This window comes from Myxococcota bacterium (assembly GCA_041389495.1).
GTDB lineage: Bacteria > Myxococcota_A > UBA9160 > UBA9160 > UBA4427 > JAWKRT01.
In genome coordinates this window covers 1,772,288-1,827,889 of the sequence record JAWKRT010000001.1, presented here as the reverse complement: position 1 = coordinate 1,827,889, position 55,602 = coordinate 1,772,288, and the positions used below count along the sequence as shown (strand labels likewise).

Here is a 55,602-nt window from a genome sequence, read left to right as displayed (position 1 = left end):
CGGCGATCGCCTCCCACGCGTTCTCCTGCGCCGCGACGACGCGCGCGCCCGCTCCCGTGAGTCGCGCCGACTGCGCGCGCGGGTAGTGGTTGTCGAGCGAGCCGAGCTGCTTCGTCTTGTAGTAGCCGGACGTGCCGGCGAGCAGGTAGGGCAGCACGCATCCGACCAGCACGCACCAGAAGGGAACCGTCATCGCTCCTCCTCGCGATCGGCGCGTCGCGGGGACGCGGCCGTCGCACGAACGCGCGGCGCACGGTCATACGGGCCACGTCGCCGTACGCCCGCGCGCGAACGCGCATGGCATACTCGCGCGCGGGAGAACGCATGGGCAACCAGAAGCTGTACATCCACGAGTTCGTCGACATCCTCGGGCCGAACCGCGCGCGCTACATGCACCACGCCACCGCGAACTGGAGCCCGCAGGCGCGCGAGGAGCGCGGCCAGCTCTGCTACGGCGTGTTCGGGACGGTGGGCAGCACGGGGCGGTGGCCCGAGGTCGTCAACATCTGGGAGGAGGACGGCTTCGAGGGCATGGCGGCGTCGTTCGACCACGAGCTGTCGAGCCCCACCCTCCAGGACCCGTCGCTCGCCGTGTGGTGGGCGGAGGCCGCGAAGTACCGGCGCGGCGGCGTCGACCGCCTCGTCGTCCCGGCCCCGTGGACGCGCACGGTCGAGGAGCTCTGCGCCGACGGCGTGCGCGGTGCGGTCTACGCGCACGAGCTCGTCCGCGTCGAGCCGGGAACGTCGTCGGACTACCTCGAGCGCGTGCGCGAGGTCGGCATCGCGGCGCACGCGGCGTTCGGGTTCGAGCTCGTCGGCGCCTTCGAGACCGCGATGCGCAACGACTCGGAGTGCATCGTGCTCTGGGCGATCCCGAGCTGGGCGACCTGGGCGAAGTACGAGCGCGCGCAGCGCGGCGACGCCGGCATGCGGAAGTTCCGCGACGCGACGCGCGGCATCGCCGTCGACTGGGAGCGCACGCTGCTCGTCGAGGCCGAGTTCTCGCCGCTGCGCATCGGGCGCCAGCCCGAGGTCGGCGACCGCCGGCCGATCGACCAGGTCTGAGCCGCGGCGGCCGCTACTCGCGCGCGCCGGCGCGCGTCAGGATGTAGCGCTCGCGATACGCGCCGTAGAGCTCGCGGATCCGCTCGGACGTGAGGCCGAACTCCTCGAGCGAGTAGGCGTGCGGCGCGCGCTTCTCGCGCGCGTTGTCCTCCGTCCAGCGCTCCATCTTCTCGCGCGCGACGGCCGTGAGCTCGCGGCCGATGCGCGCGTACACGGAGCGCACCGTCTCGACCGGGTCCTTCACGCTGTCGAGGAACCACACGTCGATGAAGCGCTCGGCCATGCGCGGGTCGGCCGCGATCGCGGCATCGCGGTAGCGCATCGAGCGCTCCATCGCGCGCGCCCACTTCGCGCTCCAGTGCGCGCCCACCCAGTGCAGGTCGGGGCGATCGGTGCCCATGGCGAACAGGTACTTCGACATGCTGCAGATCGACGGGACGATCTGCTCGGGCTCGCGGTGCGTCTGCACCACCGTCGCGTCCGGGAAGAGCGTGAACAGCTCGCGCAGGTAGTGCAGGTGGTGCGGCGACTTGAGCGTCCAGCGCGGCCGCACGCCGCCGCGCTGGCGATGCTGCCACTGCAGGAACTGGAGCATCCGCAGCAGGTAGCGGTAGCCGGGCATCTGGTCCTGCGCGTCGACCCACTCCGCATAGCTCGGAAGGCGGCAGTAGCTGTCGGGCACCGCGCTGTAGAAGGACTGCTCGAGGAGCATGATCTCCTCGTCGGGGCTCGTCGCGTCGAACGGGTGGATCGCCATGAGCTCCGGGGCGAGCTCGAGCGTCATGCGCACCTCCTCCTTCGCGACCGCGATGCGCTCGTCGGGCGCGTCGGGCGCGCAAGGCTCCCAGCCGTCGAACGGCGCGGGGAAGCGCGTCTCGTACCACTTCGCGGAGTCGAACTCCGGGTCCTCCGCGATCACGCGGTGCAGCATCGTCGTGCCCGTGCGCGGCAGGCCGCAGACGACGAGCGGTGCGCCGATGTGCTCGTCGGCGATCTCGGGATGGCGGTGGAACCAGCTCTCGACCCGGGCGCGCGTCGCGAGCACGTTGACGGTGCGTTCGCGCTGCATGGCGCGGCCGGTCTCGTTCAGGTCGGCCTCGTCCTCGAGCGAGCGCAGGAGCCGGCGGAGCGGCTCCTCGAAGTCGCTCCCGAAGTCGCTCGAGCCCGCGCGCTCGCGCGCCTCGGCGAGGATCGAGTCGAAGTCGAACGAGGCGGCCACGCGCATTCCTCCCCGCGCGGCCGCGAGGCGGCTCGGCGCGCGCGGCAGTGTAGGCGCTGCGCGGTCGGCCCCGGAACGAAAAAGGGGCGGAGCCCGGCGGGCTCCGCCCCTCGATCGTCGCGCGCGCAGCGGGCCCGGCTGCGCCGGTGCACCCGCCGCCGCCGCCGAACTAGCGAGGCCGCAGCTCGACGCGGCGGTTGCGCTGGTAGCCCGCCTCCGTCTCGCTCGTGTCGAGCGGGTTCGACTCGCCCTTGCCCACCGACTGCAGCCGGCCGGACTCGACACCCTTGCGCACGAGGTAGTCGCGCACCGCGCCCGCGCGCCGCTCCGAGAGCGACTGGTTGTAGTCCGCGCTGCCGCGCTGGTCGGTGTGGCCCTCGATCGTGATGTTCACGTCGGGGCACGCCCGGAGCTGGCCCGCCGCCTGGTCGAGGATCGGCGCGCTCTGCGGGCGGATCTCGGCGCGGTCGAACGAGAACTCGATGCCGTTCAGCGTGACGCCCGTGCAGGCGTTGGCCGCCACGGCCGGAAGCGAGCGGCCGCCGGGCGCGTCGCCGACCATGACGCCCTTGGTGAAGGCCGCGAGCGCCGTGCCCGTGCCGACCGCCGACGCGTTGCGGAAGCTGCCGCACGGCGACGAGATCTCGGAGAGCGTCTGCAGGAACCGCGCGCCCGCCGGGTCGTCGCCGACCTGCACGCCGTGGTAGCAGACGCCGCTCGCGTAGGAGCTCGCGAGCGCGGTCGCGGCGTCGAGCGCCGCGGCGGAGTCGTCGGGCTCGCCGTCCGTGAACACGACGACCGCGGCGCGGCCCGTCTTCCCGTCGAGCTGCGAGCCGATCTCGCCGATCACGCGGTGCAGCGGCGTCTCGCCGCCGCGGCCGTCGACGCGGCCCATCACGTGCACCTGGTCGACCGTGCCGCGCAGCGCGCGCCGGTCGAACGACTGCAGCGCGAGCGACACGCGGTCGTCGCCGCCGAAGCCGATGGCGCCCGCGTTGTAGGTCGTGCTCGCGGCGCGCGCGTCGGGCGCGGGAAGCGCGTCGACGAAGCCCTGCGACAGCGCCTTCGCGCGCGGGAACGACTTCGCCTCGTACATCGTGCCGGAGGCGTCGGTCACCACGAAGACGTGGTCGACGACGCGCTGCTCGCCGGCCGACAGCGTGACCGGCGAGACCTGGGGAGGGGCTTCGGGCGCGAGCGGCGTCGCCGCGCATCCGAGCGCGGCGAGCCCGCCCGCCGAGAGGACCGCCACGGCGGCCGAACGGAAGGACTGGGACATGATGTTTCGAGCTCCTCGTCGCGGGCGCGGCGTGCGAGCCGTGGCCAGCGGGGGTGAACGGGCTCCAGCGAGCACCGGTCGCGTAGCATAGGAAGTCCACCTAGGGCGTAAAGTGCGAACGAAGGGCGGCGCGCGCGTCGCGCGCGCGCGCGGCGGGTGCACGCGAGGCGCGACCGACCCGCGAAAGCCGGCGAGAACACGGCGCATTCCCGCGCGGTCGCCCGCGGCCACGGCGGCCCGCGACGCGCGGCGGCGGGCGCCGGCGCGCGCGCACCGCGCGGGCGCGCTGGGCTACATACGGCGCGATGGCCGCGCCCGCCCCGCCCTCCGCGCCGCCCCGCCGCGGGCCCGGCGTCGCGCTCTGGCTCCTCGCTGCGGCCGTCGCGCTGCTCGTCGTCGAGTCGGCGCGACCCGCTCCGCAGCTCGACGACTCGTTCATCTCCTATCGCTATGCGCGCAACCTCGTCGAGGGAAACGGGCTCGTCTGGAACCCGGGCGAACGCGTCGAGGGCATCACGAACCTGCTCTGGACGCTCGCGATCGCCGCGGGCACGGCGCTCGGACTCGACGCGCCGGCGGTCGGCCATGCGCTCGGCGTCGCGAGCGGTGCCGCGCTGCTCGTCGCGGTCTACGCGCTCGCGAGCGCGGGCGTGCCCGCGCGCGCGCGCTGGGTCGCGGGGCTCGCTCCGTTCGTCGTGCTCGCGTCCCCCGCCCTTCCCTACTTCGCGACGAGCGGGATGGAGACGCTCGCCTTCCTCGCGCTCGCGGTCGGCGCGCTCGCCGCACAGGCGCGCGCGCGCCGCGGCGCGACGGCGCTGCTGCTCGCGCTCGCGCTCGCGACCCGTCCCGACGCCGTGCTCGTCGCGGGCGTCGCGCTCGCCGCGCAGATCCTCGGCGACGGTCCGCGCCGCGCGCGGAGCTGGCGCCCCGCGCTGGCCGTCGGCGCCGCCGGGCTCGCGCTCTGCGCGTTCCGGCTCGCCTACTACGGCTCGCTCGTGCCGAACACGTTCCACGCGAAGGTCGGCGGCGTGCCGCTCGCCGCGGCACTCGGGAAGGCCGCGGGCTTCCTGTTCGAGGCGCCCGTGTTCGCGGCGCTGCCCGCGATCGCGCTCGCCCTCGCGCGCCGCGACGCGGTCGCGCGCACGGGGCTCGCGTTCTGCGCGGCGACGCTCGCGTACGTGCTCGCGACGGGCGGCACCGCCCTCACGTTCTCGCGCTTCCTGCTGCCGATCTTCCCGACGCTCGCGGCGCTCGGCGCGCGCACGGCGGCGCTCGCCGTGTCCGACGCGGAGCGCGCGGCCCCGGCGTGGCTCGCGTGCCTCGTCGCGTGCGCGGCGAGCTACGTCGCGGGCGGGCCGGCGGTCGGCGCGGCGGCACTCGCGGCCGGCGTCGGCTTCGCGCTCGCGCGCCGCCCGGCATTGCCCGGCGCGCGCGCGAGCGCGCGGATGGGCGCGCGGACGAGCGCGCGCGAAGCCGTCGCCGCGCTCGCGGTCGCGCTCGCGGCCGCGGTCGCGGCCGTCCCGTTCGCGAGCCCGCGCTGGCGCGACGCGCGCGTCGCGAGCAAGCGCGCCTTCGACGAGCAGCTCGCCGAGGGCGATCGCGCGCGCGCGCAGCGGCTCGCCGCCCTGCTGCCCGAAGACGCGACGGTCGGCGCCGTCGCGATCGGCGTCATCGGCTTCGAGACGCGCTTCGTCGTGCTCGACCTGCTCGGCCTGACCGACCCGGTGATCGCGCGCAGCAGCGACGCCGTGCGGGGCGCGGTCGCGATGGGGATGGGACACCTGCGCTCGAACGCGGCCTACGTGCTCGCGCGCAGGCCCGCGGCGCTGCTGATCGGCCGCGACCCGGGCCCCGACGAGCCCGCGCTCGCGGCGGTGCGCGCGCTGTGGGAGCACCCGGGGCTCGCGCAGCACTACGTCTACGACGAGCGCGTCGGCGCCTGGCTCCGGCGCGACGTCGCCGCGACCGGCCCGCGGGCCCGGTAGTCGCCTAGCGAGCGGGGCGCAGCTTGTAGCGGATCGGCAGGTGCTTCACGCCGCCGACGAGCTGCGAGCGCAGCCGCTCGACCGGGCCCGTGAGCTCGATCTCCTCGATGCGCGGCACGAGGTACTTGTACGCCATCTCGAGCTCGAGGCGCGCGACGTGCGCACCGGCGCAGAAGTGCTCGCCGATGCCGAACGCGAGGTGGCGGTTCGGCTTGCGGCCGATGTCGAACTCGAAGGGGCGCTCGAAGATCTCCTCGTCGCGGTTCGCCGACGGGTAGAAGAGCCCGAGCTGCTCGCCCTTGCGGATCTTGCGGCCGCGGATCTCGACGTCCTCCGACGCCGTGCGCGCGAAGTGGATGATCGGCGACGTCCAGCGCACGATCTCCTCGATCGCGTCCGACATCAGCTCGGGGTGGCGCTGCAGACGGCGCAGCTGATCCTGGTGCTGGATCAGCGCGAGCATGCCGCCGCTCGTCGCGTTCCGCGTCGTCTCGTTGCCCGCGATGATGATGATGAAGTAGTAGGAGAGCACCTCGATCGGCTCGAGCTTGCGGCCGTCGACCTCGGCGTGGACGAGCGCGCTCGCGATGTCGTCCGCCGGGTTCTTGCGCTTGTCCTCCATCAGCTTCGTCATGTACTGGAAGACCTCGATCATCGCGGCCTGCGCCGTCGCGTTCGAGTCCTCGCCTTCCTTCTGGTACTCGGGGTCGCCGGCGCCGATGATCTGGTTCGTCCAGCGGAAGATCAGCTCCCAGTCCGAGCGCGGCACCCCGAGCAGCCACGCGATCACCGCGATCGGGAGCGGCGCCGACACCTGCCGCACGAAGTCGCACTCGCCCTCCTCGCCCTGCTTGAACAGGTCGTCGACGATCTCGAACGCGATGTCGTGGATGTCCTTCTCGATCTTCTTGAGCGCGCGCGGCGTGAAGCGGCGGCTGATGAGCTGGCGGAAGCCGTGGTGCTTGGGAGGATCCATCTGGATCAGCGTCTGCGGCGGCTGGAAGGCGCCCTCGCCGCCGCGATCCTCGAACTCGAGCACGAGCAGCGGCTCGTTCAGGAAGCGCTTCGGATCCTTGCCGATCGCCATGATGTCGGCGTGCTTCGTGATGGCCCAGTACGAGGAGCCCGACGGCCGCTCGATGAAGCGCACCGGATCGTGATTCCGCAGCCAGGTCCAGGCGTCGTGCGGATAGCCGTGCTCGACGTAGACGTCCGGATGGATGAGGTCGACGATCGGAGCTTCCGTAGCGGGTGCGGCCATGGGGTCCTCCTCGGGCGGCGGGCGCGTAGGATGTCTCGCTGGCCCGCGCGTCACAAGCGTGTTCTCGCCTGCGGTCCCTCATCGGAGGACGGCGCGCGCGCGTGATAGCCTGCGCGCGACGAGCCGCCGATCGCGAACCGCCGTGGAGGCGCCCGTGGAGTTCGACTGGTCGCCCGAGGACGAGGCCTTCCGCGGCGCGCTGCGCGCCTTCCTCGCCGAGCGCCTCCCCGAGAGCTGGGAAGAGATCTCGAAGGGCGGGCCGGGCAGCGAGGCCCAGCTCGACTTCTCGCGCGCGTTCTGCGCCGATCTGGCCGCACGCGGCTGGCTCACGCCGCACTGGCCCGCGGCCTGGGGCGGGAGCGAGGCGTCGGCGTGGCGCCACTGGGTACTGTCGGAGGAGCTGTGGGCCGCGGGCGAGCCCCGCGGCTCCCAGTACATGAACGTCAACTGGATCGGCCCCGCGATCATGCAGTTCGGGACCGAGGAGCAGAAGCGCCTCCACCTGCCCGCGATCGCCGCGGGCCGCGCGCTCTGGTGCCAGGGCTTCTCCGAGCCGAATGCGGGCAGCGACCTCGCGGCGCTCCGCACGCGCGCCGACCGCGAGGGCCCGGGCGGCGACGACGACGTCTACGTCGTGAACGGCCAGAAGATCTGGACCTCGTACTGCAACCGCGCGGACTCCTGCTTCCTGCTCGTCCGCACCCTCGCCGGCTCGCGGCGCCACCGCGGCATCTCGGTGCTGCTCGTCCCGATGGACCTTCCCGGGATCGAGGTGCGGGAGATCCCGTCGATCGTCGGCGAGCGCTACTTCCACGAGGTGTTCTTCCGCGACGTGCGCGTGCCGGTCGCGTGCCGGCTCGGGCCCGAGCACGAGGGCTGGGACGTCGTCGCGCACGCGCTCGCCTACGAGCGCGTCGGCGCCGCGCGCTACGCGCGCGCGGCGCGCACGCTCGACGCGCTCGTCGCGCGGGCCGCCGACGACGGCGCCTTCGACGGCGACGACGCGGAGCGCGCGCTCGCGCGGCTCGAGCCGCTGGCCGAGGCGATCGCCGAGTGCGAGGCGGCACGGCTGCTCGCGTGGCGCGTGATCGACGGGCGCGCGAAGGGCGAGCCGCCGTCGGTCGCGACGAACCTCGCGCGCGTCGCGGGGACGAACGCCGACAAGCGCGCGGGCGAGCTCGCGGTCGAGTTCGAGGCGCTGCGCGCGCGCGCGCCGGGCGACGCGCTCGCCTACGGGAGCTTCGCCGACGCGAACTTCCGGCTCTCGATGACGGCCGGCGTCGCGGTCGGCGCGACGGAGGTGCAGCTCGACCAGATCGCGCGCCGTCACCTCGGGCTGCCGCGCGAGCCCGCCCCGCGCCCCGCGAAGGACGGCGGCTGATGGACTTCGCGCTCGACGACGAGCAGCGCGCGGTGCTCGCGGGGCTCGACGCGCTGCTCGACCGCGTCGCGCCGGGGACGGCCGAACGCGCGCAGGCCGTCGCCGACGCGGACGGGCTCGACGCCGCGCTCGCCGCGGCGCTCGACGAGGCCGGCTTCTGCGACGTCGCGCTCGATGCCGGCGACGGCGACGCGACGCGCGGTCGCGGGCCGCTCGCGGCCGCATGCGCGACCGAGGCGATCGCACACCGCGCGGGCGCGGTGCCGTTCGCGGCGCGCGCGCTCGTCGCGCCAGCCCTGCTCGGCGCGCGCGCGAGCGAGCTCGGCGGCGCGCGGGTCGCGCTCGCGCTCCTCGAGGACGGCGGCGCGCGGACGGCACCCGCGCGGTACGCCGCGCACGCGACGCACGCTCTCGTCGCGTGCGGCGAGCCGGCGGCGAGCGGTGGCGACGAGGCGCGACTCGTCGCGCTTGTCGCGCGCGGCGCGCGACGGGCCCCCCTGCGCTCGACCTACCCGGTCGCGCTCGCCGCGCTCGCGTTCGACCCGGCGCTCGCGTTCGACCCGGCGCTCGCGTTCGACCCGGCGCCCGCGAACGACGAGGCCCCGGCGAGCGGCGCCCCGCGCGCGAGCGGCGAGCGCCTCGGGGCCGGGAGCGGCGCGCGGCTGCGCGCCTGGTGGCGCGTCGCGCTCGCCGCGGAGGTCGCGGGCCTCGCGCGCGGCGCCCTCGATGCGACCGTCGCCTACCTCTCGCGCCGCGAGCAGTTCGGGCGGCCGATCGGCTCGTTCCAGGCCGTGCAGCACCGGCTCGCCGACGCCGCGGTGCGCGTCGAGGGCACGCGCTGGCTCGCGTTCGAAGCGGCCTGGCGGGGCGCGCCCGACGCGCTCGCGGCCGCCGCGGCCGGCCACGCGGCGCGCACCGCCGAGCTCGTCTTCCGCGAGACGCACCAGCTCTCGGGTGCGATCGGCTTCACGCGCGAGCACGCGCTCCACACCTTCACGCTGCCGCTCGCCGTGCTGCGGCTCGAGCTCGGGGGCGCCGGCGCGCACCACCGCGCGCTCGCGCGCGCGCGCTGGGCGAGCGCGCTCGCCGGACGACCGCCCGACGCTCCGTCCGGGGCGCGGGTCAGTCGAGGTCGAGCGGCCGGCCGTTGAAGTGGATGACCTCGACGCGGTCGCTGCCGTCGAGCGCGGGCAGCTCGACCTTCCAGAAGACCTCGTCGACGTAGCGGCCCGGCGCGGTGGCGAAGCGACTGCGGAAGGGGTCCGCGAGCTCGCCCGCGACGAGGTCGCGCTCGTCGCCGAAGCAGTGCACGTCGCCGATCGCGGAGAGCGCGAAGCGGTAGGAGAGCTCCCACCACACCTGCTCCGTGTGCGGCCACAGGAAGGCGGGCACGCGCAGCAGCTCGTCGAGCAGGAGGCGCCCGAGGCCCGTCTGCGCGAGCGCATCGTCGAGGCGCATGAAGGTCGGGTCGGCCTCGACGAGCGCGCGCGCCCGCGCGGCGCCCGCGCCCGTGTAGAACACGGCCCGGTCGCGGAACGGCGCGAGCTCGACGCGCATCGCCGCCTCGCGCAGCGGCGACCACGTCTTGCGCGCCTGCTCCTCGCGAATGGCGCGCGTGTCGAGGCGCTCGTTCACGACCCGGCCCCCGCCCGCTCCGCACGAACCGGCGGCATCGCGGCCTCAGCCCGCGCGCGACACCGGCGGGTGCGGCGCGACGCCGTCCGTCGTCGGACGCGCGAACTCCCAGAAGGCGCGCAGCGAGAGGAGCTTGCCCTCCTCGTTCACGCGGTAGACGAAGACGCCCTCGGCCTCGAAGCGCTGCCCGTTCGGGAACTCGTTGATCACCTTCCCGATGAAGGCGCACTCGTCGCCGGCCGCGTAGGACTTCGGGTAGTCGAAGCTCACGCGGCCCTTCGAGATCACGTTGTCCCAGAAGGCGGCGATCCCCTGCTTGCCGATCTGACCCTTGCCGGTCGGGTCGAGCGGCGACACGCCGACGGGATCCTGCACGACCGCGCCCTCGTCGGCGAACAGCGCGAGCCACTCCTCGCGCTGGCCGTTCGCCACGTACTTCTGCGACAGGAAGCCCGCCCGTCGCGCCGGATGCTCGTCCGCCATCGTCGCCTCCCACCCGCTCGATCGCCGCGGTGTTCGCCGCCGCACTCGTCGGCCGTCGTCGCACGGCGGCCGCCGTGCGCCGGCGCCGCATCCTACACGAAGCCGTCCCGCGCAGTAGCCTCCGGCGCGACGTGGACACGATCACGCAGGCGATGCTCGGCGCGGCGATCGGACAGGCGGGCTTCGCGCGGTCGCTCGGCCCGCGCGCGCGCGCGTGGGGCGCCGTCGCCGGGCTCGTTCCCGACCTCGACGTGCTCGCCGTCGCGACGCACGGGCCGTTCGGCGAGATGCTCTACCACCGCGGCGTCACGCACTCGCTCTGGTTCGGGCTCGCGCTCGGCCCCGTGCTCGCGCTCGTCGCGCAGCACGTCGCGGCCTGGCGCGGCCGGACCGACCCGGGGCCCTTCGGCGCGTGGACGGCGCTGTTCGCGCTCGCGCTCGTCACGCACCCGCTCCTCGACTGGTTCACGCCGTACGGCACGCAGCTGCTCGCGCCGTTCTCGCGCGAGCGGTTCGCGCTCGACGCGGTGGGCATCGTCGACCCGTTCTACTCCGTGCCCCTCGCGCTCGCGCTCGCCGCGGGCTCGCTGCGCGCGCTCGCCCCGCGCCGGCGCGCGCGCATCGCGGCGGCCGCGCTCGCCGCCTCGACCGCCTATCTCTTCTACGGCTGGTCGCTGAACGAGCGCCTCGAGGCGCGCGTCGCGCGCACGCTCCGCGCACAGGCGCCGGCGGGCGAGGCCGTCGTCGTGCGCGCCTACCCGACGCTGCTGCAGCCGTGGCTGCGGCGGGTCGTCGCGCGCACGGGCGACGTCGTGCGCGTCGGCTGGACGAGCGCGCTCGCGCCGGACGCGATCCGCTGGCAGGCCTTCCGCCCCGAGCGCGACGCGCGCATCGACGCACTCGCACGCACGCCCGAGGGCCGGCTCTTCACGTGGTTCGCGATGGACGACACCGCGGCGCGCGTGCGCGCGAGCGACGACGGCTTCGTCGTCGAGATCGACGACCTGCGGTACGGCGTGCCGGGCGATCCGCGCTTCGGCATGTGGGGCGTGCGCGGCTACTTCGACCGCGACGGCGCGCTGCGCGGCGCGGTCGAGCGCTTCTCGCGCCCGCGCGCGGCCGACGCGCTCGACCCGGCGGCGCTGCTGCGCGCGGCGCTCGGCGACCTGGCCGCCCTCGGCCGGCTCGTCGGCGAAGAGCTCCCGACGCGGCGCTAGAGGACCTCGCGCGCGGCGTCGTGGACGGCGTCGACGACGCGCGCGACGTCGCCGTCGGACATCGCCGGGAAGAGCGGGATCGACACGGCCCGACGCGCGAAGTCCTCGGCGCGCGGCAGCTCGCCCTCGCGGTGGCCGCGCGCGCGGAAGAGCGACAGCAGGTGGACGGGCGCGTAGTGGACCTGCACGCCGAGCCCGCGCGCGCGCAGCGCGTCGAAGAACGCGCGCCGCCGCGCGGCCTCGCGCACGCGCACGACGTACAGGTGCCAGCCGGGCTCGGCACCCGGCTCGACGACGGGAAGCTCGAGCGCGGTGACGTCGGCGAGGTCGCGCGCATAACGTGCCGCGATCGCGCGGCGGCGCGCGACGAAGGCGTCGAGCCGCCGCAGCTGGCTCGCGCCGAGCGCGCACGCGACGTCGGGCAGGCGGAAGTTGAAGGCGGGCTCGGCGACGTCGTACGCCCAGGCGTCGTCCGTCGCACCGCCGCCCGCGCGCTCGCCGCGCCGCATCCCGTGGCTGCGGAAGTGCCGCATCGCGAGGGCCGCCGCACCGTCGCGCGTCGCGACCGCGCCGCCCTCGCCCGTCGTGATCGGCTTGACCGGATGGAACGACAGCGTGGTCGCGTCGCCCATCTCGCCGACGCGCCTCCCGCCGCGCGCCGCGCCGAGCGAGTGCGAGCCGTCGATCACGACCCGCAGGCCGTCGCGCTCGGCGGCGAGCGACTCGAAGGCGCGCGCGTCCGCGGGATGGCCGGCGTAGTCGACGGGCGCCAGGATGCGCGCGCGCGCGCCGAGCGCGTCGAGCGCCGCGCGCGCGGCGCCGGGGTCGAGGAGCCCGGTGCGCGCGTCGACGTCGGCGAACGCGACGTCCATGCCGAGGTGCAACGCGGCGCTCGCGGTGGCGACGAAGGTGAGCGGCGACGTCACGAGCGCCGCCCCGGGCGCACCGCCGAACGCCGCGTAGGCGGCGTGGAGCGCCGCCGTGCCCGAGCTCACGGCGACGACGTGCGGCGCCCGCGTGGCGGCGCCGAGCGCGCCCTCGAAGTGGTCGACCGCGGGGCCCGTCGTGAGCCACTCGCCCCGCAGCACGGCCGCGACGGCCTCGACGTCGGCGTCGTCGATCCACTGTCGCGAGTACGGGAGCGGCGGCTCCGCGTGCGCGGACGGGGGGCCCGCGTGCGCGCGCGAACGCGTGGATGCGTCGGACATCGCTCCCCCCTGCGGCGACCGCCCGCGAGCGCGCGGAGGGTAGTCGGTTCGCGCGCACGCGAAAGACGGCGTGCCGCGGCGCCCACGGGTAGACTGCCGCGCGATCCGAGCCCGGAGGCATGCGCGCATGACGTCGCGAGACATCGAGCAGGAGGTGATCGACACCGCGCGCGAGCTCCTGCGCCGCGGCCTCGTCGAGGGAACGAGCGGCAACCTGTCGGCGCGACTCCCGGACGGGAACGTCGTGCTGACGCCCTCGTCGCTCCCGTACGAGACGATGACCGTCGACGACCTCGTCGTGGTCGACCTCGCCGGCCAGGTCGTGCGCGGGGCGCGCGCACCGACCTCGGAGAAGGCGCTCCACCTCGGGTGCCTGCGGCGCTACCCCGAGCTCGGCGGCGTCATCCACTCGCACGCGAAGTACTCGACGATGTTCGCGGTGACGCACCAGCCGATCCCGTGCGTGATCGAGGAGGTCGACGTGTTCGTCGGCGGCGACGTGCCGGTGGCGAAGTACGAGCTCACCGGCAGCGACGAGCTCGGCGAGGAGGTGGCGCACCACGTCGCGCGCCGCGGTGCGGTGCTGATGGCGAACCACGGCCTCGTCTCGGTGGGCCGGACGATCGGCGAGGCGATGAAGGTCGCTTCGCTCGTCGAGCGCACCGCCGAGATCGTCTGGGGCGCACGCGTGCTCGGCGAGCTCGTGCCGCTCCCCGCGTCGACGATCGAGCGCTTCTCGCCGATCTACATGGCGCTGCGCACGCGCGGCCAGCCCGCGGCCGGCGGCGCGAAGGCCTGACGCCTAGCGAACGGCGGGCGTGCGCGCGCCGCGGCGCCGCAGCGCGGCGGCGCCCATCGACGCGAGCGAGAGTGCGAGCAGCGCGACGCCCGCCGCGGGTGCGGCCGGCACGTTCACGATGCTCCACACCCAGCCGTCGGTGTTTCCCGAGTCGACCGACCCGTTGCCGAACAGGATCGGCTCCCCGACCGCGTGGTCGTCCTTCACGTCGAGGTCGGCCGTCGACTGCGAGGCCCCCGGAAGCAGCGCGAGGTTCGCGGCGACGCCGTCGACCGTGCTGCGGACGAGGAGCTTGCCGGTCGGCGCACCCGACATGTCGAGCGACTGGGTCACCGTCTGCGTCGAGCCCGCCTCGAACGCCCACGTCTTGCCCGCGGCCGTCGAGAGCGAGAGCGACGCGAACGTGCTCGAGCCGAAGATCGCGGCACTCGTGATGCCGCAGCCGTCGGTGAGCTGCACGCTGCCGTTCTCGGCCGCGAACTCGCCCTGCTGACTGAAGCTTCCCGCGAGGTCGATCGCGGAGGTGCCGCCGTACACGGAAGCGCCCGGCTGCACCACGAAGTTGCCGACGCCCGTGAGGATGCCGGCGTCGCCGAGCAGCTTGCCCGTGACCTCGACGTCTCCGCAGGCGAGGTCCACCTGCCCCGCGCCGAGGAAGACCGCAGCCTCGCTCCCGATGAAGAGCCCCGGCGTCGCGGGGCCGCTCGCGCTCGCCGCCGGTCGCGCCGCGAGCGCGCAGAGCGCGATTCCCGCCGCCGCCATCGCACGCGCCACTCCGCATCGCATCACCGACCCTCCTCGACGCCCGCACCGAGCCGCGCCTCGAGCGCGGCGATCCGCGCCTCGAGCCGCGCCACCTTCGCGCGCTCGGCCGCGAGCTCCTCGCGCTGGCGGGCGAGCTCGCGCTCCTGCCGCTGCGACTCGCCGACGAGCATCGGCGCGAGCAGCTGGTAGCGGACCGCCTGCGGAGCCCCGTCGGCGTCGAGCACGACCAGCTCCGGCGCCGCGTCCGCCACCTCCTCCGCGATCAGCCCGTACTCCGTCGTCGCCTCCGCGCCGCCCAGCAGCTCGTCCCGGTAGCGGAACGACACTGGGCGCAGCGACTGGATCACCTCGCTGCGCGCGCCCAGACTCTCGATGTCCCGCTTGTAGCGCGACGACGACACGACGGTCCCGAGCTTGCCGTCCGAGGCGACCACCACCGGCACGCCGCTCGGCGCGATCTGCCCGAGACGCCGGCGATGTAGCTCGACGTATGGAGGCCGGTCGTGCCGACGCGGATCGTGTTCGACTCGCTGCTCTGCGGGAGCGCGGGCCCCGGGCTCGCGAGGTAGACGTTGTCGCTCCCATTGACGTTGTAATTCCCGGCCTGGAGACCGATCGCGATGTTGGAGTCGCCGGCCGTGAGCAGGTCGAGCGCATCGGTCCCGATCGCCACGTTGTAGTGGCCCGTCGTGTGCGCGAACAGGGCGCCCACACCCAGAGCGACGTTCCCCCAGCCCACCTGACCGAATCGCATCGCCTGATGGCCGACCGCGACGTTGTAGCGGCCCGTCGTGTTGCGCTCGAGCGCATGGGTGCCGACCGCCGTGTTCCAGAACCCGATCGTGTTGTCCCGGAGCGCACCGCTGCCGAACGCGGAGTTCTCGTCGCCGGTCGTCGTCAGGCCGAGCGCCTCGTGGCCGAAGGCCGCGTTGTCGTCGGTCGTCGTGCTCGCGTCGAGCGCGCGCGCGCCGAACGCGGTGTTGCGGCTGCCCGTCGTGTTGACGCCGAGCGCGTTGTACCCGACCGCCGCGTTCCCCGTGCCCGTCGTGTTCAGCACCAGCGCGAACGCGCCGAGCGCCGCGTTCTCCGACCCCGTGTTGAACCCCAGCGCGAGCGTCCCGAACGCCGCGTTGTCCTGCCCCGCCGACACCGCCTGCAGCGCCGACGACCCGAACGCCGTGTTCCGGCTCCCGTTCCCCACCGCCGCCAGCGCCGACGCGCCGAACGCCACGTTGTTGTTCCCCGCGACGAGCGGGTTGCCCGCCGCGTTGCCGACGAACAGGTTGCCCGTCCCGGGCGTGTGCAGGAACAGCGCGCCGTCGCGCAGCCAGCGCCCGGTCGACTCCTCGATGCGTACCCGCGCGACCGTGCCGCTCGCGTCCTCGACCACGAACGCGCCGCCGCCCTCCGGACGCACCGTCACGTCGGCGCGCGCCGCGAGCGGCGCGGCGAGCGCAGACGCGAGCGCGAGCACGCCGATGCGGGACACGGTGTACCTAGCGTCCATTCCCATTCTCCTCGCTTCCGTCGCACTGCTCCCGGAGCCGCGCTTCGAGCTCCTCGATCCTCCGCTCGAGCGCAGCGATCGCGCGCTCCTGGCGCTGTGCGTCGCCGACGAGGAGCGGAGCGAGGAGCTGGTACCGGACGGCCTCGGGCTCGCCGAGTGCGTTGCGCACGACGAGCTCGGGCGCGACGTCGGCGACCTCCTCCGCGACGAGCCCGTATTCGAGGCGCGCGGGCTCGCCGCGGAGCACCTCGTCGCGATAGCGGAACGACACGGGGCGGAGCGCCTGGACGAGCCGCGCGTCCGCGCCGAGCGAGGCGATGTCGCGCTTGTAGCGGGCCGACGAGAGGCTCGAGCCGAGGTGTCCGTCGGGCGTCACGGCGACGGGGAGCCCGTTGCCGAGCACCGTGTTTGCGATGCCGGCGACGTAGGTCGCGCCCTGCCCGCTGCCGATGCGGATCGTGTTCGTCTCGAAGCCGCTCGGGCCGCTCGAGCCGATGTAGACGTTGTCGCTCCCGCTCGTGAGGAGCGCGCCCGCCCCCGCACCGATCGCGATGTTCCGGCTCCCGCTCGCGATCTGGTCGAGCGCGTTCGCGCCGACCGCGACGTTCGAGCCGCCCGACGTGTTCGCGCGCAGGCTCTCCGCGCCGACCGCGACGTTCAGGTGGCCCGTCGTCGTGTGCTCGAGGGCGTAGGCCCCGACGGCGGTGTCGTGGAGGCCGACGGTGGCCGCGCGGAGTGCGAACGCGCCGAAGGCGGAGTTGTTCAGCGCCGTGCTCGCGCCGAGCGCCTCGTAGCCGAAGGCCGCGTTGCCGGAGCCGGCGGCGTTGGCATCGAGCGCGCGCGCGCCGAACGCCGCGTTCGCGCTCCCGGTGGAGTTGACGCCGAGCGCGTTCCAGCCGAACGCGGCGTTGCCGCCGCCCGAGACGTTGCCGGTGAGCGCGAACGCGCCGAAGGCCGAGTTCTCGGACGCCTCGTTGTTCGCGAGGGCGAGCGTGCCGAACGCGGCGTTCTGGCTCCCGCTCGCGTTGGCGGCCAGCGCCGATGCTCCGAACGCCGCGTTGCCTCCGCCCAGGACGAGGCCCGAGAGCGCGTTCGGTCCGAACGCCGCGTTCGAGCTGCCCTGGATGGCGACGTTGCCGGCGTTCGCACCGACGAACAGGTTCGCGGTGCCGGTCGTGTGCAGGAACAGCGTCCCGTCCCGCAGCCATCGGCCGGTCGCCTCGTCGACGCGCAGCCGCTCGATCGTCCCGCTCGCGTCCTCGACGACGAACGCGCCCGAGGCCTCCGGCCTCACCGCGACGTCGGCGCGCGCGACGAGCACGGCGGCGATCCCGACTCCGACGCCCGCCATCCCGGATCCGGCTCGCCATCGCCTCGGGAGTCCGGCCCGCATGCCCCGTCCCTCTCCCCGCTCTCCCGTTCCGACCTCGGCCCCGACGCGCGACCGACGCGCCCCCGACGCGCGACCTCGCGCGATGCGACCGGATGCCCGGATCGAGGTTAGGGGGCCGCGATGACGGGAGCGTGACTCGCGCGTGAACTGCGTATCGCCGTGCACGCCGCTCGCATAGGATGCGAGGCGCGGAGAGATGGGTGATGGAGTCGCGCCGGAACGACCTCGCGGTGACGGTGCTCGGCGGCACCGCGTTGACGCCTTCGGATGCGGCCTGGCCCCGACCGCTCCCCGCGAAGCTCGCCGCCCTCCTCGCGGTGCTGGCGCTCGACGGGCCGACCTCGCGGTCGCGCCTAGCAACGCTCCTGTGGCCGGACGCGCCCGAGGCGACCGGGCGCAACAACCTCGCGCAGTCGCTCCGCCGCCTGCGGCTGCTCGCCGACGGCCAGGTCGTCGTGCGCGGGCGCGACCTGCTCCAGCTCGGCGCGAACGTGCGCGTCGATGCGCGCGACGTGCTGGCCGCCCACGCGGCCGGTCGCCTCGACGAGTGCGCGGCGCAGCGCGGCGCACTGCTCGGCGACGTCGCGCTGCGCGACTGCGACGACTTCGCGGACTGGCTCGCGGCCTCCCGGTACCGCCTCGACCGCCTGCGCGCCGCCGCGTGCGTCGGCCTCTCCGAACGCGCCGAGGCCGCGGGCGACGCGCGCGAGGCGCTCGATTGGGCCGAGCGCGCGGTCGAGCTCGAGCCGTGCGGCGAACGCGCCTGGCGACGCCTGATCCGCCTCCACCACGAACGCGGCGACCGCGCCGCGGCGCTCGCGGCCTTCGCCCGCTGCGAGCGCGTCTTCGAGCGCGAGCTCGGTGCGGCGCCGTCGCCGCGCACGCGCCGCCTCGTCGAGCGGGTCCGCGGACGCAGTGCGGCCTTCGCGCCCGCGACCCACGGCGCGACGCGCGGCGGCCCGCCACCCCGCCTGCTCCTGCCGCTCCCGTTCACGGGACGCTCCGAGATCTGGGCCGAGATGGAGGCCGCGTGGTCGCGCGGCGCCGCGATCTTCCTCGTCGGACCTCCGGGCATCGGGAAGTCCCGGCTGCTGCGCGAGTTCCTCGCGGCGAAGGGCGCGCCCTTCGTCTTCGAGGGGCGCCCCGGCGACGCGCACGTCCCGTACGCGACACACGCGCGGACCTATCGTCAGATGCTCGAGGCCTTCCCGTCGCTCGAGCTCCCCGCGTGGGTGGCGGGCGAGCTCGCGCGCCTGCTCCCCGGACGGCGCGCCGACGGCGCACCGTCGCGCGAGCTCGATGCGCTGCGCTTCGTGCAGGCGCAGACGGAGGCGACCCGGCTCGCGGTCGCCGCCGGCATGCGCTGCGTCGGCGTCGACGACCTGCAGTTCGTCGACCGCGAGAGCCTGCGCGCCGGCTACCACGTGTACTCGCCCCACTGGGGCCGCACCGACGGGATGCGCACCATCCTCTGCTACCGCGAAGGCGAGCTCGCCGACGAGGCGACGGCCCTGCTCGACGGCGTGCTCGCCACCGGCAACGCGGTGCGACTCGCGCTCGGGCCGATCGCCGCCCCGCCGCTCGTCGCGATGCTCGAGGGCCTCGGCCTCGGTCTCGAGGCGCGTGCCGAGGAGCTCGTCGAGCGCAGCGGCGGCAACCCGCTGTTCCTGCTCGAGCTGGTCCGCCACCTCTTCGAACGCGCGCACGACGACGGCCGCCCCGAGGACGTGCCGCCGCGCATCCGCCAGCTCGTCTCGGCGCGCATCGCGCGCGTCTCCGACGAGGCGCGCGACCTGCTCCGCATCGCCGCGCTCGCGGGCGATCGCTTCGGCGCGGCGGTCGCCGCGCGCGTGCTCGAGATCCCGCTCGTCCGGCTCTCGGAGCCGTGGGCCGAGCTCGAGAGCGCGCAGCTGCTGCGCGGCGAGCGCATCGTCCACGACCTCGTGCTGGAGGTCGCCCGCGATGCCGTTCCGCCCCCGCTGCTCGACGACCTGAAGCGGCGCATCGCCGCGTCGCTCGAGGAGCTCGACGCCTAACGTCGGACCTGTGGAGCGCGGAGCGGGAGGACGAAGCTCGCGCGCGTCCCGCGCGCGCCGGCGCGGGCCGGCGCGATCTGCAACGCGCTGCCGTGGCGCTCGAGCACGCGGGCGAGGTCCGCGGCGGCTCCGGCGGCCTCGTGGCTCGCGCCGGGCGACGCCGGGAACGGATCGAAGAGCTCGTCGATCGCCGCGCCGTCGAGCCGCGGACCGTCGTCGGCGACGGCGATCTCGACGCCGTCGTCGACCGCGCGCGCCTCGAGGGCGACCCGCCCCGTCGCTCCGGCCGCCTCGACGGCGCGCGCGACGAGCCGCTCGACGACGGCCTCGATGCGGGCGCCGTCGCAGTCTGCGAACGGGAGGTCGGCGGGCGCGCGCGCGTCGATCCGCGGGCCCGCCCCGGGTGCGCAGCGCGCGGCGCGCGCGACGCGTTCGAGCATCGCCCCCAGGTCCTCGCGCGCGCGCACGGCGTCGCTCGGGCCCACGAGATCGGCGACGGCGTCCGCCGCGAGTCGCGCGCGGGAGACGCGCGCCGCGACGCCGTCGAGGAGGTCGTCGAGGGCGGCGCCCGGTGCGGGCGCGCCCTCGGCGCGCAGCTGCTCGAGTGCGTCGGCGCCGAGCGCGAGGTCGCGCCGCAGGCGCGCGACCGGCCCGGCGAGCGCCTCGGCCTCCGCGCGCGCTGCGGGCGCGGCGGGGCCGGCCGTGCCCTCGATGCGCGCGTCGAGCTTCGCGAGCGCGTCGCTCCGCTCGGCGATGCGACGCTCGAGCTCTCGGAGCGTCGCATCGGGCGCATCGTCGGGGGCCACCGCGTGCATGCGCGACGCCGCGGCGCCCGCGAGTGCCGCGGCGAGCGCGGTGCCCGCGGCCGCGAGCGCGACGAGCGCGCCCGCGCCGAGTCCGATCGCGAGCGCGGTCGCGCCCGCGGCTGCGGCGATCGCGACCCCCGCGGTGCGGACGCGCGCGCCTGCGCGCGCGTCTCGCCACTCGACGCGGAACACGCAGCGCGCGTCGCCGCGCGCGCGGCACGCGACCTCGACGGCGTGCGCCGGCGCGCCCCCGAACCCCTGCGGCAGCCCCTCGAGCACGCCGGCGCGGAGCGCGCAGGCGAGCGCGTCGGCCGGACCGTCGGCGACGTAGGCGACGGTCGCCGCGCCGCTCGCGCGACGCGTCGCGAGCTCGACGACCTCCCAGCGCGCGGCCTCGTCCTCGCGCGGCGCGACGCGATCGCACTGGCGATAGGCGCGCTCGCAGGTCGCGATGCCGTTCGCGCGCAGCGCGGCGACGACGGCCGGGTCGCGCGCGGCCCGCCGGCCGACGCGGCGCGCCGCGGCCTCGTCGAGCCGCGCGGCGGAGAGCGCGGCGACGAGTGCCTCGGCCCCCGGCGCGCGCTCGCCGCGCCGCAGTGCCGCCTCGTCGCCGAGCGCGCGCGCCGCGCGCGTGCGCTCGGCGATCGCGACGTCGGCGGTCAGCGCGTCGAGGAGCGCGGCGGCGAGCGGTGCGGAGAAGGAGCGCGGCGAGCGGTCCGGCATGCGGCCCCCTATCGGCCGGCACCGGCCGCGGCCGAACCGTCGCGGGGAACGCGCGCGGGCGCGGGCGCTACGGCTCGTGCCGCTTGCTCCACTTGAGGCGCTTCAGGTTGATCAGCAGCGCCTTGCGCCCCCGGCCTTCCGGGCAGGCGATCGGCCGCACGCCGTGCCACGAGGTCGGCGACCGCACGAAGCCCGCGAGCCGGTTCGGCACGAAGGCCGTCTCGCGGACGAGCTTCATCTCCTCGAAGCCGACGCGCGCGGTCGGGCTCCAGGTGCGGGCGCGCTCGGGGTCGACCGGCACGTAGAACTCGGTGGCGCCGCCCCACTCGGGACGCCAGTCGGGGTCGGCGAAGTAGAGCAGCAGGCTCACGAGCTTGCGCGGCGCGTCGAGGTGCGGGTCGACGGTCTTGCCGGGCGGCAGCACGGAGATCTGGAACGTCGTCCGCATCGGCTCCGAGAGCCAGTAGCGCAGCGGGTTGTCCGAGGGCGCGCGGTGCGTGTCGTTGCGCCAGCGCCGGCGCGCCGCGGCGCCGCGCGCGTCGACGAGCCCGCGCGCGAGCGTGCGCTGCACGTCGTCGGAGAAGGCCTCGGAGGACAGGATGTCGACTACCTCGCCCCACACCGGGTGCGTGTCGCAGAAACGCGCGAACGCGTCGCCCGCCTCGGACGAGCGGAAGCCGAACTTGCCCTCGGTGTTCGCGGAGTAGTCGACGCTCGCCTCGTGCGGCCACGTCGCGTAGAGCTCGTCGTACACGTCGCGCGGGAGGTAGTCGTCCGCGCAGAACGTGCACATCGGCTCGTAGTCGACGTGGAGGTTCGCGCGGGAGAGGAGGAGTGCGTCGGAGTCGATGCGCGGCATCGGCGGCGAACCGTACCACCGGCCCCGCGGCGCGCCATCGCGCCGCGCGTGCGAAGGCCGCGCGCGACGCGGCGAGCCGGGCGGCGCGAAGCCGCGTGCTAGCGTCGCGCGCCGGAGGTGTGGCGCATGACCTCGCGCGCCGAGCGCATCGACGCCGTCGGCTACGACTACGCGGCGCGCAAGGCCGAGCCGGTGTCGCGCTGCAACCTGTGCGGGAGCGACCGGCTCGCGCGCGTCACCGAGCGCGACCGCTACGGCTACCCCGCCAGCGCCTCCGTCTGCGAGGACTGCTCCCTCGTCTTCCTCGACCCGCGCATGGACGCGGACGGCTACGCCGAGTTCTACGCGAAGTGGTACCGACCGATCGTGAGCGCCTACCACGGGCGCGAGATCAGCGCGGCCACGCTCCCCGACGATCAGCGACGTTATGCGGCCTCGCTCCGCGACTGGCTCGGCGAGGCGCTCGCCGGCCGCGCGGTGCGGAGCCTGCTCGACGTCGGCGGATCGACCGGCATCGTGGCGGCCGCGCTGCGCGACCGCTTCGGCGCCGAGGCCACGGTGCTCGACCCGTCGCCGGAGGAGCTCGAGGTCGCCGCCGCGCTCGGGCTGCGCACGGCCGCGGGCTTCGTCGAGGACTACGCGCCGCCCGCCGGCGCGCGCTTCGACCTCGTCGCGCTGTGCCAGACCGCCGACCACCTGCTCGACGTGGCGTCGGCGCTCGCCAAGATCCGCGAGCTCGTCGCCGACGACGGACTCTTCTTCGTCGACATCGTCGACGCCCTCGCGGTCGCGGACGCGAAGGGCGGGCTCGTCGAGGCGATCAAGGTCGACCACCCGTACTACTTCAGCGACGCGACGATCCGCGCGGCCCTCGCGCGGGCGGGCTTTCGGGTCGTCGCGACGCGGCCGGCCGCCGACCAGCACCTCGACTACCTGTGCGCACCGCAGGCGGCGGAGCCCGGCGCCCTCCCGGACGCCGACGTCGTGGCGCGCGACGTCGCGCGCATCCGCGCGCTGGCGGCGCGACGGGCGGGCGGCGCCTAACGAGGGTCGAGCCGGACGGGAACCGACTCGGACCCGTCGCGGAGCGCGGAGATGATCCGGTCGGCGAGGCCGTAGCGCTCGCGCATGAGCGCGTGGATGCGCTCGCGCTCCGCGGCCACCGGGACGGCCGTGTACAGGGCGGTCGTGCCGCCGCGCACCAGCTCGACGTCGGGCCGTTCGCGAATCCGCTCGAGCCAGCTCGAGGTCGGCATGCCGGCCCGCAGCCACAGCGAGTGCGCGTCGTCCTCGACGATCCAGAGCGACGTCTCGTGGGCGGCGCCGCGCGCGTCGAAGGTGCGCAGCACGACGACCTCCTCGGCGAGCTCGCTCGCGCCGACCATCAAGGCCACGTACGCGAGCACGAGGGCGCCCGCGATGCCTGCGACCCACCGGACCATCACTCCCCTCCCCTTTCGCGTTGCGCGCGTTGCGCGCGCTCCCCGCGCTCCCCGTGCTCCCCGCGCTCCCCGCGCCCCGGTTCGCCGTGCGCGTCGTCGAGCGCGAGCGTCGCGAGCGAGGCCTCGAGCCAGGGGCGCCACTCGCGCTCCGCGGCGACCGGGCACTGTACGACGATCATCAGGACGCGCCCATCGCCGAGCTCGACCAGACGCACGTCGCGCACGAGCGCCTCGGCCGCGAGCTCGAGCACGAGCCGCACGCCGGGCCGCCCGCCGAGCGTCACGGGCGCGCGCCGGCGCAGCCAGGCGTCGCCGACGAGCGCGCCGCCCGCGCGCGCGAGCAGCTCCTCGACGCGCGCGTACGGCCAGACCGCGAGCTCGATCGACGCATCGTAGTCCCAGACGGGGCCGTTCGCGGCGAACGCGCCGCGCGCGGTGTCCGCGACGACCCAGCCCTCCGGAAAGCGCAGCGCGAAGCCGCGCCGCGCATCGACGCGCGGCGCCGCCGCGAGCGCGGGCGCGCCGGCCGGGGGGAGCGGCGGCAGTCGGGGCGGCGGGCCGCCCGGCGTCGCGAAGCCGTAGTGCGCCCCGTTCGGCAGCCGGTAGAGCGAGACGAACGAGTCGACGTCCGCCTGCGAGAGCGTCTCGACCGCGCTGCGCTCGCGATAGGCGGCGAACATCATGTCGCCCTCGTCGGGGCTGTGGCCGAGCATGCCGAGCGCGTGCCCGAGCTCGTGGAGCGCGATGCGCTCGACCTGCCCCGGCGTGAGCAGCCCGAACTCGTCCGCGAGATAGATCTCGAGCTCCCGCACCGCGAAGCGCACGCGCTGGCGCTGGGCATCCGGATCCCAGCCCTGGGGCACGCATGCGGCGTGCAGCGCGTCGGTCGCGCCGAGCACGAGCACGTCGGGCCGCGGGGCGGGCGCGCGCGCGGCGACGAGCCGGACGCGCAGGTCGGCGTCCGCCGCGCGATCGACGCGCTCGAAGCGCACGAGCCCCTCGAGCTCCCGCTCCCAGATGGCGAGCGCGCCGGCCACCGCGCCCGCGAAGCGCTCGGGTGCGACCGGGCGCAGCTCGTCCTGCAGCGCGTCGGGGAGCGGCGGTGCGTCGACGTAGACGGCGAGCGGCATGCGCGCCTCGTCCCACCGACAGAAGAGCAGGAGGTCGCCCTCCGGCCCGTCGCCCGGAAGCCGGTGCACCATGAACGGGAGGTAGTTCGGCTCGAGCACGTCGGGGTGCGCCGCGCGGAAGGCGAGATAGTCGCGGCGGTCGGGCGGCGGAGGGCGATCGGTCGCGCGCGCGACCGGCGGCGGCGAGAGCAGCGAATCGAAGCTCGACGCGCAGGCGAGCCCGCCGCCGGCGAGCGCGAGTGCGACGGCGGAGAGCCGCGCGGCGGCGCGCATCGACCGGGCGTCGCGCACCGCCCGGGCGCTCGCGCGCAGCAACGCGCGGACCCCGGCGCGACGCGCCGCCGCCCTCACCCTCGGTCGCGGCCGCGGCGCAGCGCGCGCTGCGCGTCGCGGTCGTCCATGCGCCGCTTGATCGACTCGCGCTTGTCGTAGGTGTGCTTGCCGCGCGCGAGCGCGAGCTCGACCTTCGCACGCCCATCCTTGAAGTAGAGCGAGACGGGCACGAGCGTGAGGCCCTTCTCCGCCACCTGTCCCTCGAGCCGCCGGATCTGCGCCTTGTGGAGCAGCAGCTTGCGATCGCGCAGCGGGTCGGCGTTCTCGCGCGTCGCCGGCTCGTACGGGCTGATGTGGAGCTTGTGGAGGAAGCACTCGCCGCGGCGGATGGTGGCGAACGCGTCGCCGAGGTTCGCGCGCCCCGCGCGCAGCGACTTCACCTCCGGGCCGAGCAGCGCGATGCCGCACTCGAACGTGTCGAGGAGCTCGTACTCGAAGCGCGCGCGGCGGTTCGTCGCGACGACGCCCGCGGCGCCGAGCGCATCGGACGCGCCGCGCTTGCGCGCCTTGCCGGTCTTCGCGGGCGGGGTCGGCTTCGCGGGAGGAGACACGGCGCGGAGACTAGCGGAGCGCCCGCGGCGGCCGCGCCGTCGCGCGACGCGCCCGCTCGCGCGCTACTCGCGAATGGCGTTGCGGGCGTCGACGAAGACGCGCTTCGCCTCGAACCCGTCCGCCTCGGCGTCCGCGACCTGCGTCCAGCTCGCGATGATGACGACGTCGAGCGGCTTCATCAGGTGGGCGGCCGCGCCGTTCACGCACACCTCGCCCGAGCCGCGCTCGCCCTCGATCACGTAGGTCGTCAGGCGGTTGCCGTTCGTGCAGTTCCAGATGTCCACCTGCTCGTACGGGCGGAGATCGGCGGCGTCCATGAGGTCGCGGTCGATCGTCACCGAGCCCTCGTACTCGATGTTCGCCTCGGTGACGGTGGCGCGGTGGATCTTCGACTTGAGCATGGTGCGGATCACGGCGTTCTCCTCGTGGCGACGCGCTTCGCGAGTCAGGAACGGGCCAGGACGGCCGCGGCGCCGGCTTCCGGCGGGCGCAGCACGCGGTTGTCGATCAGGCGGACGCGCGGGGCGCCCTCGGTCTCGGGCTCGAAGAAGACGGCGAGCGCGAGCAGCGCCGGGCCGTCGAGCCGCTCGGGCGCGAGCGCGAGCGTCTCGGGACAGCGCAGCTCGGCGTAGTCGACGCTCGCGCCGCGCGCGCGCGCGAGCTCGCCGCGCGCGACGTCGAGCACGCGGTCGCGCGCGCGCTCGCCGAGCGCGACCGCGCGCTCGGCCGCGTCGAGCGCGCGCCCGATGGCGAGCGCCTCGCCGCGGGCGCGCGGGCCGAGGTTCGCGTTGCGCGAGCTCATGGCGAGCCCGTCGGCCTCGCGCACGATCGCGCCGCCCTCGATCTCGACGTCGAAGCCGAGGTCGCGCGCCATGCGCCGGATGACCGCGAGCTGCTGGAAGTCCTTCTCGCCGAAGATCGCGACGTGGGGCTTGGCGGCGTTCAGCAGCTTCGCGACGACGGTCGTCACGCCGCGGAAGTGCCCGGGGCGCGCGGCGCCGCAGAGCGGGCGCGCGAGCTCCGTCACCTCGACCCACGTCTGCGCGCCCTCCGGATAGAGCTCGGCCGGCGTCGGCGCGAAGACGACGTCGACGCCGGACTCGCGACACGCCGCCGCGTCCGTCTCGAAGGTCGCGGGATAGGCGGCGTAGTCCTTCGGGTCGTCGAACTGCGTCGGGTTCACGAAGATCGAGACGCAGACGGCGTCGGCGCGCTCGCGCGCCTGCGCGACGAGCGACAGGTGGCCCGCGTGCAGCGCCCCCATCGTCGGCACGAGCGCGATGCGCCGGCCGGCGGCGCGCTCGCCGTCGGCCCACGCCTGCAGCTCCCGGATGCTCCTCACGACGCGCATGGTCCGCACCTCCGCACCTAGCGGTACGAGTGCTCCTCGTCGGGGAACTTGCGATTGCGGACCTCGTCCGCGAACGCGCGCGCCGCCTGCGCCGCGAGCTGGCCGAGGTTCGCGTACTGCTTGACGAAGCTCGGCGTCCAGTCGGACAGGCCGAGCAGGTCGTGCATCACGAGCACCTGGCCGTCGCAGCCGACGCCCGCGCCGATGCCGATCGTCGGGATCGCGAGCGTGCGCGTGATCTCGGCGGCGAGCTCCGACGGAATGCCCTCGAGCACGACCGCGAACGCGCCCGCCTCCTGGACGGCGATCGCGTCCTCGACGACGCGCGAGCGCCCCGCGTCGCCGCGCCCCTGCACGCGCAGGCCGCCCATCGCGTGCACGGACTGCGGCGTCAATCCGACGTGCCCCATCACGGGAATGCCGGCGTCGACGATGCGCCGCGTGGTCGCGAGCATCGGGCTCCCGCCCTCGAGCTTCACGGCGTGCGCGCCGCCCTCCTTCACCATGCGGATGGCGTTGCGGACCGCGTCCTCGGGGCTCACCTGGTAGCTGCCGAAGGGCATGTCGCCGACGACCATCGCGCGCGCCGCGGCGCGCGCGACGAGCCGCGTGTGGTAGATCGCTTCGTCGAGCGTCACCGGCAGCGTCGTGTCCTGGCCCTGCACGACGTTGCCGAGCGAGTCGCCGACGAGCAGCACGTCGATGCCCGCGGCGTCGAAGATGCGGGCGAAGGCGTGGTCGTACGCGGTCAGCATGCTGACCGGGCGGCCACTCCTCTTGGCGGTGCGGAGCGAGCGGACGGTGACGCGGTGCTCGCGCGTCGACGTGGCGGTGACGGTCGACATAGTCGCCTCCAGCCCGCCGCGACCCGACGGCGCGGCCGCTCGCGCGACCGCGTCGGACCACCGGAGGCCGACGACCCGAACGAGAGAGTGCCCGCCGGATGCGCGTCCGGAGGCGCTGCGAAGGGAGAGCTCGGGAGGTCGGCGAAGAGCGCGTGCGCGGGGGAGCGCGTGCGATCCTGCGATCCCGAAGGCCACCCATCGTCCGCCCCCGTATCGGTCCCTGCGTGGCTCGCGAGCGCATCGCGCGCGCGGGCCGGGATCCGACCGTTCATCGGGCTGGAGTAGGCGACTTCCTCGTGGGCCGGGCTTCCGTGGGGGGCCCCGGCTGTCTCGGGCGCCCCCGGTGGCCTCGCGGTGCGATGGCCGGGCGCGCCCTGCGTTTCGATGGACATCGCGACCTGCGATTGCCCTCAAACGGCGCGCAGGGTACCGGCCGGGCGGACGCCGGGTCAAGACGTGCGCGTCTCGAAACCCGACCGGCGCGCGGGCCCGGCCGCAGCGCGCCACTCGGGCCCTACGGACCTTCGAGTGGATCCTGCAGGAGCGCGCGCAAGGCCGGGGGAAGGAAGCGGTCTTCGAGGAAGCCCGACGCGTGGCGGCGGAGCGCCTCCCCGAGCACGGCGATGTGCCGGTCCGGCGGGTCGGCCGCGCTCAGCACGACCCACACCGCGCTCCTCACCCGGCAGACGGCGCTCGTCGGCGGCGCCTCGCCGGCGACCGCCGGGCGGGCGCCGACGCTGCGCACCTCGAGGCCCGCCTCGCGCGCGAGCTCGAGCAGCGCCTCGAGCTGGTCGGCCGTGTCCACGCGCCCGAGGTTAGTCGCGCGGGCCGGGGCGCGCGAAGGCACCGAGCTCGTCGAGCGCGCGCGCGAGCGCGCGCAGCGCGGCCGGCTCGAGGCGCTCGGCGCGCTCGCGCGCGTCGATGCCGACGCGCGCGAGCGCCTCGAGCCCGGCCGCGCCGAAGCCGCCCCCCTCGAGCCCGTTCTTGATCGTCTTGCGCCGGCGCGCGAACAGCGCGCGCACGACGCGCTCGATGCGCGCGAGCTCGTCGCGGTCGGGCTCGCCCTCGCCGCGCAGCGGCGTGATGCGCACGAAGCTCGAGACGACCTTCGGCACCGGAAAGAACGCCTGCGGCGCGACGTCGACGACGCGCTCGACGCGCGCCGCGAGCGCGTGCAGGACGGCGAACGAGCCATAGTCGTCCTCGCCCGCGCCCGCGACGAGGCGGGCGGCGACCTCGCGCTGCACCATCACCGACCAGGACGCGAACGTGTCGCGGAGGTCGAGCATGCGGCGCAGCAGCGGCGTCGCCGCCGAGTACGGAAGGTTCGCGACGAGTCGCGTCCGCGCGGGCGGCGGGGGAACGAGCGCGGCGAGGTCGACGTCGAGCGCGTCCGCGTGCACGAGCTCGACGGCGTCCGGCAGGAGCGCCAGGTCGCGCAGCGCGGCCACCACGCCCGCGTCGATCTCGATCGTGACCACGCGCGCCGCGCGCGCCGCGAGCGCGCGCGTGAGCGTGCCGAGCCCGGTGCCGACCTCGACCACGACGTCGCCCGGCTCGACGCCCGCGTGCGCGACGAGCTGCGCGGCCCGCGCATCGTCGACGAGGTAGTTCTGGCCGAGCTCGCGGCGCAGGCGAAGGCCGCGCTCGGCGAGCAGCGCGCGCGTGCGCGCGAGGTTCACGGCGCGGCGCCGTCCGCGCGGGCCGCCGCGCCCTGCCCGCCTACCGGGCCCGCCGCGCCCTCCGCGCCTACCGGGCCCGCCGCGCCCTCCGCGTCGCGCCAGGGCGCCTGGCCCACCGGAACGCGCGAGAACGCGTTGAGCGCGAGGTCGTCGCGCACGCCGCGCGCGAGCAGGCGCGCGCCCGCGGCCGCGATCATCGCCGCGTTGTCCGTGCACAGACCGAGCGGCGGGAACACGGTGCGGAAGCCGTGCGCGGCGCCGGCGCGCGCCATCTCCTCGCGCAGGTGCGCGTTCGCCGCGACACCGCCGACGACCGCGACCGTGCCGATCTCCTGCGCCGCGCAGGCGCGCGCCGTGCGCGCGACGAGCGGCGCGACGGCCGCGGCCTCGAACGAGGCCGCGACGTCGGCGACGTCGCGCGCGGGCAAGGCGTCGTCGGGCCCGACGCCCGCCGCCGCGCGGCGGCGCTGGAGCTCGAGCGCGACGGCCGTCTTGAGGCCGCTGTACGAGAAGTCGTAGCCGGGCTCGCCCTGCATCGGCCGCGGGAAGGCGACGGCGTCGCGCGCTCCGTCGCGCGCCGCGCGCGACACCGCGGGCCCGCCCGGATACGCGAGCCCGAGCAGCTTCGCGACCTTGTCGAAGGCCTCGCCCACCGCGTCGTCGCGCGTCTGCCCGAGCAGCGCGGGCTCGCCGCGCTCGGGGACGCGGTAGAGCGCCGTGTGCCCGCCCGAGACGACGAGCCCGAGATACGGCGGCGCAAGGCTCGCGTCCGCGAGCTCGGCCGACATCAGGTGGCCCACGAGGTGGTGGACGCCGACGATCGGGATGCGCAGGCGGTACGCGAGCCCCTTCGCGAACGACAGCCCGACGAGCAGCGATCCGACGAGCCCCGGCCCCGCCGTCACGGCCACCCCGTCGACGTCGCCGGCCACAGCGCCCGCTTCCGCGAGCGCGCGCGCGACGACGCCGGACACGGCGAGCACGTGATCGCGGGACGCGAGCTCCGGAACGACGCCGCCGTACGGAGCGTGCACGTCGGTCTGGGCGTGGACGACGCTCGACTCGACGACCCAGTGGCGGCCGTCGTCGACCACCACGGCCGCCGCCATCTCGTCGCACGAGCTCTCGATGCCGAGCACGCGCCAGGCGGAGCGGGCCATCAGCCGTTGCGGCGCTCGAGCTTCTCCTGCTCCGACTTGCAGTCGATGCACAGCTCGGCGACCGGCCGCGCCAGGAGGCGCTTCAGGCCGATCTCCTCGCCGCAGCTCGCGCACTCGCCGTACTCGCCCGCCTCGATGCGGTCGAGCGCCTCGAGGATCTTGCGGAGCAGGCCGCGCTCGCGCTCTCGGACCCGCCCCATGAAGGCCAGGTTGATCTCGGACGACGCGGTGTCGATCTCGTCCGGGAAGTCGTCGGGATCGAGGTGGATGTCGCCGGCCAGCGTGCGCTTGGCGTTGCCGAGCAGCTCGTCCCGCTGCTGGATGAGGATCGCCTTCAGCTTGTCCAGGTCGCGCTTCTTCAACGGTCCGCTCCCGTCGGTTCTTCGTCGTGGTCGTGGTCGTGACCGCCGCGGCGGTGAGAGGCGACGCGCGCTCCTCACCCGGCCCGCGCCACCTCGAGCCGCTTCTTCGCCTCGCCGACGAGCGCCGAGTTCGGGTAGTCCGACAGGACGCGCTCGAAGGCGCGCTTGGCGGCCTCGTGATAGCCGGGCCCGAGCTCGAGCAGCGCCTCGCCCTGCCGGAACAGCGCGTCGGGCGCCTTGTTCCCGGTCGGGTACTTCCGCACGACGTCGTCGAAGCGGAGCACGGCCTGCTTGAAGTCCCCCTGCTTGAAATAACAATCGGCCATCCAGAACGTCGCGTCGTCGGCGTACGAAGAGGACGGATGAGATTGCAGGAACTGGGCGAACTGGTCAATGCAGCCCGCGAGGTCGCCGGAGCGCCAGAGCGCGTGGGCGGCGCGGTAGCTGCGGACCTCCTCGCTCGCCTGCGGCTCGGGCGGCGCCTCGGCGGGCTCGGCCGGCGTGCCGGCCTCGCGCGTCGCCGTCTCCTGGCGGGCGCGGCGCGCGTCGTCGAGCGCGTCGGCGGCCGTCTTCTCCGCGACCTCCACGCGCCCCTTCAGCGTCTTCACCTCGGCGCGCAGCGCCTCGACCTCGGCGTTCGCGTCGGCGAGCGCGGCGCGCCAGTCGCCGCTCGACGGCCCGCCCCCGCGCTCCATCTGCAGGACGCGCCGCTCGAGCTTGCGGTGCTCGGCGACGGTCACGCACGCGGCGAGCGGCGCGACGAGCACGACACAGGCGAGCGCGCGAATCCCCCGCGCGCGGCGCGCGGAGCGTCGTCCTCGGCGATGCGACATGACGGGCCTCCTCCCCCCGGTCCCCGATCGGCGCGGAACTCTAGCAGCCGCGGGCGCGGCGGCTCCGGCCGCCCCGCTCACCGCGGATAGGGGCTCCACGAGGGATGCGTGTTGTCGCCCATCGCCTGCGTCAGGCGCTCGAGGCGCTCGCCGCTGCGGTCGACGGTGTAGATGTCCGCGCGGCCCCGGCGCTTCGAGCTGAAGGCGATGCGGCGACCGTCGGGGGACCAGTGCGGTGTCTCGTCGCTCGAAGGGTGCTCGACGATCGGGAAGTTGACCTTGCCCTCCGGGTCGATCAGCCAGATGTCGAACTGCGAGCCGACGAGCGATTGATAGGCGATCCAGCGCCCGTCGGGCGACCACGACGGCGACGTGTTGTAGCCGCCTTGATAGGTGAGCCGGCGCGTGTCCGTCCCGTCGCTGTTCATGACGAAGATCTGCGGCGCCCCCGAGCGGTCCGACACGAAGGCGATGCGGGAGCCGTCGGGCGACCACGCCGGCGAGACCTCGATGGACGGGCCGTGCGTGAGCCGCTGCATGCGACGCCCGTCGCGCTCGACGCGGAAGATCTCGGCCGCGCCGTCGACGCTCGTGACGAGCGCGAGCGTCTGACCCGAGGGCGAGAAGACACCGCGGTACTTCGGCGCGCCGGGGAGCACGCCGCCCAGGATGCGGCCCGCGCGCACGTCGGCCGCGCGCGACGCGACGAAGAGGTCCGGCTGCTCGGCCGTGACGTAGGACGTGTAGAGGATGCCGTCGGCGCCCGGCAGCCAGTCGGGGAACGCCTTCACCGAGTTGCCGCGCGTCGCCGCGCGCACGTTCGAGCCGTCCGCGTCCATCACGACGATCTCGCGGTGGCCGCTGCGCGTCGAGACGAAGGCGATCTCCGTCGATGCCGCCCCGCGCACGCCCGTCACGGCGCCGACCACGTCGTCGGCGATGCGCAGGGCGGTGCGTTCGAGCACGGCACCCGGCCGCCGGTACGTCTCGTGGAAGAGCCGCACGCAGCGCGCGACCTCCCAGACCGCGACCTCGATCACCATGCGTCCGCTGGCGTCGTCGGGCGCGATCACGCCCTCGACGAGCGCGTCGGCGCCGCTCGTGCGCCACTCCGCGCAGTCGTCGCGCGTCGCGGCGAGCTCGGGGCGCGCGTCGCGCGGGCCGAGGAAGGCGGCGTCGGGGAGCAGCAGCGTGTCGTACGAGTACGCGATGCCACGGCGCAGACCGGCGTCGAGCGCGCCCGTGCGCGATGCATCACCGCCGCGGCCGCGATCGGCGAAACGCTGCAGGGCGACGTTGAACGCCGTGCGCCCGCCGGGCGTGACGACGATCGTCGGCACGTCCTCCTCGGCGCCCGCCGCGCGCGGCACGCCGGCCGCGAGGCACAGCGCGAGCGCGACCGCCCGCGCGACCGAGATCCAGCTCGCCACCCCCATCCTCATCCGCGTCTCTCCCCCCGGCCCGTGTCGCGCGTTCCCGGCGCGCGGCGCCGAACGGTCGCACCGCGCGGCGCGCGCGGCGCGTACCGCGATCACTCTTCCGAGAACCAGATCGTCTTGTCGCCCGCGCTCGGCGGCGGCGGCAGCGGGCTCGCCTGGCCGACCGCGCGCACCGCGTTGTCGTCGTAGCGCGGGTCGCCCGAGGAGCGCTGCACGGCCGGCGCGCCGATCACGGTGCCGTCGCCGAGCACGGTCACGCGCAGCAGCGCGCGCAGCCCGCTGCCGCGGAACTCGGTGGGCACGACCCAGCTCTTCTGGATGTGGCGCTTCACGGCGAGCTGCCAGGCCGCCAGCTCGGGGTCGACGCGCCCGGGCCCGCTCGGGCCGCCCGTCGCGGTGGCGGGCGCGTCGAGCGCCTCCTCGGCCGCGTCCTCGCTCGGGCTCGCCTCGCCCGCCTCGGCGCGCAGCGCGGCGAGCGCGTCCTCGTAGCCGAGCTCCTTCGGTCGCTCGCGCCGCACGGGCGGCGCGGGCGCGGGCTTCGCCTTCGCCTGCGGCGCCTCCTTGGGGAGCACCTTCGTCTGCGCCTTCGGCGGCGGAGGCGGCGCAGGGGCGACGGTCGGCTCGGGGGGCGGCGGCGCGGCCTTCGGCGGCGCGGGCGCGGGAGCCGGGCGGCCCGGCGCGGGGGCCGCGGCCGCGCGCGGCGCGGCGACGAGATCGATCGAGACGACCGGCGGGAGCTCCGACGGCCCGGGGCGCGGGCCGACCACGAGCAGCAGCAGCACGACCGCGTGGCCGATCGCGGAGCCGACGAGCCCGTTCTTCCACTCGCGCCGCCCGCGCTCGGCGCGCGCGCGCGCGAAGCGATCCCACGCGCTCTGCTGCAGGCGATCGATGCCGAGGGTCGCGGAGCTCACCGCCGCCCTCCGATGCCGATCGGCGCGCGACCGCCCACGGCGCTACTCGGCCTCGGTGACGACGCCGAGCTGCTGCGCGCCGGCCTCGCGCGCGGCGGCCATCGCCTTGACGACGGTGCCGTACGGCGCCGCGCGATCCGCGCGCAGGTAGAGCTCCTTCGCGCCGCGCGCCTCGAAGATGGCGGCGAGCTTCGCCTCGAGCTCGGAGAGCGGCACCTCGGTCTTGCCGAGCAGGTAGGTGCCGTCCTTCTTCACCGTGAGGATGAGCGGGTCGTCGGTGACGCGCAGCGGCTGCGTCGACGTCTTCGGCAGATCGACGTCGACGCCCTGCTGCATCATCGGGGCCGTCACCATGAAGATGATCAGCAGCACGAGCATGACGTCGACGAGCGGCGTGACGTTGATGTCGGCCATCGGCCGGCGGCGACCGCCGCGCGCGAGCGACGCGCCCACGCGTCAGCCCCGCTCGCGGCGCGCCGAGGCGCGCGCACCGGTCGCCTGCGCCGCGACGAGGTCGAGATCCTGCTCGAAGTCGCCGCGGAACAGGTCGATCGCGGCGCCGATCTGCTCGATGCGCGCGACGAACGAGTTGTAGAAGATCGTGGCGGGAATCGCGGCGAACAGGCCGACCGCGGTCGCGATCAGCGCCTCGGCGATGCCGGGCGCGACGACCGCGAGGCTCGCGCTGCCCGCGCGCCCGATGCTCTCGAACGACGCGATGATGCCGATGACGGTGCCGAACAGGCCGATGAACGGCGCCGAGCTGCCGGTCGTGGCGAGGAACGAGAGCCCGCGCTCGAAGCGCTGCGCCTCGCCGGCGGTGATCCAGCCGAGCGCCTTGCGCACGCGCCGCACCTGCTCGACCTCGAGCGCATCGACCGCGCCCCCGCCCTGCTTCTTGGCGATCTGCTGGAGCTCCGCGCAGCCGCCGAGGAAGACGGCGGCGAGCGGGCTGCGGTCGAGCTCGCGCGCCGCCTCGAACGCGCGGGCGAACTCCTCTTCGCGGTAGACCTCGAGGAACGCCTCGCTGTCGGCCTCCGCGCGGCGCAGCTCGCGCCACTTGAGCACGATGATCGCCCACGAGCCGACGGACATGCCGGCGAGCAGGAGCATGACGAGCTTCACGACGAGGCTCGCCTGCCAGATCAGTCCGATCAGATCGAGTTCCACGCGACGCTCCCCGCCCGCCTCGCGGCGCACTCCGCCCGCGGCGGAGGGCTCGCGGAGGAACGCCGGGCTCTCGATGTGCTCTCGGTGATGCGGCCCGAACGCGCTATGAACGGCGCCGAGCGCGAGCCCGCGACCCCGAGGAGCTCCCTGCCGATCCAGGGTCCCGACGATCCACGACGACTCGAGGCGACCGACCTCGCGAAGCCGCCCTGCGCGACTCCGCCCCCCGAACGGTCGGCGCGCGAGTCTATGCGAGGGCTCGGGGGCCATCAAGGAAGCGGGCGGGTCGCGCGAAGCCGCACGGGCCGCTCGGCTCGCGCGACGAGCCTTCGGAGGCGACGGAGCGCCGCGAGGCGCCGCGCCGGTGGAACGCGAGCGCCGCTTCCGGCGCGAGGGGGGAACGAATGAAGATCTCGGTTCGGAGCGCGGCGCTCGACGCCGCGAAGGCGGACGTCGTGGCGATCCCGCTCGCGTCGCAGGGCGCGGCCGACGGAGCGACCGGCGGCCGGCGCGGTGCGGCGCGCGCGAAGGCCTCGGCGAAGGCGAAGGCCGCGGTGAACGGGGCGAAGCCCGTCCTGTCTCCCGCCGCGCGCGCGTTCGATCGCTCGCTCGGCGGCGCGATCGCCGACGTCGTCGAGCGCGGCGAGTTCGCCGCGAGCGCGGGCGAGGCGCTCGTCCTCTACCCCGCTCCGGCGTCGAAGCGCGCGCGCGCGGCCGCGGCGCGGCCCGCGCGCGTCGTGCTCGTCGGAATGGGCGACGCGAAGGACGTCGACGCGCACGCGCTGCGGCGCGCCGCGGCGACGGCCGTGCGCCGCGCGACCGGCAAGCGCGTCCGCTCGCTCGCGATCGCCGCGCCCCGCGTTCGCGGCGTCGCGGCCGCGGCCGCCGCGCAGGCGCTCGCCGAGGGCGTGCTGCTCGGCAGCTACCGCTTCGATCGCTACAAGGAGAAGCGCGACGACGCGCCGCCGGCCGCGGTGACGCTCGTGATCGACGGCGCGACCGACGCGGCCGCCGCGCGGCGCGGAGCCGACGCGGGCGTCGCGATCGCGACGGCGCAGAACCTCGCGCGCGATCTCTCGAACGAGCCGCCGAACGAGCTGACGCCGGCGCGCCTCGCGACCGCCGCGCGCGCGACCGCGCGCGAGGTCGGCCTCCGCTGCCGCGTGCTCGAACCGGCGCAGATGAAGAGGCTCGGCATGGGCGCGATCCTCGCCGTCGGCCAGGGAAGCGCGAACCCGCCGCGCATGATCGTCCTCGAGCACGTCCCGAAGCGCCGCGCTTCGCGCGCGCCGACGCTGTGCATCGTCGGCAAGGGCATCACGTTCGACACGGGCGGCATCTCGATCAAGCCGTCCGCCGCGATGCACGAGATGAAGCACGACATGTCGGGCGCCGCGGCCGTCGTCGGCGCACTCCGCGCGGCGGCCGTGCTCGAGCTGCCGCTGCACGTCGTCGGCGTGATCGGCGCGGCCGAGAACATGCCGAGCGGCACCGCCTATCGACCCGGCGACGTCGTGCGCGCGATGAGCGGCAAGACGATCGAGATCCTCAACACGGACGCCGAGGGCCGCGTCGTCCTCGCGGACGCGCTCCACTACGCGATCTCGGAGTTCGAGCCCGATGCGGTCGTCGATCTCGCGACGCTCACGGGCGCGTGCGTCGTCGCGCTCGGGCCGTGGGCGACCGGCGTCTTCACGCGCGACGACGCCCTCGCGCGCGAGATCGTCGACGCGGGTGCGGCGTGCGGGGAGACGATGTGGCGCATGCCGCTCTTCCCGGAGCACGCGCGCGCGATGAAGAGCAGCGTCGCCGACCTGAAGAACGCGGGATCGCGCGACGCGGGCGCATCGACGGCGGCCGGCTTCCTCCAGGCCTTCGCGGGCGATCGCAGCTGGGCCCACCTCGACATCGCGGGCACCGCGTGGGGCGACAAGACGGCGGGATGGGACGTGCCGGGTGCGTCGGGCGTCGGCGTCCGCACGCTCGTCGCATGGATGGAGTCGCGCGCGCGATCGCGCTGAGCCGGGCGATCACTCCGCAACGTTTCGCTGCAGGCCCGTGTCGTTTGACGCAGGCATTGCCGCTCCGTACCTTGCGCGCGCCTCGACCCCCGGACGCGTCGCGCTCGACGCGCCTTTGCGCGTCGAGCGGTCGAACCCGAAGAGCCGTGCAGTGACGAAGTGACGAGGGCGTGGGGATCCGCGCGAATAAGTCCGGCACCCCTGCCCTCTGTGCGACCCGAACCGACGAACCCTCCGCGCGCGCGCGGAGCTCATCCGAACTGGACAAGGAGATCCGATCGATGACCCGCAAGATCGCAACGTGGATCGCGCTCGCCGCCTTCGCCGCGCCCGGCACCGCGCTCGCCGCCGACGTCGCGGCCGGCAAGACCAGCTTCGAGGCGAACTGCGCCTCGTGCCACGGGCCCGAGGGCAAGGGCGACGGGCCGGTCGGCGCCGTGCTCGACCCGAAGCCGCGCGACTTCAGCGTCGGCGACTTCAAGTACGACACGGACGGCGACGGCAAGGCCGGCACGGACGCCGACATCACGAACATCATCAAGAACGGCGCCGCGGCCTACGGCGGCAACGCGATGATGGCCCCGCTGCCGCACCTCGGCGACGAGGAGATCGCCAACATCATCGCGTTCATCCGCACGCTCAAGAAGTAGCCGCGCCTCGCGCGCCTTCGGAGCCTCGTGAGGGCGGGATCGGCCGGCGGCCGATCCCGCCCTCTTCGTTTCGCTACGTTGGCGCGACCCGTCCCCCGCGCCGAACCGCCGAGAGCCCGCCGGTGAGCCGAGACCCCCGCGAACGCGAGAGCCGAGAGGCGAGCGAGCTCGAGGGGGGAGAGCGCGCGCCCGCGCCGGGCGCCGACGCGACCGAGGACGCCGAGGAGCCGATCGCCCCCGACGAGATCGACGAAGTCGCGCCGCCCGACGGCGACGACGACGGCGACGAGCCCGATGACGGAGCCCCTGCGCGGCTCGCGCCGCGCGCCGTCCACCTCCCGGTGCTGGTCGAGGCGACGACCGCGCCCCTTCCGCTTCCCATGGCGGACACCGCCGACTTCCAGGGCGGGGACACCCTCACGCGCTACATGGCGCAGCTGCGCCACCACGCGCCCATCTCGCGCGAGGAGGAGCACGAGCTGGCGGTGCGGTGGCGCGAGCACGGGGACGTCGAGGCCGCGCGGCGGCTCGTCGTGTCGAACCTCCGCCTCGTGTTCAAGATCGCCATGGAGTACCGGCGCGCGTGGACGAACGCGCTCGATCTCATCCAGGAGGGCAACGTCGGCCTGATGGAGGCCGTGCAGCGCTTCGACCCGTATCAGGGCGTGAAGCTGTCGACCTACGCCGTCTACTGGATCCGCGCGTACGTGCTCAAGTACATCCTCGACAACATGCGCAGCGTCCGCATGGGGACGACGCGCGCGCAGCGCAAGCTCTTCTACCGGCTCAACCGCGAGCGCCGCGAGCTCGAGCGTCAGGGCTTCGAGGTCACGCCGAAGCTCATCGCCGAGCGGCTCGAAGTGAGCGAGCAGGACGTCGAGGAGATGCAGGCGCGCCTCTCGCGCCCCGACCTCTCGATGGATGCGCCGATCGGCGACGAGGACGGCTCCGCGACGTACGGCGACTTCATGAGCGCCGGCGGACCGAGCGCCGAGCGACAGGTGGGCGACGACGAGCTCCGCGGCGTGTTCGCCGAGCAGATCGCGGAGTTCAAGAAGACGCTCGCCGCGCGCGACCTGCAGATCCTCGAGGAGCGCGTGCTCGCGGAGGAGCCGCGCACGCTCGCCGACCTCGGCGAGGAGTACGGCATCACGCGCGAGCGCGTCCGGCAGCTCGAGGCGCGGCTCGTGAAGCGGCTGCGCGACCACATGAAGCAGGCGCTCGTCGACTTCGAGTACTACGCGCCGGACGCCGACGCGTGAGGCGCGGGCGGCGGGCGCAGGCAGCGGCGACCGCGCTCGTCGCGCTCGTCGCCGCAGCCGCGTGCGCCCGCTCGGAGGGCGCCGCCCGCCCGGACGCCTGGGTCGAGATCGATCGGGTCCGCGTCGCGGTCGAGCTCGCCCGGACGCCCGAAGAGCAGCGCCGCGGGCTCTCCGGCCGCGACGGCCTCGGCTGGGGAGAGGGAATGCTCTTCCTCTACCGTGACGCGGGATTCCAGCAGTTCTGGATGATCGACATGAGGTTTCCGATCGACATGGTCTGGATCCGGGACGGCCGGATCGTCGGCATCCATCACCGCGTACCGCCGCCCGCGGACGGCACTCCCCCGGACGCCCTCCCCCGCTACGCGCCGGGCGAGCTCGTCGACGCGGTGCTCGAGGTGCCGGCCGGGTTCGCGCAGGCGAGCGGGTGGGCCCGCGACAGCGCAGTCCGCTACGGGGGCGGCGCGCTCGCCCGCTAGTCGAGGGGCGCTGCGCCCCGGGCGCACGCATCCGCGGCCGATCCTGCGTTCAAGCTGCGCGCGCCGGCTGCCGTTGTAGGCCGGCGATGGAAGCCTCGCGCACCGCCATGCTGTTCTGCCCGCCGCTCCCGCCGCAGCGCGTCGACTCCGACGCCCCGGTCGCGATCGGGCGCCATCCGAGCTGTGAGTTCGCCATCCGCAAGAGCGACGTCTCGCGCCGCCACGCGGAGATCCGCGCCGTCGACGGCGGCTACGTGCTGCGCGACCTCGGCAGCACGAACGGGACGTTCGTGAACGGCGAGCCGGTCGACGGCGAGTGCCCGCTCTCGACGGGAGACCGCATCGAGATCGGATCGAGCACGATCACCTTCTGCACGCTCGACGCCGCGATCGACGACGCGCTCCTCGTCCCCGGCGAGGCGAAGACGATGATCTTCGAGCGCGCGTCGACGCGCGACGCGTTCCACGGTCAGCTCGCCGAGATCCCGCCCTTCGCCGTGCTCCAGGTGCTCGAGATGGGCGGGAAGACGGGACTGCTCGAGATCGAGGCGCCGAGCGGCATCGGCACCGTCTGGTTCCGCAACGGGCGGCCGGTCCACGCCGCGACGGAGAAGCACGCGGGCTTCGACGCCGCGGTCGCGATCGTGAACACCGACCGCGGGGCGTTCCGCTTCGAGGCGCAGGAGCTCGACGTCGAGCCGACGATCCGCGCGACCGTCACCGAGCTCCTGCTCGAGGCGAGCCGGCAGCGCGACGAGGGGCTCGCCGAGGGCCTCTGACCCGGACGCGCGCGGCACGTCCTCCCGCGCGGCGCTACGGCACGAGCGCGGGGAACTCGTCCGTGATCCGCCGCCGCACGCTGGCGTCGAGCCCGTCGGTATCGACGCCGAGCGCCTCGTGCAGCGCCTGGTCGATCGACCACCCTTCACCGAGCCGCTGCAGGAGCCGTGCGCGCTGCGGCGCCTCGGTGTGCGCCTCGATCCACTCGGCGGTCACGATCGCCTCGAGATAGGCCGCGCGCGCGTCGTCGCCGGCGAGCCCGCCGAAGCTCGGCGCGATGCGCCGGAGCGGGATCCACGCGTCGCCCTCGATCCGCGCGCGCAGCGCCGCGCGCTCGCTGCGCGTCGACGTGGGCAGCCGCCGCGCGCGCCGCTCGACGAGCTCGGCGAGCCCCTCGTTGAGCCAGTACGGCCGGTCGGCGCCGGTCTGCTCGCGGAAGAGCGCGTGCGTGTACTCGTGGAAGAGGAGCGCGCGCAGCGACTCGCCGGGGTCGGCCGGCGACGCCACGTGGATGCGCCCGTCGAAGAAGCCGACCGTCTTGAACGAGAAGCGATGGCGGTGGGCGCGCTGATAGGCGGCACTGCCGTAGAACACGACGCCGAGCGGCTCGCTCGGGACGACGCCGAGCGCCTCCGCGACGTCGCCGCGCGCCTCCTCGAGGTAGTGCAGCACCGTCGGTCCGTAGGCCGGACGGACGTCGAGCTCGGAGTCGAGCTCGACGCGGAAGTGCGAGCTCTCGCGCGCGACGAGGGCGAGCGGCGCACGCTCCGCGTCCGGGTCCGCGAGCCGCTGCTCGTCGGCGAGCGACGCGATGCGGTCGCGCGCGGCGTCGCGCCACTTCGCATAGCGCGGCGCGGTCGCGCGCCCGACGAACTCCGCGAGCTGCTCCTGCGCGCTCGCATAGCGACCGCGCTGGCGCTCGAGCTCCGCGAGATACCAGTAGGGCTCGGGGCGCCCCGGGTCGAGGCGGACGAGGCTGCGCAGCGCGGCGGTCGCGCGCGCGTGCTCGCCGCGCAGGATGTCGGCGCGCGCGCCCGCGAGCAGACGGGTGATGCGCGCGTCGTCGCCGCCCCCGGCGGCGGCGGGCGTGTCGAGCGGCGGACCGACCACGCCGTCGTCCCACAGCGCGCGCACGCGGTCGGGCGGCGCGTCGTCGGCGTCGTCGCGCGCATCCTGTGGCACGTCGCGCGGGTCGTTCGTCAGGTGCGTGACGCCGTCGTCATCGACCCAGACGTAGGCGTCCGCGCGCGCCGCTCCGCGCGGACCGACACAGACGACCACGAGACCGAGGAGCGCGAGGACGCGGCGGGCGGGCGCGATCACCCGCGCCTTGTCGGCCCCGGGCTAGCGCGTCTTGACGGCCTCGGCCGCGAGATGGCCGAGCTCCGGACCGACGAGCTTCTCGACCGCGAGCCGCACGGCGCCGCGCGAGCCCGGAATCGCGAACACGACGCGCCCGCGCGCGAGCCCGGCGATGGCGCGCGAGAGCAGCGCGGCCGAGCCGACGTCCTCGTACGACAACATGCGGAACAGCTCGCCGAAGCCCGGGATCTCGCGCTCGAGGAGCGGAGCGACCGTCTCGGGCGTGACGTCGCGCGGCGCGACGCCCGTCCCGCCCGTGAGCAGCACGGCCCCCACGCCATCGCGCGCGAGCGCCGCCTCGAGCGCGGCGCGGATCGCGGCGGGCTCGTCGGGCACGATCTCGCGCGCCGCGACGACGTGGCCCGCGGCGCCGAGCAGCTCGGCCGCGAGCGCGCCTCCGGCGTCGGTCTCGAGCGTGCGCGTGTCGCTCACCGTGATCACGACCGTCGCGACGCTCGCGACGGCCTCCCTGCGGTGGTGATGGTGCGCCGACGACGGCTTCGGGTCGCCGCTCATGCGTGATCGTCCACCCAGTACTCGCCCGACGTCGCCACCTCCTTCTTCCAGATGGGGACCGTCTGCTTGAGCGTGTCGATCGCGAAGCGGCACGCGTCGAACGCCTCGGCCCGGTGCGGCGCGGCGGCGACGACGACGACCGCGACGTCGCCGATCTCGAGGCGCCCCGTGCGATGCGCGATCGCGACGCGCGCTCCCGGCCAGCGGCGGGCGCAGTCGGCGGCGATCTTCTCCATCTCGCGCTCGGCCATCGCGGGATAGGCCTCGTACTCGAGGTACTCGATGTCGTTGCCGCGCGCGCGGTCGCGCACGGCGCCGACGAACGTGACGAGTCCGCCCGCGTCGGGGCCGGCCACGCGCGCGGCGACCTCGCGCTCGTCGAGCGGATGGCTCGAGATCGTGCAGAGGGGCGCGCGTCCCGCGCCGCCCGACACGGGCGGCAGGAACGCGACCTCGTCGCCGTTCCGGAGCGGCGTGTCGAGGCTCGCGACCTCGAGGTTCACGGAGACGGCGAGGCGCGTGCCGAGGTCGCGGAACAGCGCGTGATCGGCCGCGAGGCGATCGCGCACGACCGCGACGGTCGCGCCGTCGGCGAGCGTCATGGCGAGCTCCTTCGCGCCCACCTGCTCGCGCACGGATCCGAAGAGCTTGACGGTGACGTCCACGGCGGCGGGAGGCTAGCAAGCCGTGCGCAGGCGAGGCCCCGCGCCGTGCGCGGCGTCACCCGCGCGAGCGTCGACCGGAGCGACGGGCGCGCGCGGACGCCGACGCCGGGTCAACCCGGCGTGGGCGCGCGCCGAAACGCGCGCGCATGGAGATCCAGGGAAGGGGCCCGTCGCGGGCCGACGTCGAGAGCGCCATCGACCGCATCCGCCCGGGGCTCGTCGCCGACGGCGGCAACGTCGAGCTGCTCGACGTGGGCGCCGACGGCGTCGTGCGCGTCGCGCTCCAGGGCGAGTGCGCGCGCTGCCCGGCGCAGCCCGCGACGCTGCGCATCGCGATCGAGGAGCCGCTCCGCCGCTTCGTTCCGGGCGTCACGACGGTCGTGGTCGGCTAGCGCGACGGCGCCGCGCGCGGGCGCGCGCCGCACGGGGCGGGGGGCGAGAACGGTGGCGCGAGGGCCGCTAGCGCGGCGTGCCCGCGTCCTTCGGCGGCTCGACCTTCGGCGCCGGCTTCGCCTGCGGCTCGGGCCGCGTCATCTTGATCGCACCGTTGACGACCGCGCCCTCCTCGACGACGAGCGACGGCGTGTGCACGTCGCCCACGAGGCGGGCCGTCTTGTGGAGCACGAGCTGTCGCGACGCGTGGACGTCGCCGTGCACGGCGCCGCTGATGACGACGCTCGGCGAGTGGATGGTGGCCTCGATCTCGCCGCTCTCGCCGACGATCAGCGTGTTCTCGCTGCTGATCTCGCCGGAGAAGCGGCCGTCGATGCGGACGGTGTCCTTGAAGGAGAGCTTCCCCTCGAACTCCGAGCCCTGGTCGATGAATGCGGTCAGGTTGCCGAAGCCGCTGCTGCTCGGCGCGCTCGTGCTCGTCGCCGGTCCCATCGATCCGCCATCCTTGCCTCGACCGAACGCCATGTCCGTGCACCCCTCTCGTCGCGCGGAGATCGCCGCGCGGTGCGGCGTCGATCGGCATCGGGCACGCAACACTTGAGCGGGTCGACGACGCGGCGCGCGCCGGACTCCGTCGTCGCGACGGCCCGGTTCCCGTGCAGCTGCACGTCGCTTCCGACCGGACCGCCCGTGCTACGGTGCGCGCCCATGCCGGCCGTCCCGAGCGACCCCCGCACGCTGCTGCGCCGCGCGCTCGAGGGCGGTCGCATCCACTCCGGATACCTGCTCTCGGGCGCGACCGAGCCGGCGCGCGAGGCCGCGCTGTGGTTCGCGCGCGCGCTCGTCTGCCGGGGCGAGCGCGACGCCGATCGCCCGTGCGAGGCCTGTGGAGCGTGCGCCCGCAGCGGCCACGAGGCCGGGGACGACGGCGTCGAGATCGACGGCACGGGCCGCAGCGGCCCGTTCTTCCGGCACGTCGGCGACCACCCGGACCTCTACTGGGTCGACCGCGGCGCCGACGGCACGCGCGTCCGCATCGGCCAGGTGCGCGCGCTGCAGCGCGCGCTGCGGCTCGGCGCGAACGAGGGCGGCCGCTGCGTGGCCGTCATCGCCGACGCGGAGTGGCTCAACACCGAGGCCCAGAACGCGCTGCTCCGCCTGCTCGAGGAGCCGCCCGCGGACACGACGATCGTGCTCGTCGCCGCGAGCGCGGCCGCGCTCCTCGCGACGATCCGCTCGCGCTGCCAGCGCGTCGCGTTCCCCGTGGCGCGCACGCTCGCGCTGCGCGGCGACGACGCGAGCGAATCGGTCGCCGCGCTCGCCGAACGCCTCGACGGCATCGCACGCCTCGACGTCCCCGCGCTGCTCGACTGGGCCGAGGAGGTGCGCGGCGAGCGCGCGGCCAGCGCCGAGCTCGTGCGCGAGCTGCTCGCGACGGGCTCCGAGTGGCTGCGCGAGCGCGCGACGGCGCGCGTCCGCGACGGCGCCGCGAGCGCGCGCGCCGAGCTCGACGCCTTCGCGACGCTGAAGGCCTGCCGCCGGGACCTCGCCCAGCGCAACGCGAACCCGCAGATGGTGGCCGAGCGCGCCCTGCTCGCTCTGCACGCCGCGAGCCGCCCCGCATGACCCGCTCGTTCTACGTCACGACGCCGATCTACTACATGAACGGCGAGCCGCACATCGGCCACACCTACACGACGTGCGTCGCGGACACGCTCGCGCGCTACCACCGCATGTGCGGAGAGGACGTCTTCTTCCTCACCGGAAGCGACGAGCACGGCGAGAAGATCCTCGAGACGGCCGAGCGGGAGGGCGTCGCGCCGCGCGACGTCACCGATCGCTACTCCGCGATCTTCCGCGAGACGTGGACCGACCTCGGCCTCGGCTTCGACCGGTTCATCCGGACGACCGACGCCGACCACGTGCGGGCCGTGCAGCTCTTCCTGCAGCGGGTGCACGACGCCGGGCAGATCGAGTTCCGCGAGTACGAGGGGCAGTACTGCGTCGGGTGCGAGCGCTTCGTCACGGAGCGCGACCTCGAGAACGGCCGCTGCCGCGATCACGACCGCGTTCCCGAGCGCCGCTCCGAGGCGAACTACTTCTTCCGGATGTCGGAGCACTTCGCGTGGCTCGAGGCGACGCTGCGCGAACGCCCCGACTGGATCCGCCCCGAGCGCTACCGCAACGAGGTCCTCGGGATGCTGCGCGACGCCGCGGGCCTCGGCGACCTGTGCATCTCGCGTCCGAAGTCGCGTCTCGCGTGGGGCATCGAGCTGCCGTTCGATCGCGAGTACGTCTGCTACGTCTGGTTCGACGCGCTCGTCAACTACCTGACCGCCACCGGCTGGCCCGACGCACCGGGCTGGGAAGCGCGCTGGAGCGCCGCCGAGCACCTGATCGCGAAGGACATCCTGAAGCCGCACGGTGTCTTCTGGCCGACCATGCTGCACGCGATCGGCCTGCCGCTGCCGCGTCACGTCCACGTCCACGGCTACTGGAACGTCGACGAGCAGAAGGTCGCGAAGTCGCTCGGCAACGCGATCTCGCCGCGCGCGATGGACGAGAAGTACGGCTTCGAGGCCTTCCGCTACGTGCTGCTGCGCGAGATGAGCTACGGGCTCGACGCGAGCTTCAGCGAGGACGTGCTCGTCGCGCGCATCAACGCCGACCTCGCGAACAACCTCGGCAACTTCGCGAGCCGCACGCTCCACATGACCGCGCGCTTCGCGGAGGGTCGCGTGCCCACGCCCGGGCCCGCGGCCGCACCCGAGCGCGAGCTCGAGGCCGCCTTCGCCGACGCGGCGCGCGCGGTCGACGAGCACCTGCGCGCGACCGAGCCGCACCGCGCCCTCGAGGCCGTGCAGCGCGCGCTCGACGCGGGCAACCGCTACCTCGAGCAGCGCGAGCCGTGGAAGGCGGCGAAGGACGCCGCGCGCGCCGACGAGGTGCGCACCACCCTCTACACCGCGTGCGAGGCGCTGCGCATCGCGACGCTGCTGCTCGCGCCGTTCGTGCCGCGCAAGGCGGCCGAGCTGTGGCATCGCCTCGGCCAGGAGGGCTCGCCCGAGGACGCGCGCCTGCCCGCGGCGACGCGCTGGGGCGGGCTCGCGCCCGGCGCCGCGACGACCAAGGGCGAGCCGCTCTTCCCGCGCGTCGAGCCCGCGCCGTCCGACGCGGCGAAGCCCGCGCCGCGGAGCTAGGCGCCATGGAGCGGGACGTCCTCGAGCCGGCGCGCTGGGTCGACAGCCACTGCCACCTCACCGCGGATCGCTTCGACGACGACCGCGAGGCGGCGATCGCGCGCGCGCGCGACGCGGGCGTCGAGACGATGGTGGCGATCGGCTCCGGCTACGGCGCCGACGGGAACGGAGAGGCCGCCGCGCTCGCCGCCGCGCACGACGACGTCTTCGCGACGGCCGGCGTCCATCCGCACGAGGCCGCCGACCTCGACGACGCGGGACGCCGCGCACTGCGCGCGTGGCTCGCGCACGAGCGCGTCGTCGCGGTCGGGGAGTGCGGCCTCGACTACCACTACATGAACTCGCCGCGCGACGTGCAGCGCGAGGTCTTCGCCGAGCAGGTCGCCCTCGCGCGCGAGCTCGACCTCCCCGTCTCGATCCACGTGCGCAGCGACGACGAGAGCGCGTACGAAGAGCTCCTCGACATCTGGCGCGCCGAGGGGCGCGGCGAGCTCGCGGGCGTCCTGCACTGCTACACGGGCTCGCTCGGCTTCGCCGAGCGCGCCCTGCGCGAAGGGTTCTACGTCTCGTTCTCGGGCATCGTCACGTTCAAGCGCAGCGACGCGCTGCGCGAGGTGGCGCGCGCCGTCCCGCTCGAGCGGATGCTCGTCGAGACGGACGCCCCGTTCCTCGCGCCGGAGGGCCACCGCGGCCGGCGCAACGAGCCCGCGTGGACGCCGCTCGTCGGCGCCGCGATCGCGGCCGTGCACGGCACGACGGTCGAGCGCGTGGCGCTCCACACCAGCCGCAATGCGCGCGCGCTCTACCGGCTCGACGCGCGGGAGTCCCGATGAGCTCCGACCGCGACATCGCCGTCGCCCGCGCGCTCGCCGAGCGCCTCGCGCGCGAGGCCGGCGCCATCCAGCGCGAGCGCTACGAGACGACCTTCCGCATCGCGACGAAGGGAACGCCGACGAACCTCGTCACGGAGGTCGACCACGCCTGCGAGGAGCTGATCGTCGAGACGCTCGAACGCGAGCGGCCGGGCGACGCGATCCTCGCCGAGGAGGGCGGCGGCACCGAGCATCCCGACGCCGAATGGTGCTGGGTCGTCGACCCGCTCGACGGCACGACGAACTTCGCGCACGGCTATCCGCGCTTCTGTGTCTCGATCGGCGTCGAGCGCCGCGGCGAGCGCGCGGCGGCGGCCGTCTACGACCCGCTGCTCGACGAGCTCTACACGGCGACGCGCGGCGGCGGCGCCTTTCTCGGCCGCCGCCCGCTGCGCGTCTCCGCCGAGACGACGCTCGCCCACGCGCTCGCCGCCACCGGCTTCGCCTACGACGTCCACCGGAGCGAGGACGACAACCTCTCGAACTTCGCGCGCATGGTGAAGTCGACGCGCGCCGTCCGCCGCGACGGGAGCGCCGCGCTCGACCTCTGCTACGTCGCGGCCGGGCGCTTCGACGCGTTCTGGGAGTTCAAGCTCAGCCCCTGGGACGTCGCGGCCGGCATCCTGATCGTCGAGGAGGCCGGCGGGCGCTGCACGGACGCCGGCGGCGGAGCGGCGCCGCGCAGCGGCGTCGAGGTCGTCGCCAGCAACGGCGTCCTCCACGACGCCATCCTCGCCCTGCTCGAGCGGCACGGACAGCGCGCCTAGCATCGAACCCCGAGAGCGGGTGCGCCGGCACGATCGCGGGCTCCGGGGGTTCTCCCGATGCCGCGGCGACGGGATGCCCGACCCGCACGTCGGCGCGTCAAGCCCGCGTCCCACCGACCCGATCCGCGCCGCAGGGCAGCGCCGATCGGAAGGCCGACCGCGACTGCTTCGGAGACCCCGAGCGTCGTGCCCCACTGGTGGTTGCGAGAAGACGAAGACCCGAGCGCGAGCCGCGGCGAGGCGGCGCGCCAGCACCGCCGCACGCTGCGTCGCGTCGGCGCGCTCGTGGCGGCGGCCGCCGCCCTGCTCACGGTGCAGCACGCGGTCATCGGCGACGCGCGCGGCGTGCGCTGGGGCCTGGCGATCACGCTCCTCTTCGCGGGCGCGACCGCCTACATCGAGCGCACGCGCAGCCTCGCGCGCGCCGGACACGCGCTCGTCGCCCTCCCCTTCGCCGCGATGGTCGCGCACGAGATCGCGATCGGCGGCTTCCACTCCGAGACGTTCGGCTGGATCTACGTGCTGCCGCTGAGCGCCGTGCTCGCCATCGGCCTGCGCGCGGCGTGGGCGTGGGTCGCGATCGCGATCGCGACGGAGACGGTCTTCTGGGCGGCCAGCCACCTCGTCGGGGAAGGCGCGGCGGCCGTCGCGGAGTCGACCGGCCTCGCGGACCGCGTCGCCATCACGCTCGCCGTCGGCGCGCTCACGCACCTGCTCGTGCTCGGCCAGCGGACCGCGCACGCGCGCACCGCGCGCGCGAACGCCGAGCTGCGCCGCGAGGCGAGCTTCGTCGAGCTCATGCGCGAGATCGCACAGCTCGCGAACGGCTCGTCCGACGCACACGCCGCGCTCGAGCAGTGCCTCGCCAGCGTGTGCCGCTTCCACGACTGGCCGGTCGGACACGTCTACCTCGCCGACGACGACGGCCAGACGCTCTCGCCCACCGCGATCTGGTACGTCGCCGACGCGGCGCGCTACGGCGCGTTCCGCGCCGTCACCGAGCAGACGACCTACCCGCGCGGCACGGGCCTCCCGGGGCGCGTCCTCGCGACGGCGGACGCCGCGTGGTCCGACTGGAGCGACGAGGAGACGACGCCGTCGTGCACGCCGCGCCCGCCCGCCGCGCGCGCGGCCGGGCTGATCGGCGCGCTCGGCCTCCCGCTCGTCGTCGAGGGACGCGTCGTCGCGGTGCTCGAGTTCTTCTCGCGCCGCGTCGCACCGCCCGACACCCACGCGCTCGACGTGCTGCGCCACATCGCCGCCCAGATCGGCCGCGTGAGCGAGCGCGAGCGCGCCAACGAGCGCATCCGCCGGCTCGCGTTCTACGACGAGCTCACCGGGCTTCCCAACCGCCGCCGCTTCGGGCGCGAGCTCGAGGCCTGGATCGAGCGCTCGCGACGCACCGGCGCCCGCCTCGCGCTCCTGTTCATCGACATCGATCACTTCAAGAAGATCAACGACAGCCTCGGCCACGCGATGGGCGACCGGCTGCTCGTCGAGCTCGCCGATCGGTTCCGGCAGTGCGTCCGGTCGACGGACCTCGTCGCGCGCGACCCGGCCCCGAGCCCCGGCGCGCTCGGGGGCGACGCGATCTCGCGCCTCGGCGGCGACGAGTTCACCGTGCTCCTCCCCGGGATCGGCGGGCCGAACGAGGCCGCGCTCGTGGCGCGCCGGCTGCTCGCCGCACTCGCCGCGCCGGTGCGCCTCGGCGAGCACGACGTCGTTCCGACCGCGAGCATCGGGATCGCCATCCACCCGAACGACGGCGAGGACGCGGGCGGCCTGCTCCGCAATGCGGACGCCGCGATGTACGACGCGAAGGCGCGCGGCCGGAACACCTTCCGGTTCTTCGACCCGGCGACGAATGCGAGCGGGTCGCGCCGGCTCGAGATCGAGGCGCGGCTTCGCGAGGCGCTCGAACGCGACGCGCTCACGCTCCACTACCAGCCGATCTGGAGCGCGCGCGCGGGCCACATCGTCGGCGCCGAGGCCCTCGCGCGGCTCGTCGTCGAGGGCGAAGGCATGATCTCGCCCGCGGAGTTCATCCCCGTCGCCGAGGAGTCCGACCTGATCGTCGCCGTCGGCGAGTGGGTGCTCGAGAACGCCTGTCGACAGGCGCGCGAGTGGACGGCCGACCGCGCGCGCCCCTTCCGGATCGCCGTCAATCTCTCGGGACGCCACCTGCGCAAGCCGGGCATCGTCGAGACCGTCGAGCGCACGCTGCGTCGCACGGGCCTCCCGGCGGCGAAGCTGTGCATCGAGATCACCGAGAGCTCGATCATGCAGGACGACGACGGCACGCTCAGCACGCTGCGCCGCATCGCCGGCCTCGGCGTCGGGCTCGCGCTCGACGACTTCGGAACCGGCTACTCGTCGCTCAGCTATCTCCGCCGATTCCCGATCGACCGCGTGAAGATCGACCGTTCGTTCGTGCGCGAGATCCCCGGGAACGCCGACGACTGCTCGCTCACCGAGGCGATCGTCGCGATGGCGCACGGCCTGCGGCTCGAGGTCGTGGCGGAGGGCGTCGAGACGCCGCACCAGCTCTCGTTCCTGCGCGAGCGGGGATGCGACATGGTGCAGGGCTACCTGCTCGGAGCGCCCATGCAGGCCGGCGAGCTCGAGGCCGCTCTCGCCAAGGACGACGCCGCCCGCGACGCGGACGTCTGACGCGCGCGCCGCGGACCGCGGCGTCGTCGCCTAACGAGGAGCCGCGACGCCGGGCGCGCCATCCGCCGGCGCCGGCGCCGGCTCCGGGGGCGCCGGCGCCGCATCGCCGGACGGCGCTTCGGGCGGCGCGACGAAGCGCTCCTCGAACGCGGCGCGCGACACGGGAAGGTCGTCGGCGGCGCGCGGCGCGAGCCGGAAGAGCTCGTCGCGCCCGGCCGCCGTCGCGGCGACGCCGCGCGAAGGCGCGGCGCGCCCGAGCGAGACGTCGGCGAGCACGGGTGCCTCGCCCCCGCCCTCGGGCACCGCGCCGACCACGCGCAGCTCGACGCGCGGAGGCGCGAGGCCGAGGGCGGCCCGCTCCTCGTCGCCGATCCACTCGGCGTCCACGTCCTCCGCGACGAGCTGCGAGAGCGACGCGACGAGCGCGCTCGCCATGCCTTCGCGGAGCGGCGGCGTCGAGGTCCACGCCCCCGCCTCGCGGTGCGCCTCGAACGCGAACGTGCCCGGCCCCGACGCGGCGTCGCCGCCCTCGCCGTCGTCGTGGAAGGCGATCTCGAGCCGCTCGGCGTCTCCGATCGCGAAGCGCGCGAGCGTGCGGTCGCGGTAGTCGACGACGCGGCGCGGAAAGTCGTCCAGGCGGTCGGCGCCGACGCGGAAGAGCGTCGTGCCGGCGGTGCGCACGAGGCGTGCGCCGTCGATCTCGCCCCCGATCGCGAGCTGCAGCACGTCGCGGGCGGCGGGCGCGTCGTCCGCGTCGCCCGCGTCCGTCGCCGCGAGCTCGAGCTCGATCGCATACGCGGGCGGGTCGAGCGTCGCGCGCTCGGCCTCGCCCGGCGCGTCGACGAAGCCCTCGGCGCGCAGGTAGGAGAGATCCGAGAGCAGGTCGGCGACGCGGTCGGAGTCGGCGGGCGCATCGAGCGGTGCGGTCACGCGCCACGCGCCGTCGCGCTTCGCGAGCGCGACCTCGCCGCCCGGCCAGCGCGCGGTGAGGGCGCCCACGCGCTCGCGATCGAAGGCGAGCACGCGCGCGTCGCGCAGCGCCGCGAGATCCTTGTCGAAGGCGTTCGCCCGCCACGACGCGACGGTGAACACCCGGGCGTCGCCGTCGCGCGCGGCATAGCGCGCCGCGCCGACCGGCGCATCGCGCCCGACCCGCAGCGCGTGCTCCGCGCCCTTCGCGCCGAAGCGCACGACGTGCGCGGCGTCGCCGAGCCCGTAGACCTCGGGCGCCTGGGGCGTCGCGATGTCGGCGATCGGATCGAGCTCGGCGAGCGCGCTCGCGATGCCGTCGGCCGTGGGCTCGTCGGCCGGGAAGTCGAGCGGACGCACGAGCCGCCAGCGCGCCGAGGCGTCGCGCTCGAGGCGCGCGTCGACGCCGTCGCGCGTGCGCAGCTCGACCCAGTCGACGTCGTCGGGCTCGACGCCGACGAAGATCCGCTTCGCGGCGGCCTGCGCCGCCGAGCGGTCGGCCTCGCCGCGGATCTCGTAGAGCCAGATGAACGCGCCGAGCGCCGCGGCGACGAAGGCGAGGATCCAGGTCGTGCGCGGGTTCACGGGGCGCGCCGCCTACTGTGTGCCGCGCTTGCGCCGCGTCCACCAGGCGAGCACGCCGGCGACGGCGATCGCCTCGGGCAGCACGAAGAGCGAGAGCATCTGCACGACCGAGAACTGCTCGGCCGAGAGCGAGAGCCGCGACGCGCGCGCCTTGTGCGGGCGCACCGCGATGTGCTCGACCTCGCCCATCGCCCACGCCACGGAGTTCACGAAGAGGTCGCGGTTCAAGTAGCTGTCGACGAGCTCGTTGGTCGCGAAGTTCGAGTCGCCGAAGGCGACGAGGCGCGGGTCGTGCTCCGGCGCGCCGTCGATGCGCGGCACGCCGGCGACCGCGAGCGAGACGGGCCCGAGCGTGTCGCTCTCGGGCTCGAAGCCCGCGACGCCCTCGTCCTCCCACTTCGCGAGGTTCGTCTCGGCCCACGAGGCCTCGCCCGTCTTCACGAGGGGCACGAGTCCCGCGACGCCCGGCTCGGGCGCGACCGAGCGCGCCATGTGGAAGAGCGACGTCTCCTGGAAGCCCTTCGTGATCGGGTGGTCGGGCGCGTAGCTCGCCGCGAACGGGCTCGTCGCGCGCCCGAAGAGCGCGAGCGAGCGGTCGAAGACGACGTCGTCGCCGACTGCGACGCCGAGCTCGCCGAGCAGCGCGCCGAAGTTCGTGTTCGCGCGCGGGTCGATCATCGCGACGAGCGCGCCGCCGCCCGCGACCCAGCGCCGGAGCGCGTCGAGCTCGACGTCGAGCAGCGGCCGCGTCGGCCCCGCGACGACGACGACGTCGGCGTCCGCGGGCACGTCGCCCGTCTGGCCGAGCAGCAGGTTCTCGGTCGTGTACGTCTCGTTGCGCAGCGCGGCGGCCGCGCGCGACATGCCGTCGGGCTCGTCCGCGCCGTCGCCGATCGCGCGCCGCTCGTTGTGGCCCGTCAGGAAGTAGACCTTCTTGCCGCCCCCGCGCACGAGCTTGACGATCGCGTTCGTGATCTCGTCCTCCTCGAGATCGCTCACGTCGACGGCGCCGCCGCCGTACGAGACGTGGAGCATGCCGCGCGCGAGGTCGGCCGCCTGGAGGCCGAACGACTCCACGAGGTCGGGGCGCGCGTTCGGGTCGGCGAACTCGATCTTCACGCGCGGGCTCGCCGCCGCGTAGCGCTCGACGATCTGCCGGTGCAGCGGCTGCTCGAAGGGATCGAAGAAGCCGACCATCGAGAGCTCGCCCTCGAGCCCGTCGAGCACCTTCTGCGTCTGGTCGGAGAGCGTGTGCACGCGCTGCTCCGTCCAGTCGAAGCGCTTCGAGTAGCGCTCCGCGAGGAAGGCGAGCCCGCACAGGATCGCGACGAGCAGTGCGGCCTGGAGCAGCGCACTCGTCCCGTAGCGCCCGGCGCGGCGCCCTTCGCCCGAGCGCATGCGCTCGCGCAGCGCGTCGAGGCTCGTCCCGACCGCGGCGACGAGGAGCGCGGCGCCGACGCCGAGGTGGAGCCACAGCCACAGCGGGTTCGTGAACGGCTGGAAGATCCAGATGACGAACTGGATCAGCCCGAAGCCGAAGAAGACGAGCCCGAGCCCGCCGAGCAGCGCCGCGATGCCGGTCATCTCAGCGCCACCTCACCGACTCGACGGCCGTCTTCGTGAGCACGAGGAAGATGCCGACGACGACGCCGAAGTAGGCGATGTCGCGCGTCTCGACGAGGCCGCTCACGAGGCGATCGAAGTGCTCCATCGTCCCGACCCATCGCATCACCGCGACGAGCCCCGACTCGGAGCCGACCGCGTCGCTCGCGAGCGCGAAGCCGACGAGCGGCGGGAGCATGAGCCCGACGACGAGCAGCAGCGCGAGCGTCAGCACGAACGCGATCAGCTGGTTGCGCGTGAGCGACGAGGTGAACGCGCCGACGGCCACGTAGGCGACGCTCACGAGGAACAGGCCGAGCAGCCCGGCGCTCGTCTTCCCGACCTCCGGGTCGCCGTACACGAACAGCACGGCCGGGAAGAAGCCCGCGACGAGCGTCAGCACCACGACGAACCCCGTCGCGGCGAGGAACTTGCCGAGCACGATCTCCCACACGGTGAGCGGGCTCGTGAGCAGGAGCTCCTCCGTGCCGTTCGCCTTCTCCGACGCGAACAGCCCCATCGTCACCGCGGGCAGCGCGAACACGACGATGAACCACATCGAGTACAGGAACGGCGCGATCACGTGGTCGTTCAGGTTCAGCATCTCGAGCTGCTCGGCGACGCCGTACTGCTGGGCGCGCACGATCTCGGTGTCGAACGTGACCACGCTCGCGAGGAAGAAGACCGCCGCGAGCAGCGCCCACATCGCGAGCACGACGTAGGCGACGGGCGAGACGAAGAACGAGCGCAGCTCGCGGCTCGCGATCGCGCCGACGTGCTTCACGACGAGGCTCCTCCCGCGACGGGCGCGTCGCCTGCGGCGTCCGCATCCCCCGCCGTCACGCGGCCGAACACCTGCTCGAGGCTCTGGCCGCCCGCGACGAGGCTCGCGAGCGACTGGTCGACGACCTTGCGCCCGCGGTGGATCAGGATCACGCGGCTGCAGATCGCCTGGACCTCGGGGAGGATGTGCGTCGAGAGCAGGACCGTGTGGCGCGGCTCGCCGTCGCGCGGCGCGGCGAGCTCGGCGATGAGCGCGCGGATCTCGCGGATCTGGATCGGGTCGAGGCCGACCGTCGGCTCGTCGAGCACGAGCACCGGCGGGTCGTGCACGATGGCCTGCGCGAGCCCGACGCGCTGGCGGTAGCCCTTCGACAGGTCGCCGATCACGCGGCGGCGCACGTCGGCGAGGCCGCAGCGCACGAGCGCGCGATCGACCGCAGCGCGCCGCTCCGCGCGCGGCACGTCCTTCAGCGCCGCGACGTGCGCCACGTAGGCCTCGACGCGCATCTCCGGATAGAGCGGCGGCGTCTCGGGCAGGTATCCGATCGCGCGCCGCGCGGCGAGCGGCTCCGCGAAGATGTCGTGGCCCGCGATGCGCGCCGTCCCGTCCGTCGCCGGCAGGAAGCCCGTCAGCATCCGCATCGTCGTCGTCTTGCCCGCGCCGTTCGGACCGAGGAAGCCCACCACCTCGCCGCGCGCGACCTCGAAGGAGATGCCGTCGACGGCGACGACGTCGCCGTAGCGCTTCGCCAGGCCGCGCGCCTCGATCGCAGGGGCTCCGTCGCTCATCGATCCGGTCTCCGATCGTGCGGGGGTCGGGCGCGCGCGCACGGCCGCGGGCGTCGCAGAGGACACCGCACCGGCGGTGCGGGTTTCGGCTCGAGGGGGAGCGGCGCGCAATATACGAGGGCGCGATCGAGCGTCAAGCAGCGCGCGGCGCGCTCGCGCGCGGGGCCGAGGGGCGCGGGTACACTGGCGCGCATGCCCGAAGCCGATGCGCGCCGGCCCCTCCGCACCGCCGCGGGCCGCGCCGGCGCGCGCGCGCGACGCGCGGCCGCGCGCGGCGCCCGCACCTGACCGGCGGCGCGCGCGTGCGGATCGCCCTCGCCATCGAGCGCTTCGCCCCCGACGCGGGCGGCCTCGAGCACGCGGCCTGGCAGACGGCGCACGCGCTCGCCGAGGCCGGCGACAC

At 75.0% G+C, this 55,602-nt stretch carries 55 protein-coding genes and 1 pseudogene (2 of these 56 only partly in view); 20 read left to right on the top strand and 36 right to left on the bottom strand.

The window, feature by feature from the left end:
• Positions 1-193: the beginning of an MAPEG family protein gene (locus R3E88_08130; GenBank protein MEZ4216429.1), read on the bottom strand. Its footprint begins 194 nt before the window's first position; 193 of the gene's 387 nt are visible here — the first part of the coding sequence; its start codon is at positions 191-193; the stop codon falls past the left edge of the window.
• A 131-nt stretch (positions 194-324) separates the two neighbouring features.
• On the opposite strand from R3E88_08130, the gene R3E88_08125 reads away from it, so the two are divergent.
• Positions 325-1,065: an NIPSNAP family containing protein gene (locus R3E88_08125; protein MEZ4216428.1), complete on the top strand. Its 741-nt coding sequence runs from the start codon at positions 325-327 to the stop codon at positions 1,063-1,065.
• Between the two features lie 13 nt (positions 1,066-1,078).
• Here the strand turns inward: R3E88_08125 and R3E88_08120 are convergent, their stop codons facing one another.
• Positions 1,079-2,284, bottom strand: coding sequence for a sulfotransferase (locus R3E88_08120; GenBank protein MEZ4216427.1), 1,206 nt, complete (start codon positions 2,282-2,284; stop codon positions 1,079-1,081).
• Positions 2,285-2,453: 169 nt separating this feature from the next.
• Entirely contained in the window at positions 2,454-3,563 is a 1,110-nt protein-coding gene (locus R3E88_08115; GenBank protein MEZ4216426.1) for an OmpA family protein, read from the bottom strand.
• Positions 3,564-3,868: 305 nt separating this feature from the next.
• On the opposite strand from R3E88_08115, the gene R3E88_08110 reads away from it, so the two are divergent.
• Positions 3,869-5,548, top strand: coding sequence for a hypothetical protein (locus tag R3E88_08110; protein ID MEZ4216425.1), 1,680 nt, complete (start codon positions 3,869-3,871; stop codon positions 5,546-5,548).
• A 4-nt stretch (positions 5,549-5,552) separates the two neighbouring features.
• On the opposite strand, the gene R3E88_08105 is transcribed toward R3E88_08110, so the two are convergent.
• Entirely contained in the window at positions 5,553-6,809 is a 1,257-nt protein-coding gene (locus R3E88_08105; protein MEZ4216424.1) for a cytochrome P450, read from the bottom strand.
• Between the two features lie 154 nt (positions 6,810-6,963).
• On the opposite strand from R3E88_08105, the gene R3E88_08100 reads away from it, so the two are divergent.
• Both R3E88_08100 and R3E88_08095 read left to right on the top strand, forming a co-directional pair.
• The gene (locus R3E88_08100) at positions 6,964-8,190 is read left to right on the top strand and encodes an acyl-CoA dehydrogenase family protein (GenBank protein ID MEZ4216423.1); all 1,227 of its coding nucleotides are present in this window, start codon (positions 6,964-6,966) and stop codon (positions 8,188-8,190) included.
• Positions 8,190-9,341 (top strand): acyl-CoA dehydrogenase family protein, encoded by a 1,152-nt coding sequence (locus R3E88_08095; GenBank protein ID MEZ4216422.1) that lies wholly within the window; start codon positions 8,190-8,192, stop codon positions 9,339-9,341. Before R3E88_08100 ends, R3E88_08095 begins: the two co-directional genes overlap by 1 nt.
• On the opposite strand, the gene R3E88_08090 is transcribed toward R3E88_08095, so the two are convergent.
• Both R3E88_08090 and R3E88_08085 read right to left on the bottom strand, forming a co-directional pair.
• Positions 9,313-9,825, bottom strand: a complete 513-nt coding sequence (locus tag R3E88_08090) for a hypothetical protein (protein ID MEZ4216421.1) — start codon at positions 9,823-9,825, stop codon at positions 9,313-9,315. The genes R3E88_08095 and R3E88_08090 overlap by 29 nt on opposite strands.
• Before the next feature lie 45 nt (positions 9,826-9,870).
• Positions 9,871-10,308: a nuclear transport factor 2 family protein gene (locus R3E88_08085; GenBank protein ID MEZ4216420.1), complete on the bottom strand. Its 438-nt coding sequence runs from the start codon at positions 10,306-10,308 to the stop codon at positions 9,871-9,873.
• Between the two features lie 131 nt (positions 10,309-10,439).
• Here R3E88_08085 and R3E88_08080 point away from each other — a divergent pair, with 131 nt between their 5' ends.
• On the top strand, positions 10,440-11,525 hold the full coding sequence (locus R3E88_08080; protein MEZ4216419.1) for a metal-dependent hydrolase: 1,086 nt from the start codon (positions 10,440-10,442) through the stop codon (positions 11,523-11,525).
• On the opposite strand, the gene R3E88_08075 is transcribed toward R3E88_08080, so the two are convergent.
• Complete coding sequence (locus R3E88_08075) at positions 11,522-12,733, bottom strand: DegT/DnrJ/EryC1/StrS family aminotransferase (protein ID MEZ4216418.1); 1,212 nt, start codon at positions 12,731-12,733, stop codon at positions 11,522-11,524. The genes R3E88_08080 and R3E88_08075 overlap by 4 nt on opposite strands.
• 127 nt (positions 12,734-12,860) lie before the next feature.
• On the opposite strand from R3E88_08075, the gene R3E88_08070 reads away from it, so the two are divergent.
• Positions 12,861-13,532 (top strand): class II aldolase/adducin family protein, encoded by a 672-nt coding sequence (locus R3E88_08070; GenBank protein ID MEZ4216417.1) that lies wholly within the window; start codon positions 12,861-12,863, stop codon positions 13,530-13,532.
• A 3-nt stretch (positions 13,533-13,535) separates the two neighbouring features.
• Here R3E88_08070 and R3E88_08065 read toward each other — a convergent pair whose 3' ends face one another.
• Genes R3E88_08065 through R3E88_08050 form a run of 4 tightly spaced genes read right to left on the bottom strand, consistent with a single transcriptional unit; the run spans position 13,536 to position 17,155 of the window.
• On the bottom strand, positions 13,536-14,318 hold the full coding sequence (locus R3E88_08065) for a hypothetical protein (GenBank protein ID MEZ4216416.1): 783 nt from the start codon (positions 14,316-14,318) through the stop codon (positions 13,536-13,538).
• Positions 14,318-14,698, bottom strand: coding sequence for a tail fiber domain-containing protein (locus tag R3E88_08060; protein ID MEZ4216415.1), 381 nt, complete (start codon positions 14,696-14,698; stop codon positions 14,318-14,320). Before R3E88_08060 ends, R3E88_08065 begins: the two co-directional genes overlap by 1 nt.
• Entirely contained in the window at positions 14,641-15,804 is a 1,164-nt protein-coding gene (locus tag R3E88_08055) for a hypothetical protein (protein MEZ4216414.1), read from the bottom strand. The genes R3E88_08060 and R3E88_08055 overlap by 58 nt, the downstream gene beginning before the upstream one ends.
• Positions 15,794-17,155 carry a tail fiber domain-containing protein gene (locus R3E88_08050; protein ID MEZ4216413.1) on the bottom strand — a complete coding sequence of 454 codons (1,362 nt, stop codon included), beginning with the start codon at positions 17,153-17,155 and terminating at the stop codon, positions 15,794-15,796. Before R3E88_08050 ends, R3E88_08055 begins: the two co-directional genes overlap by 11 nt.
• 245 nt (positions 17,156-17,400) lie before the next feature.
• Between R3E88_08050 and R3E88_08045 the strand changes: the two genes are divergently transcribed.
• Positions 17,401-19,233 (top strand): BTAD domain-containing putative transcriptional regulator, encoded by a 1,833-nt coding sequence (locus R3E88_08045; GenBank protein MEZ4216412.1) that lies wholly within the window; start codon positions 17,401-17,403, stop codon positions 19,231-19,233.
• On the opposite strand, the gene R3E88_08040 is transcribed toward R3E88_08045, so the two are convergent.
• Together R3E88_08040 and R3E88_08035 are read right to left on the bottom strand one after the other, a co-directional pair.
• Positions 19,230-20,762 (bottom strand): V4R domain-containing protein, encoded by a 1,533-nt coding sequence (locus R3E88_08040; GenBank protein ID MEZ4216411.1) that lies wholly within the window; start codon positions 20,760-20,762, stop codon positions 19,230-19,232. The genes R3E88_08045 and R3E88_08040 overlap by 4 nt on opposite strands.
• Positions 20,763-20,829: 67 nt before the next feature.
• On the bottom strand, positions 20,830-21,621 hold the full coding sequence (locus R3E88_08035; protein MEZ4216410.1) for a 2OG-Fe(II) oxygenase: 792 nt from the start codon (positions 21,619-21,621) through the stop codon (positions 20,830-20,832).
• 126 nt (positions 21,622-21,747) lie between these two features.
• Here R3E88_08035 and R3E88_08030 point away from each other — a divergent pair, with 126 nt between their 5' ends.
• Positions 21,748-22,665: a class I SAM-dependent methyltransferase gene (locus R3E88_08030; GenBank protein MEZ4216409.1), complete on the top strand. Its 918-nt coding sequence runs from the start codon at positions 21,748-21,750 to the stop codon at positions 22,663-22,665.
• On the opposite strand, the gene R3E88_08025 is transcribed toward R3E88_08030, so the two are convergent.
• The 15 genes from R3E88_08025 to R3E88_07955 form a co-directional block, all read right to left on the bottom strand.
• Positions 22,662-23,063, bottom strand: a complete 402-nt coding sequence (locus R3E88_08025) for a hypothetical protein (GenBank protein ID MEZ4216408.1) — start codon at positions 23,061-23,063, stop codon at positions 22,662-22,664. The two genes, R3E88_08030 and R3E88_08025, sit on opposite strands and share 4 nt — an antisense overlap.
• Complete coding sequence (locus tag R3E88_08020) at positions 23,063-24,484, bottom strand: matrixin family metalloprotease (protein MEZ4216407.1); 1,422 nt, start codon at positions 24,482-24,484, stop codon at positions 23,063-23,065. Before R3E88_08020 ends, R3E88_08025 begins: the two co-directional genes overlap by 1 nt.
• 56 nt (positions 24,485-24,540) lie before the next feature.
• Positions 24,541-25,077 (bottom strand): SsrA-binding protein SmpB, encoded by a 537-nt coding sequence (smpB, locus tag R3E88_08015; protein MEZ4216406.1) that lies wholly within the window; start codon positions 25,075-25,077, stop codon positions 24,541-24,543.
• A gap of 63 nt (positions 25,078-25,140) precedes the next feature.
• On the bottom strand, positions 25,141-25,491 hold the full coding sequence (locus R3E88_08010) for an aspartate 1-decarboxylase (GenBank protein ID MEZ4216405.1): 351 nt from the start codon (positions 25,489-25,491) through the stop codon (positions 25,141-25,143).
• A 32-nt stretch (positions 25,492-25,523) separates the two neighbouring features.
• Positions 25,524-26,429 carry a pantoate--beta-alanine ligase gene (gene panC / locus R3E88_08005; GenBank protein ID MEZ4216404.1) on the bottom strand — a complete coding sequence of 302 codons (906 nt, stop codon included), beginning with the start codon at positions 26,427-26,429 and terminating at the stop codon, positions 25,524-25,526.
• 17 nt (positions 26,430-26,446) lie between these two features.
• Positions 26,447-27,274: a 3-methyl-2-oxobutanoate hydroxymethyltransferase gene (panB, locus tag R3E88_08000; protein ID MEZ4216403.1), complete on the bottom strand. Its 828-nt coding sequence runs from the start codon at positions 27,272-27,274 to the stop codon at positions 26,447-26,449.
• A 514-nt stretch (positions 27,275-27,788) separates the two neighbouring features.
• On the bottom strand, positions 27,789-28,079 hold the full coding sequence (locus tag R3E88_07995) for a hypothetical protein (GenBank protein ID MEZ4216402.1): 291 nt from the start codon (positions 28,077-28,079) through the stop codon (positions 27,789-27,791).
• 10 nt (positions 28,080-28,089) lie between these two features.
• Entirely contained in the window at positions 28,090-28,956 is an 867-nt protein-coding gene (gene rsmA / locus R3E88_07990) for a 16S rRNA (adenine(1518)-N(6)/adenine(1519)-N(6))-dimethyltransferase RsmA (GenBank protein ID MEZ4216401.1), read from the bottom strand.
• Positions 28,953-30,116, bottom strand: a complete 1,164-nt coding sequence (tsaD, locus tag R3E88_07985) for a tRNA (adenosine(37)-N6)-threonylcarbamoyltransferase complex transferase subunit TsaD (GenBank protein MEZ4216400.1) — start codon at positions 30,114-30,116, stop codon at positions 28,953-28,955. Before tsaD ends, rsmA begins: the two co-directional genes overlap by 4 nt.
• On the bottom strand, positions 30,116-30,478 hold the full coding sequence (locus tag R3E88_07980; GenBank protein ID MEZ4216399.1) for a TraR/DksA C4-type zinc finger protein: 363 nt from the start codon (positions 30,476-30,478) through the stop codon (positions 30,116-30,118). Before R3E88_07980 ends, tsaD begins: the two co-directional genes overlap by 1 nt.
• Positions 30,479-30,552: 74 nt before the next feature.
• Complete coding sequence (ybgF, locus tag R3E88_07975) at positions 30,553-31,311, bottom strand: tol-pal system protein YbgF (GenBank protein ID MEZ4216398.1); 759 nt, start codon at positions 31,309-31,311, stop codon at positions 30,553-30,555.
• Between the two features lie 77 nt (positions 31,312-31,388).
• Positions 31,389-32,741 (bottom strand): Tol-Pal system beta propeller repeat protein TolB, encoded by a 1,353-nt coding sequence (locus tag R3E88_07970; protein ID MEZ4216397.1) that lies wholly within the window; start codon positions 32,739-32,741, stop codon positions 31,389-31,391.
• A 101-nt stretch (positions 32,742-32,842) separates the two neighbouring features.
• Positions 32,843-33,664: a cell envelope integrity protein TolA gene (locus R3E88_07965; protein ID MEZ4216396.1), complete on the bottom strand. Its 822-nt coding sequence runs from the start codon at positions 33,662-33,664 to the stop codon at positions 32,843-32,845.
• A gap of 42 nt (positions 33,665-33,706) precedes the next feature.
• Positions 33,707-34,117: a protein TolR gene (tolR, locus tag R3E88_07960; protein MEZ4216395.1), complete on the bottom strand. Its 411-nt coding sequence runs from the start codon at positions 34,115-34,117 to the stop codon at positions 33,707-33,709.
• A 3-nt stretch (positions 34,118-34,120) separates the two neighbouring features.
• Positions 34,121-34,834, bottom strand: coding sequence for a MotA/TolQ/ExbB proton channel family protein (locus tag R3E88_07955; GenBank protein ID MEZ4216394.1), 714 nt, complete (start codon positions 34,832-34,834; stop codon positions 34,121-34,123).
• Positions 34,835-35,238: 404 nt separating this feature from the next.
• Between R3E88_07955 and R3E88_07950 the strand changes: the two genes are divergently transcribed.
• The 5 genes from R3E88_07950 (at position 35,239) to R3E88_07930 (ending at position 40,025) form a co-directional block, all read left to right on the top strand.
• Complete coding sequence (locus R3E88_07950) at positions 35,239-36,855, top strand: leucyl aminopeptidase (protein ID MEZ4216393.1); 1,617 nt, start codon at positions 35,239-35,241, stop codon at positions 36,853-36,855.
• A 281-nt stretch (positions 36,856-37,136) separates the two neighbouring features.
• Positions 37,137-37,505: a cytochrome c gene (locus R3E88_07945; protein MEZ4216392.1), complete on the top strand. Its 369-nt coding sequence runs from the start codon at positions 37,137-37,139 to the stop codon at positions 37,503-37,505.
• A gap of 122 nt (positions 37,506-37,627) precedes the next feature.
• Positions 37,628-38,767, top strand: a complete 1,140-nt coding sequence (locus R3E88_07940; protein MEZ4216391.1) for an RNA polymerase factor sigma-32 — start codon at positions 37,628-37,630, stop codon at positions 38,765-38,767.
• The gene (locus R3E88_07935; protein MEZ4216390.1) at positions 38,764-39,246 is read left to right on the top strand and encodes a DUF192 domain-containing protein; all 483 of its coding nucleotides are present in this window, start codon (positions 38,764-38,766) and stop codon (positions 39,244-39,246) included. The genes R3E88_07940 and R3E88_07935 overlap by 4 nt, the downstream gene beginning before the upstream one ends.
• Positions 39,247-39,332: 86 nt before the next feature.
• Positions 39,333-40,025, top strand: coding sequence for a DUF4388 domain-containing protein (locus tag R3E88_07930; GenBank protein ID MEZ4216389.1), 693 nt, complete (start codon positions 39,333-39,335; stop codon positions 40,023-40,025).
• Positions 40,026-40,059: 34 nt separating this feature from the next.
• On the opposite strand, the gene R3E88_07925 is transcribed toward R3E88_07930, so the two are convergent.
• From R3E88_07925 to R3E88_07915, 3 genes are read right to left on the bottom strand one after another with little or no spacing between them, the layout of a single operon-like run.
• Complete coding sequence (locus tag R3E88_07925) at positions 40,060-41,349, bottom strand: DUF4124 domain-containing protein (protein MEZ4216388.1); 1,290 nt, start codon at positions 41,347-41,349, stop codon at positions 40,060-40,062.
• 21 nt (positions 41,350-41,370) lie between these two features.
• Positions 41,371-41,904: a molybdenum cofactor biosynthesis protein B gene (locus R3E88_07920; protein ID MEZ4216387.1), complete on the bottom strand. Its 534-nt coding sequence runs from the start codon at positions 41,902-41,904 to the stop codon at positions 41,371-41,373.
• On the bottom strand, positions 41,901-42,569 hold the full coding sequence (locus R3E88_07915) for a molybdenum cofactor biosynthesis protein MoaE (protein ID MEZ4216386.1): 669 nt from the start codon (positions 42,567-42,569) through the stop codon (positions 41,901-41,903). Before R3E88_07915 ends, R3E88_07920 begins: the two co-directional genes overlap by 4 nt.
• Before the next feature lie 146 nt (positions 42,570-42,715).
• Between R3E88_07915 and R3E88_07910 the strand changes: the two genes are divergently transcribed.
• Positions 42,716-42,961: a NifU family protein gene (locus R3E88_07910; protein MEZ4216385.1), complete on the top strand. Its 246-nt coding sequence runs from the start codon at positions 42,716-42,718 to the stop codon at positions 42,959-42,961.
• 67 nt (positions 42,962-43,028) lie between these two features.
• On the opposite strand, the gene R3E88_07905 is transcribed toward R3E88_07910, so the two are convergent.
• Complete coding sequence (locus tag R3E88_07905; protein ID MEZ4216384.1) at positions 43,029-43,454, bottom strand: polymer-forming cytoskeletal protein; 426 nt, start codon at positions 43,452-43,454, stop codon at positions 43,029-43,031.
• A 216-nt stretch (positions 43,455-43,670) separates the two neighbouring features.
• On the opposite strand from R3E88_07905, the gene R3E88_07900 reads away from it, so the two are divergent.
• From R3E88_07900 to R3E88_07880, 5 genes are all read left to right on the top strand, one after another.
• Positions 43,671-44,588: a hypothetical protein gene (locus R3E88_07900; protein ID MEZ4216383.1), complete on the top strand. Its 918-nt coding sequence runs from the start codon at positions 43,671-43,673 to the stop codon at positions 44,586-44,588.
• Positions 44,585-46,162 (top strand): methionine--tRNA ligase, encoded by a 1,578-nt coding sequence (gene metG, locus R3E88_07895; GenBank protein MEZ4216382.1) that lies wholly within the window; start codon positions 44,585-44,587, stop codon positions 46,160-46,162. Before R3E88_07900 ends, metG begins: the two co-directional genes overlap by 4 nt.
• A gap of 5 nt (positions 46,163-46,167) precedes the next feature.
• Entirely contained in the window at positions 46,168-46,995 is an 828-nt protein-coding gene (locus R3E88_07890; protein MEZ4216381.1) for a TatD family hydrolase, read from the top strand.
• Positions 46,992-47,801 (top strand): inositol monophosphatase family protein, encoded by an 810-nt coding sequence (locus R3E88_07885; protein ID MEZ4216380.1) that lies wholly within the window; start codon positions 46,992-46,994, stop codon positions 47,799-47,801. Before R3E88_07890 ends, R3E88_07885 begins: the two co-directional genes overlap by 4 nt.
• A gap of 201 nt (positions 47,802-48,002) precedes the next feature.
• Positions 48,003-50,471, top strand: a complete 2,469-nt coding sequence (locus R3E88_07880) for a GGDEF domain-containing protein (protein ID MEZ4216379.1) — start codon at positions 48,003-48,005, stop codon at positions 50,469-50,471.
• A gap of 30 nt (positions 50,472-50,501) precedes the next feature.
• Here R3E88_07880 and R3E88_07875 read toward each other — a convergent pair whose 3' ends face one another.
• The 4 genes and pseudogenes from R3E88_07875 to R3E88_07860 form a co-directional block, all read right to left on the bottom strand.
• The gene (locus R3E88_07875; protein MEZ4216378.1) at positions 50,502-52,025 is read right to left on the bottom strand and encodes a DUF4340 domain-containing protein; all 1,524 of its coding nucleotides are present in this window, start codon (positions 52,023-52,025) and stop codon (positions 50,502-50,504) included.
• 12 nt (positions 52,026-52,037) lie between these two features.
• The gene (locus tag R3E88_07870) at positions 52,038-53,609 is read right to left on the bottom strand and encodes a GldG family protein (protein ID MEZ4216377.1); all 1,572 of its coding nucleotides are present in this window, start codon (positions 53,607-53,609) and stop codon (positions 52,038-52,040) included.
• Position 53,610: 1 nt separating this feature from the next.
• A complete protein-coding gene (locus R3E88_07865) occupies positions 53,611-54,411 on the bottom strand; it encodes an ABC transporter permease (protein ID MEZ4216376.1) in 801 nt (266 codons plus the stop codon).
• Positions 54,412-54,533: 122 nt separating this feature from the next.
• Positions 54,534-55,199: pseudogene (locus tag R3E88_07860) on the bottom strand (ABC transporter ATP-binding protein).
• A 302-nt stretch (positions 55,200-55,501) separates the two neighbouring features.
• On the opposite strand from R3E88_07860, the gene R3E88_07855 reads away from it, so the two are divergent.
• Positions 55,502-55,602 carry the 5' portion of a glycosyltransferase family 4 protein gene (locus R3E88_07855; GenBank protein MEZ4216375.1) on the top strand. 1,021 nt of this gene lie beyond the right edge of the window, so only the first 101 of its 1,122 coding nucleotides appear in the window; its start codon is at positions 55,502-55,504; the stop codon falls past the right edge of the window.

What these genes read in the sequence shown, in the direction of transcription:
- R3E88_08065 (MEZ4216416.1), bottom strand. Translation starts at nt 14,318, where the DNA reads ATGCGATGCGGAGTGGCGCGTGCGATGGCGGCGGCGGGAATCGCGCTC.
- R3E88_08095 (MEZ4216422.1), top strand. Translation starts at nt 8,190, where the DNA reads ATGGACTTCGCGCTCGACGACGAGCAGCGCGCGGTGCTCGCGGGGCTC.
- panC (MEZ4216404.1), bottom strand. Translation starts at nt 26,429, where the DNA reads ATGCGCGTCGTGAGGAGCATCCGGGAGCTGCAGGCGTGGGCCGACGGC.
- R3E88_07945 (MEZ4216392.1), top strand. Translation starts at nt 37,137, where the DNA reads ATGACCCGCAAGATCGCAACGTGGATCGCGCTCGCCGCCTTCGCCGCG.
- panB (MEZ4216403.1), bottom strand. Translation starts at nt 27,274, where the DNA reads ATGTCGACCGTCACCGCCACGTCGACGCGCGAGCACCGCGTCACCGTC.
- metG (MEZ4216382.1), top strand. Translation starts at nt 44,585, where the DNA reads ATGACCCGCTCGTTCTACGTCACGACGCCGATCTACTACATGAACGGC.
- R3E88_07890 (MEZ4216381.1), top strand. Translation starts at nt 46,168, where the DNA reads ATGGAGCGGGACGTCCTCGAGCCGGCGCGCTGGGTCGACAGCCACTGC.
- R3E88_08085 (MEZ4216420.1), bottom strand. Translation starts at nt 10,308, where the DNA reads ATGGCGGACGAGCATCCGGCGCGACGGGCGGGCTTCCTGTCGCAGAAG.
- R3E88_08050 (MEZ4216413.1), bottom strand. Translation starts at nt 17,155, where the DNA reads ATGGCGGGCGTCGGAGTCGGGATCGCCGCCGTGCTCGTCGCGCGCGCC.
- R3E88_08125 (MEZ4216428.1), top strand. Translation starts at nt 325, where the DNA reads ATGGGCAACCAGAAGCTGTACATCCACGAGTTCGTCGACATCCTCGGG.
- R3E88_07920 (MEZ4216387.1), bottom strand. Translation starts at nt 41,904, where the DNA reads ATGAGCGGCGACCCGAAGCCGTCGTCGGCGCACCATCACCACCGCAGG.
- R3E88_07950 (MEZ4216393.1), top strand. Translation starts at nt 35,239, where the DNA reads ATGAAGATCTCGGTTCGGAGCGCGGCGCTCGACGCCGCGAAGGCGGAC.
- R3E88_07885 (MEZ4216380.1), top strand. Translation starts at nt 46,992, where the DNA reads ATGAGCTCCGACCGCGACATCGCCGTCGCCCGCGCGCTCGCCGAGCGC.
- R3E88_07900 (MEZ4216383.1), top strand. Translation starts at nt 43,671, where the DNA reads ATGCCGGCCGTCCCGAGCGACCCCCGCACGCTGCTGCGCCGCGCGCTC.
- R3E88_08045 (MEZ4216412.1), top strand. Translation starts at nt 17,401, where the DNA reads ATGGAGTCGCGCCGGAACGACCTCGCGGTGACGGTGCTCGGCGGCACC.
- R3E88_08070 (MEZ4216417.1), top strand. Translation starts at nt 12,861, where the DNA reads ATGACGTCGCGAGACATCGAGCAGGAGGTGATCGACACCGCGCGCGAG.
- tsaD (MEZ4216400.1), bottom strand. Translation starts at nt 30,116, where the DNA reads ATGGCCCGCTCCGCCTGGCGCGTGCTCGGCATCGAGAGCTCGTGCGAC.
- R3E88_08040 (MEZ4216411.1), bottom strand. Translation starts at nt 20,762, where the DNA reads ATGCCGGACCGCTCGCCGCGCTCCTTCTCCGCACCGCTCGCCGCCGCG.
- R3E88_08105 (MEZ4216424.1), bottom strand. Translation starts at nt 6,809, where the DNA reads ATGGCCGCACCCGCTACGGAAGCTCCGATCGTCGACCTCATCCATCCG.
- R3E88_07910 (MEZ4216385.1), top strand. Translation starts at nt 42,716, where the DNA reads ATGGAGATCCAGGGAAGGGGCCCGTCGCGGGCCGACGTCGAGAGCGCC.
- R3E88_08075 (MEZ4216418.1), bottom strand. Translation starts at nt 12,733, where the DNA reads ATGTCCGACGCATCCACGCGTTCGCGCGCGCACGCGGGCCCCCCGTCC.
- R3E88_08115 (MEZ4216426.1), bottom strand. Translation starts at nt 3,563, where the DNA reads ATGTCCCAGTCCTTCCGTTCGGCCGCCGTGGCGGTCCTCTCGGCGGGC.
- R3E88_08035 (MEZ4216410.1), bottom strand. Translation starts at nt 21,621, where the DNA reads ATGCCGCGCATCGACTCCGACGCACTCCTCCTCTCCCGCGCGAACCTC.
- R3E88_08030 (MEZ4216409.1), top strand. Translation starts at nt 21,748, where the DNA reads ATGACCTCGCGCGCCGAGCGCATCGACGCCGTCGGCTACGACTACGCG.
- ybgF (MEZ4216398.1), bottom strand. Translation starts at nt 31,311, where the DNA reads ATGTCGCATCGCCGAGGACGACGCTCCGCGCGCCGCGCGCGGGGGATT.
- R3E88_07905 (MEZ4216384.1), bottom strand. Translation starts at nt 43,454, where the DNA reads ATGGGACCGGCGACGAGCACGAGCGCGCCGAGCAGCAGCGGCTTCGGC.
- R3E88_07870 (MEZ4216377.1), bottom strand. Translation starts at nt 53,609, where the DNA reads ATGACCGGCATCGCGGCGCTGCTCGGCGGGCTCGGGCTCGTCTTCTTC.
- R3E88_07930 (MEZ4216389.1), top strand. Translation starts at nt 39,333, where the DNA reads ATGGAAGCCTCGCGCACCGCCATGCTGTTCTGCCCGCCGCTCCCGCCG.
- R3E88_08110 (MEZ4216425.1), top strand. Translation starts at nt 3,869, where the DNA reads ATGGCCGCGCCCGCCCCGCCCTCCGCGCCGCCCCGCCGCGGGCCCGGC.
- R3E88_08055 (MEZ4216414.1), bottom strand. Translation starts at nt 15,804, where the DNA reads ATGGACGCTAGGTACACCGTGTCCCGCATCGGCGTGCTCGCGCTCGCG.
- R3E88_08025 (MEZ4216408.1), bottom strand. Translation starts at nt 23,063, where the DNA reads ATGGTCCGGTGGGTCGCAGGCATCGCGGGCGCCCTCGTGCTCGCGTAC.